The organism is Streptomyces pseudovenezuelae (assembly GCF_001513955.1).
Lineage (GTDB): Bacteria > Actinomycetota > Actinomycetes > Streptomycetales > Streptomycetaceae > Streptomyces > Streptomyces pseudovenezuelae.
On sequence record NZ_KQ948148.1, the window covers coordinates 295,205 to 352,875 of the forward strand.

A 57,671-nucleotide genomic window follows, 5' to 3' on the forward strand; every position below is an offset into this window, starting at 1 on the left:
CCACGAGTACCCGGTGACGGGGCCGGACGGCGGCCCGGTGCTCGGCGCGGTCATCGGCGACGCCGACTTCGCCTGCCCCACCCTGCGCACCGGCGACCTGCTCAGCACCCGAGTACCCGTGTGGCGCTACGAGTTCGCGGACGAGCACGCCCCGCCGCTCACCCCCGGCACCCCGCCGTTCCCCCTGGGGGCACCCCACGCCTCCGAACTCCCCTACCTGTACGACCTCGGCGGCCGCCCCCGCACGATGACCCCGGCCCAGCAACGCCTGGCCACCACCATGATCGACTACTGGACGGGCTTCGCCCGCACCGGCAGCCCCGGCACCCCCACCGCCCCGCCCTGGCCGCGTGGAACGGTGCAGTCCCTGGCCCCGGACCACACCGGCCCGACCCGCACCACGGCCGGCCGCCACCACTGCGCCTTCTGGAACGCCCTGCCCTGAACGGCGAACGCGCCCGGCCGGGACCGGCCGTCTCCGGAGCTCCCGCCCGCCCTATCCCGGCGTCACCAGTCGCGCCTCGTACGCGAACACCGCCGCCTGGGTGCGGTCCCTGAGGCCCAGCTTCACCAGGATGCGGCTGACATGGGTCTTGATCGTCGACTCGGCCACCAGCAGACGCCCGGCCATCTCCTGGTTCGACAGACCCTGCGCGATCAGGACCAGTACCTCCGTCTCGCGGTCGGTGAGGTCGCCGTAGGCCGTGTGGGCCGAGGCCATGAGCCTCGGGGACTCGGAGAGTCTGGAGAACTCCGTGATCAGCCGCCTGGTGACGGAGGGGGCCAGAAGTGCCTCGCCGGAGGCCACCACCCGCACCCCCTCGGCGAGCTGACGGGCCGAGGCGTCCTTGAGGAGGAAGCCCGAGGCGCCCGCGCGCAGGGCCTGGTACACGTACTCGTCGAGGTCGAAGGTCGTCAGGACCAGGACCTTCGCCGCGTCGTCGGCCGCGACGATCTCCCTGGTCGCCTCGATGCCGTTCAGCTCCGGCATCCGGATGTCCATCAGGACCACGTCGGGGGCGAGTTCACGGACCCGGTCCACCGCCTCGCGGCCGTTGACCGCCTCGCCGACCACCTCGATGTCCGGCATCGCGTTCAGGAGGACGGAGAAACCCTCGCGGACCATCATCTGGTCGTCCGCGACCAGGACCCGGATCGTCATGCCTGGTCCTCGTCCCTGAGCGGCACCGGAAGGAACACCGACACCTCGTACCCGTCCTCGTCCGTGGCGCCCGCCGTCATCTCGCCGTTCAGCATGGAGACCCGCTCCCGCATGCCGGTGATGCCGTGGCCCGCCCCCGGCGAGGGCTTCAGCAGCGACAGCTCGGGCGGCGGGCCGTTGACTATCCGCAGACCCAGCCCGCCCAGGACGTACCCGATCTCGACCCGGGCGCTCGCCCCGGGGGCGTGGCGCAGGGTGTTGCTCAGTGCCTCCTGGACGATCCGGTACGCCGACAGCTCGACGCCCTGCGGGAGTTCGCGCACCGCCCCGGTGACCGCCTTGTCGACGCTCAGGCCCGCTCCTCGCACATTGTCGAGGAGGCCGTCGAGGTCGGCGAGGGTGGGCTGCGGGGCGTCCGGCGCCTCGTAGTCCTCGGCGCGGACCACGCCCAGGACCCGGCGCAGTTCGGTGAGGGCCGCCACCGCGTTCTCCCGGATGGTGGCGAACGCCTTCTCCAGCTCGGGCGGCGGGTTCTCCACCCGGTAGGGGGCCGCCTCCGCCTGGATGGCGACGACCGACATGTGGTGGGCGACCACGTCGTGCAGCTCACGGGCGATGGTCGTGCGCTCCTCCAGGAGCGTGCGGCGGGAGCGCTCGTGGGCGGTCACCGTCTGCTGGGCGGTCACCGACTGCCGGGCGTCCTGGCGGATGTGCCAGATGCTGACGGCGAGCAGGAGCAGGGCGGAGATGAACAGCATCTCCACGGTGTTGGAGCGGTAGTAGTGACTGCCGCCGAGGGCACCCTGCCATATCAGGCCGTAGGCTCCGGTCAGCAGCCACATCCAGGCCGCCGTACGCGGCCTGGTGCGCACGGCCACCACGGTGAGCACGACGAGATGGCAGGCGAAGCTGCCTGCCATCCATGGCCAGCCCTGCTGCCAGGAATTGACGAAAGCCATCGGATAGGTGACCGCGGTCGCCGCCAACGACAGCCAGAAGGCCATGACCGGCCGCACCATGGTCAGCAGGACCGGGGCCAGGGCGGACAGCCCGACGAAGAGGTTGGTGGTCGCGCCGCGGCCGCTGTTGTCCGCGCCGATGACCATGGCGATCAGGCCGGCCGCGGTGATCAGCGCGTGGGGTGTCCACACCGCGTACTCCCGCAGCCGGCCGGACGGCAGGCGGGAGAGTCCCTTCCCGACGGACGTCGGAGGCAGGGGCCGGTAGGCGAAAACGTCACTGATCAGGTCTTGCCGCAGACCGCGCAGGGCGTCCATGGCAGCCTTGAACTCCGGGCTGCGGGGCCTGTACGCGTCATACTCGCCGCTGCCACGCTGCGGGATGGTCATGTGCGTCTCGGTCGTATCGGTCACGTTCAGAACGGTAGGCGGGGGCCGGGGTCCCCGTCGTCACCAGCGAGACGGGTCCTTCGGCGTCCCTCTCAGGTACTACGGGTACCGGAGAGCGGCCGGTCAGTAGCCCGACGGCCGCACCAGCCCCGACTCGTACGCGAACACCGCCGCCTGCGTGCGGTCCCTGAGACCCAGCTTCACCAGGATGCGGCCCACATGCGTCTTCACGGTCTGCTCGGCCACCACGAGCCGCCCGGCGATCTCCGCGTTCGACAGGCCCTGCGCGATCAGGGCGAGGACCTCCGTCTCGCGCTCGGTCAGCTCGCCGACCCGGCTCTTGAGCGGGGAGCGGGGCCGCTTGTCGAGGCGGGAGAACTCGGCGATCAGCCGCCGGGTGATGCCGGGCGCGAGCAGCGCGTCCCCGGCCGCCACCACCCGCACGGCCTCGGCGAGCTGCTCCGCGGAGGCGTCCTTGAGCAGGAACCCGGACGCGCCCGCCCGCAGCGCCTCGTAGACGTACTCGTCGAGGTCGAAGGTGGTCAGCACCAGGACCCGGATCTCCGGGCGCTCGCCGGTGATCCGGCGGGTGGCCTCGATGCCGCCCAGCTCGGGCATGCGGATGTCCATCAGGACGACGTCCGGGACGAGTTCGGCGACCTTGGCGACGGCGTCCAGCCCGTCGACCGCCTGCCCGACCACCTCGATACCGGGCTGGGCGCCCAGCAGCACGCTGAAGCCCTGCCGGACCATCTGCTGGTCGTCGGCGATGAGTACGCGGATGTCTCCGCTCGTGCCGCTGGTCATTCGGTGCCGTCCTTGGAGTCGGTGACCTGGTCGGATGCGCCCGGGGGTGCCGTCGGAAGATACGCGGCCACCTCGTAGCCGCCGTCGGGGCGGGGGCCGGCGCGCAGGGTCCCGCCGAGCATCGCGGCCCGCTCCCGCATGCCGAGCAGTCCGTGGCCCGCGCCGGGCGAGGCGGCCACGCTGTGGGTGGGACGCGTGTTGCCGATCCGCACGTCCACGCCGTGCCGGTAGTGGACGAGCCCCACGGAGGCGGTCGCGCCGGGCGCGTGACGCAGGACGTTGCTCAGCGCCTCCTGCACGATCCGGTACGCCGACAGCTCCACGCCGGACGGCAGGGGCCGCCGGACACCCTGTATGTCGACGTGCACGCTCAGTCCGGCCGCGCGGATGTTCTCCACCAGCGCGTCGAGCCGGTCGAGGGTGGGCTGCGGGGCGTGCGGGGCGGTACCGGTGGCGGGGTCGGAGGACTCGTGGACCGTGTCGGGGTGTTCGGCCCGCAGCACGCCGAGGACCCGGCGCAGCTCGGTCAGCGCCTCCAGCGCGTTCTGCCGGATGCCGTCGAGGTTCTCCCGGAGCTCCTCGGACGGGTTCTCCACGAGGTGCGGGGCCACCTGCGCCTGGATCGATATGACGGACATGTGGTGGGCGACGACGTCGTGCAGTTCGCGGGCGATCCGGCTGCGCTCCTCCAGCAGGGTGCGGCGGGAGCGCTCCTCGGCGGTGAGGGTGGTCTGCCGGCCGAGCTCCGCGCGGGCCTCGCGGCGGCCCCGCAGGGCCGCGCCGAGCACCACGACGACGGTGAACAGGATCGCCGCGAGTATTCCGGTGGGCTGGAAGTCGTCCGCGCCGAGCACGCCCTCGACGAGGTACGTGAGGAGCAGCGTCACCGCCAGCGCCTCGACGGCCGCCCGGGCGGGCACCCGCAGGGCGAGCAGCAGCAGCACGGCCAGGTGCCCGATGAGTCCGCCCGCGGTCCAGGGCCAGGTGAAGCCGTCCGCGCCACCGGCCTGCAGCTGGCGGCGCACTTCGAGTGCACCGACCACCATGGCCGCGGTCGAGAGCCACCATGCCGGAACGGGCCGCCACAGCGCGAACACCACGGCCGAGCCCTCGGCGAGGCCGATCGCGAAGGCGAGGCTGTTTCCCACCCCGCCGTTGTCCGTCAGCTGCGCCACGACGCCGAGCGTGACCCCGAAGCCGACCAGGCACATCACGCCGTGCGGCAGCCAGCGCAACCAGACGGACGGGGGCAGCGGATCGGGCCGCAGCGTCCACAGGTCGTCGCGCACCACCCGCAGCCAGCGCAGCAGCGGGCCCACGACCACCCGCCGGATCCCCGTTTCCGTCACGGCGACCACCCTAGGCACGACGTACCTCCTTCGCTGCAGCCGGTTCCGTGCGCCGGTGGACCCGGATCACCCGGGACGGCCGGCGCCCGGCCCTGCGCGGCCCCTGCTCCACGGACCGGAAGGCCGCCCAGCAGACCGCGAGGACGAGGGCGAACACCGGCAGCCAGGCCAGCCGGGCGGCCACCCAGCCCAGGCCGTCGGGGACGGTGTGCAGGCCGGGAAGGCGGCCCACGGCGAGACCGGTGGCCGTGGTGGCCATCAGCGCGGTCTGGTGCCACAGGAAGATCGTCATGGCGGAGAGGTTGACCAGCGCCACCGCCGCCCAGGCCGCGGGGCGCCGCATACCGCCGCGCAACCGGTCGCGCAGCAGCAGGGCCAGGCCGCACTGGGCCAGACCGAAGGTGACGGCGGCCAGGGTCGGCGGGTTCAGGTTGGACACCTGGGCGCCCGGCACCCCGACCATCGACGCCGGATACCCCGCCCACCCGACGAGCACCGCGGTCGCCACCGCGCCGCCCCCGAGCAGCACCCACGCCACCCGCCGCCCCTCCAGCTCGCCCCGGGTCCAGGCCGCGCCCAGGGTGTACGGGACGAGCCAGCCGGCCGCCAGGTTCACCCAGCCGAGCCAGTGCGGGCCGCCCAGCCCGAAGCGCACGAGGTCGACGTGCAGGACGACGGCCAGCGGCCACAGCGGGTGGAGCCGCAGCAGCAGCGGGGTCGCGGCCGTCAGGGCGCCGAAGACCAGGAGGAACCACATCGGGGACAGGGCGAGTTTCACCAGGGTGCGGACCGTGTCGTACGGGGCGCCCGTCAGCAGCAGGGCCGTCGCGGCCACCGTCCACAGGGCGAGGACGGCCGCCACGGGCTTGAACAACCGCGACAGACGGCTCGTCAGCCACTGCCGGTACGTGGTCCCGCGGGCGCGTGCCGAGGTGTAGCCGCGGGTCGCCACATGGCCGCCGACCAGGAAGAACACGGCCAGGGTCTGGAAGGCCCAGGAGATCGGGGCCAGCCATGGCATGGAGTGCAGCGGGCTCGCGGTGCGCAGGGTGCCCCCGTCGGCGACCAGGGCGGTCACCAGCCAGTGGCCGAGGACGACGCCGAGGATCGCGAAGGCGCGCAGGGCGTCGACGGCACGGTCCCGCCCGGGGGGTGTCGCCGCGTCGATCCGGTCGGCGGCCCGGCGTATGCCGTCCGCGCCCTGGCGTATGCCGGCGCGTACGCCGCCCCGGCTGGGGTGGGTCTCAGCCACGGGTCACCTCCGCGGTCGCTCCGAGGACGATCCGGGCGAGGTTGGTCAGGGAGACCGAGCCCGGGCTGAAGTAGTCGCTGTGGCCGCCCTTCCCGGCGGCGAAGACTCGGGCGCCGAAGGCCGGGGAGACCGGGTCGGTGCCGAAGCCGACGGTGATGCCGAAGAGGCCGGCCCTGACGTGCGGGACCTCGCCCACCCAGTCGTCCTCGCCCCTGGCCGCCCAGATCCGGGCCGGGGTGTGCAGGGCCGCGGCGGTGCGGGCGCCGGTGCCGGGGCTGCCGAGGAGGGCCAGGTCGTCGATGTCCAGGTGGGCGGCGGCCCTGGCGCAGACCACCGTGCCGTAGGAGTGGCAGACGAGGGAGACGGTGGTGGCGCGGCCGACCACGTCCCGGAGTCCGCCGGTGAACGCCCGCAGCCGGGGCGCCGCCTCGTCGGCCCTGTCCGTGGTCAGGACCGTGGTGCTGACGGTGGCCGGGGTGCGGTAGCCGAGCCAGGCGACCACCGCGGTGCGGGTTCCGGGTGACGCGGTGGCGGTGAGCTGCGAGCGCAGGGCCGCCGCCGTCGCCCGGAAGCGGTCGTAGGTGTCCAGGGAGGTGTCGGAGCCGGGCACCAGGACGGCCACGTGGTCGGCGTGGGCGAGGTCGCCGAGGACCTCTGCCGTCTCTCCCGGGCCCCTGCCGTCGAAGGTGAGCAGGTGGCGGGTGGGGTCGGCCAGCTCCCGGTCCGCAGCGGCGCGGTGGCTGTCACCGTGGGCCGCGGCCCTGCGGGCGGCCTCGGCGGCGTTGGCGCGGTTGGCGGCGTAGATCTCGCCGAGGGTGGCGGCGGTGGGTTTCGGGAGCGCGGCGGGGGGCGGGGACGGGATCTCGGGGCGGACGGCCGCGGAGAGCGGGACCACCACCGCCGCGGTGACGAGGGTGGCGAGAAGGGCCCGGCGCCACCGATGAGAACCCCGGCGGTCGGGATCCCCGCGGCCGGCCGACGCGCCACGCGGCTCCCGATCACCCTGATCGACCCGATCACCCTGATCGACCCGATCGCCCGCCCGGTGCCGCCGCGCGTCCCCGCGGCCCTCCCGTCCGCCCCTCCCCCTGGTCCCCACGGTCCCCGTCCCTTCCCCTCCGCCCGGCCATCGGGCTTGTCTGGAAAGGAAGTTACGGAGCCGCGGCCGTCGTCCGCGTCACGCCAGGGAGCTCTTCGGCGTCGTAGCTCTCAGGTATTACGGGTATCACCGGGAGGGGCCGAAGGAGGCGCCGGAACCGGCCTCACCACGCCAACTGCGCGATCTCCTCCGCCACCACCGCGCTCGCGTCCGCCGCCGGGTCGATCAGGGGGAAGTGGCCGACGTCCTCCAGCAGGGTCAGGCCCACCACCTCGCCCGCCTTCGCCGCCGCGTCCGCGTACGCCTCGGCGACCGCCTCGGGGACGACCGTGTCGGTACGGCCCTGGACGAGGGTGGTGGCGATGCCGGTGGGCAGCAGCAGGGCGGGGTCGGCGTACGGCAGCCGCGCGGTGAACCCCGCGTCCCCGCCAAGGAGTTGACGGAAGGCCCCGTCGCACACGTCCAGCTTGTCGGCGACCGTGAAGTCGGCGATCGGGGCGAGGGCGACGACCCCGCGCAGGGGCGCCGGCCGGTCGATGCGCCACGCGGCGTCGGCCGGCAGGAGGTGCCGGGCCGCGGCCCACAGCGCGAGGTGGCCGCCCGCGGAGTGACCGGTGACCACCATGCGGCGCGGGTCGGCCTGCGGGAGGAACTCCCGCACCAGCGCGGGAAGCGCGTCCATCGCGGCGGCCACGTCGTCGAAGGTCTCGGGCCAGCGCCCGGCCACGGGCCCGGCACCCCGGGCTGCCGCGCCCTGGGCCGGAAGGGACACCCCGCCCCGCCGGTACTCCACATTGGCCACCGCGAACCCGCGCCGGGCCAGGAAGTCCGCGAACGGAGTCACATGCCGCCGGTCGTACGGCGCCCGCCACGCCCCGCCATGCAGGACGACGACCAGCGGCGCGAGCCCGCCCCCGGGGGACACCGACACACGCGGGGCGTAGAAGTCGATCACCTGGTCGGGATCGTCGCCGTACCTCGCGGCGGCGTCGGGGTCGACCGCCGGGTGCGAGAAGGCCGACTCCTCCTCGGCCGCGGCACGGGCTTCCGCCGCGGCACGGGCTTCTGCGGCGGCACGGGCTGCGGCGTCGTCCGGCATGCTCCAACCTCCCAGTCACGAAACGGATCTGACGGACCGTGAAAGCATCCGGGAAGAGAATCCGGCCGTTGGCCGGGACGGTATCAGGCCCATGACGTGCGCGGACACGGGGATGTCACGCTCGGTGAGGGTTAAACGGTTCTGCTGTTTCGTTACGCTGGCCCCCCGTCCGCACCCGTGGACCCCGAGCGCACCGAGGAGTCCGACATGTCCGCCGAGCCCGGCACCGTCCGTCCCGGCGGGCGTACCGCGCGTGTCCGTACGGCCGTGCTGCGGGCGGCCGGGGATGTGCTGGTGGAGCAGGGTTTCGACCGCCTCGATCTCGCCGAGGTCGCCCGGCGCGCGGAGGTCGGCAAGACGACCGTGTACCGGCGCTGGGGGACGGTCACCGCGCTGGTCGCCGACCTGCTCGCCGACATGGCCGAGCAGTCGCTGCCCCGCACCCGCACCGGTTCGGTCCGCGACGACCTGCGGGCCAACGCCCTGCTGGTCCAGCGGACGCTCGCCGACCCCCGGCAGGGCGCGCTGTTCCGCGCGGTCATCGCCGCGGCGGCCTGCGACCCGCGTACCGCCGAGGCGCTGCGGCACTTCTACGCCGTACGCGTCGCCGAGTGGGCCCCGTGCGTGAGCGAGGGCGTCGCGCGCGGGGAGCTGCCGCCGGGGACGGACCCGGCGACGGTCGTACGGGCGGTCTCGGCCCCCCTCTACTACGGCCTGCTCACCACCGGGACCGCCCCCGGCCCCGCCGCCGCCGAACGCGCGGCGGACGCGGCGCTCGCGGCGGCGGAGGCGGGGGTGTACGTCACGCGGGACTGAGGGCGAGGGACGGGTCAGCCGAGCGTCTCCGCCAGCACCCGCGCCGCCCGCTCCACGTCCGCGAAGCCGACGTACAGCGGCGTGAAACCGAACCGCAGCACGTCCGGGTGCCGGAAGTCGCCCACCACGCCCCGCTCGATGAGCCGCTTCATCACCTCGCCCGCGTCCTCGCAGCGCAGCGCGACCTGGCTGCCCCGTTCCGCGTGCGCCGTCGGGGTCACGCACTCGACGCGCCCCTCACCGACGTACGACGAGACGCACTCCAGGAAGAAGTCCGTCAGGGCGAGGGACTTGGCGCGCACCGACTCGACCGTCACGCCCTCCCAGACCTCAAGCGCCGCCTCCAGGGCGAGCATGGAGAGGATGTCGGGTGTGCCGACACGGCCCCTGAGCGCGCCCGGCGCCGGTTCGTAGGACGGCCGCATCCCGAAGGGCTCCGCATGGGAGTTCCAGCCGGGCAGCGGGGAGTCGAAGCGGTCCTGGTGCTCGCGGCGCACATAGAGGTACGCCGGTGAACCGGGGCCGCCGTTCAGGTACTTGTAGGTGCAGCCGACCGCGAGGTCGACGCCGTGCGCGTCGAGACCGACCGGCAGGGCGCCCGCGCTGTGGCACAGGTCCCAGACGGCGATCGCGCCCGCCGCGTGCACGGCGGCCGTGAGAGCGGGCAGGTCGTGCAGGCGCCCGGTGCGGTAGTCGACGTGGTTGAGCAGGACGGCCGCCGTACGGCCGCCCAGCGCGTCCGGCACCTGAGCCGGGGTCACCGCCCGCAGGGTGCAGCCCGTCATCCGGGCCGCGGACTCGGCGATGTACCCGTCCGTGGGGAAGGTGGTCGCGTCGACGACCACCTCGTCACGGCCGGAGCCCGGACCGCCCGCGAGCCGCACGGCCCCCACAAGTGCCTTGAACACGTTGACACTTGTCGAGTCGCCGACCACGATCTGCCCGGCCGCCGCCCCGACCAGCGGGGCGATCAGGTCGCCGATCCGCTCGGGCGCGCTCCACCAGCCGCTCTCCTCCCAGGACCGGATCCGCAAGGACCCCCACTGCCGCCGTACGACGTCCTCGACACGCTCCGGGACGGCGGCCGGGAGGGCACCCAGCGAGTTCCCGTCGAGATACACCACGTCATCGAGCACGAACCGGGAGCGCACGCCCGCGAGTGCATCGCCCGCGTCCAACTCCTGTGCCTTGAAAGCGAGTTCAGACATGGGACCGCGCCGTCCACAGCTCCGGGAACACGTTCTTCTGGGCGCGCTTCTCCAGCCAGGCCACCCCGGCGGAGCCGCCCGTGCCGGCCTTGGAGCCCATCGCGCGGCGGGTGGCGACGAGATGGTCGTTGCGCCAGCGCCACACCAGCTCGGCGACATCGGTCAACGCCTCGCCCAGGCGGGCGAGTTCGTCGTTCTCGGGGCCGGAGTAGAGGGCCGTCCAGGCGGCCTCGACCTCCTCCGACGGCTCGTACCGCTGCGAGACGTCACGGTCCAGGACGGCGGACGGGATCGCGTGCCCGCGCCGCGCAAGCAGCCGCAGCACCTCGTCGTACAGGCTCGGCTCGTGCAGCGCCTTCTCCAGCTCGGCGTGGACGCGGGGCGCGCCCCGGTGCGGGACGAGCATGGAGGCGGACTTGTCGCCGAGCAGGAACTCCATGCGGCGGTACATCGCCGACTGGAAGCCGGAGCCCTCGCCGAGCGCCGAGCGGTAGGAGTTGAACTGCGCGGGCGTGAGCTGGCCGAGCGGCTTCCAGGAGGCGGTCAGCGCCTCCAGCTCACGGACGGATCGTTTCAGCGCGGCAACGGCCGTGGGCACGTCGTCGGAGCGCAGCGCACCCGCCGCGGTCTCCCACTCGTGCACGATGACGGTGAACCACAGCTCCATGACCTGGGTCGTGACCAGGAAGACCATCTCTCCGGGATCGTCGGAGAGGGTGTGCTGGAGGTGGGTGAGCACGTCCGCCTTGACGTAGTCCTCGTACGGCGTCGTGCCTTGGAAGTCGAGATGCGGGGTCTCCGGCTCCTGCGTTTCCTGAGCCTCGTGGGACGACATCGCTGTCTCCTGATGTGTACTCCGGGTAGCGGTCCGCCCTGCCGTTACCGACACGGGGCCCCGGTCCCCGCCGGGCATCCTCTTCCATGGTCCGTGGAAAAGGCAAGGCCCGCCTGGTCACACAGGCGGGCCCGGAAAGCGGTGACGGATCGGCCCGGGCTCAGCCCAGCGTCTCGGCCGCCGTCAGCGAGGAGTCCTTCAGGAACTGCGTGCAGCGCTCGTACTCCGCCTGCTCGCCGATGGCTCCGGCGGCGCGGGCGAGGCCGTGCAGGGCGCGCAGGAAGCCGCGGTTCGGCTCGTGCTCCCACGGGACCGGCCCGTGGCCCTTCCAGCCGTTGCGGCGCAGCGAGTCCAGGCCGCGGTGGTAGCCGGTACGGGCATAGGCGTACGACTCCACGACGCTGCCCCGCTCGAACGCCTCGTCGGCCAGCTGGGCCCAGGCCAGCGAGGAGGTCGGGTACTTCGCGGCGACATCCGCCGGCGCGGTGCCGTTCGCCAGGAGCTCGCGGGGCTCCGGGTCATCGGGGAGGTGGGTCGGGGGCGGGCCCCCGAGAAGGTTCTCGTGAATCGACATGGGTCCAGTCTCCCTCGCGGAGGGCCGTGTTTCGTCTGCGGGTGCGTTGTGGCCGGTCGCGCAGTTCCCCGCGCCCCTGAGTGGGTGCGGTCGCGGAGGCCGGTAGGGCTTTCAGGGGAGCGATCAGCCCCCACCCGGCCCGCAGACGCCCTACGACAGCCGCCCCCTGGCCCGCTCCCCCTCCAGTGGCGGCGACAGCACGGCCCCGTACGTACGGCACTCCGGCCTCCGGCACCCCGGCGGCAGCGACCGTACCGTCGAGAAGGCCACGGCGGACCCCACCACCAGCACCCCCGCGCACACCGTCATCGCCCGCCCGAAGGCGTCGTCGAAGGCCCCCGGGGACCGGTAGGCCTCCTCCCCCATCCCGGTGACCAGCGGCAACGCCGCCACCGCGATCAGGCCCGCCACCCGCGCCGCCGCGTTGTTGATCCCGCTCGCCAGACCGGCCCGAGAGGCGTCCACCGAGCCCAGCACGGTCGCCGTCAGCGGGGCGACCAGCGTGACCATGCCGGTGCCCAGGACCAGCAGCGCGGGCAGGACGTCGGCCAGGTACGAGGCGTCCGGGCCGACCCGCAGCATCAGCAGCATCCCCGCCGCGCACAGCAGCGGGCCGACGGTGAGCGGGATGCGCGGCCCGATGCGGTCGGCCAGGGCGCCCGAGCGGGCGGAGAACAGCAGCATCAGGGCGGTCGTCGGCAGCAGGGCCGTACCCGCCTGGAGGGCCGACCAGCCGACCACCACCTGGAGCTGGAGCGCGGCCAGGAAGAAGAACCCGCCGAAGGCCGCGTACACGCACAGGGTCACCAGGTTGACCGCGGTGAACTGCCGGGACGCGAAGATCCCGAGCGGCATCATCGGGTCGGGACGGCGCTTCTCGACGGCGACGAAGGCCACCCCGGCGGCCACACCCGCGAGCGCCGCGACGACGACCACCGGGGACCCGGAACGCGCCTCGATCAGCGCGTACGTCACCAGCGCGAGCGCCACCGCGCCGAGGACCGCGCCCAGGACGTCGAAGCGACCGTGGTCACCGCGCCCGTCCGCGGACTCCGGCACATGCCGTACGGCGATCGGCGCGCACAGCAGCGCCAGCGGGACGTTGAGCAGGAACACCCAGCGCCAGCCCGGCCCGTCCACCAGCCAGCCGCCCACGAAGGGGCCGACGGCCGCCCCGATGCCGCCGAACCCGGACCACAGGCCGACGGCCCGGCCCCGGTCGTCGGGGTGGAAGGAGGCCTGGATGAGGGCCAGGGAACCCGGTGTGAGCAGCGCGCCGCCCACTCCCTGCAGGGCCCGGGCCGCGACCAGGACACCGGCGTTCGGCGCGAGCCCGCACAGCAGCGAGGCCGCCGCGAACCACACGACACCCACCACGAAGACCTTGCGGCGGCCGTACCGGTCCCCGAGGGAGCCGCCGAGCAGGATCAGCCCGGCCAGCGTCAGCATGTACGCGTTGACCGTCCACTGGAGGGCGGCGAGGTCGGCGTCCAGGTCGCGGCCGATGCGCGGCAGGGCGACGTTGACGACGGTCGAGTCCAGCAGCGCCATGCTGGAGCCGAGAACGGTGGTGAGCAGGATCCACTTGCCTTGCGGCGAGGCCAGCCGGACGTCGGGCATGACCCCAGGTATACAGCGAGCCCGGTGCCGTGGCACCGGGCTCGCGGAAAACGCGGGAACTACTTGATCTTCGTGCCAGCCGAGCGCAGGTTCTGCGTGGCCTCGACGACGCGGGCGGCCATGGAGGCCTCCGCGAGCTTGCCCCAGGTGCGCGGGTCGTAGGTCTTCTTGGAGCCGACCTCGCCGTCGACCTTCAGGACGCCGTCGTAGTTGCGGAACATGTGGTCGGCGACCGGACGCGTGAAGGCGTACTGCGTGTCGGTGTCGATGTTCATCTTGACCACGCCGTTCTCCAGCGCGGTGCGGATCTCCTCCTCCGTGGAGCCGGAGCCGCCGTGGAAGACGAAGTCGAAGGGCTGGGACCCGGCCGGCTTGCCGAACTTGGCGGCCACGCCGTCGTTCAGCTCCTTCAGCAGGTCGGGGCGCAGGACGACGTTGCCCGGCTTGTACACGCCGTGGACGTTGCCGAAGGAGGCGGCCAGCAGGTAGCGGCCCCGCTCGCCCAGGCCCAGCGCCTCGGCCGTACGGATGGCGTCGTCGACCGTCGTGTAGAGGGAGTCGTTGATCTCGTGCGAGACACCGTCCTCCTCGCCGCCGGTCGGGGTGATCTCGACCTCAAGGATGATCTTGGCGGCGCGGGCGCGCTCCAGGAGCTCCTGGGCGATGGAGAGGTTGTCGGCGAGGGTCTCCGCCGAGCCGTCCCACATGTGGGACTGGAACAGCGGGTTGCCGCCGGCCTTGACCCGCTCCTCGGACACGGCGATCAGCGGGCGTACGTACCCGTCGAGCTTGTCCTTGGGGCAGTGGTCGGTGTGCAGGGCGACGGTGACCGGGTACTTCTCGGCGACGATGTGCGCGAACTCGGCGAGGGCCACGGAACCCGTGACCATCTCCTTGCTGTACTGACCGCCCAGGAACTCGGCACCACCGGTCGAGATCTGGATGATGCCGTCGCTCTCGGCCTCCGCGAAGCCGCGCAGCGCAGCGTGCAGGGTCTGGGTCGAGGTCACGTTGATGGCCGGGTAGGCGAACTTGCCTGCCTTCGCCCGGTCGAGCATCTCGTTGTAGACCTCGGGGGTTGCGATCGGCATGTGTCCGCTCCTTGTATCTGCGGGTTGGCGTACTGCGTGCTTACGGCCCTGACCTAGACCTTGTGTGGGGGTTCGACGTCATCGTCGGCCCCATCTTTCCAGACTCGGCCGGATGGTCCATCCCCTGGTCAGTCCAGTCCCAGCTCGTCCTTCGAGTAGGCGAAGCGGTACGGCACGCCCGCGCCCTGTTCGATCTTCTCGGCGGCGCCCGTCGCCCGGTCGACGATCGTGGCGACGGCGACGACCTCGGCGCCCGCCTCGCGCACCGCCTCGACCGCGGCGAGCGGGGAGCCGCCGGTGGTGGAGGTGTCCTCGACGACCAGCACCCGGCGGCCGGCGATCTCGGGACCCTCGACGCGCCGCTGCAGGCCGTGCGCCTTCGCGGCCTTGCGTACGACGAAGGCGTCCAGGCGCTTCCCGCGCGCGGCGGCCGCGTGCAGCATGGCCCCGGCGACCGGGTCGGCACCCATGGTCAGGCCGCCGACCGCGTCGAACTCCAGGTCCGCGGTCAGGTCCAGGAGCACCTGCCCGACCAGCGGGGCGGCCTCGCCGTCGAGAGTGACGCGGCGCAGGTCGACGTAGTAGTCGGCCTCCAGCCCCGAGGAGAGGGTCACCTTGCCGTGCACCACGGCCTTGTCCTTGATCTGCTGCAGCAGCTCGCCACGTACGTCCGTCATGCCTGTCAGCTTAGAGGCGGCGCCAGCTCCAGGTCGTCGAGGCCTCCAGCGGCTCCAGGGGGGTGACCAGGCGCGGCAGGGTGTTGAGGCCGTTGGGCGGCCCGGTCTGCGGCTCCACGCAGACGGCGGCCTCCTGCTCGTCGTAGACCACGACCCATTCCTCGCGGCTGGCGACCTTGAGCTCCAGCCGCCCGGGCCAGGTGAGGGTGACGTCGACGCCGCCGGGCATGCCGAAGCAGTCGTCCCAGGGGCCCGGCTTCGGCTCGACGCGGTTGCCGGTGGGCAGGTGGTCGTCGCCGCGCTCCTCCTGCCAGGCGGCGGTGAAGTCGAGCCGGACGGGCTCGCCGCCGTCGAGGGTGCGGTTGAACCAGGGGTGCCAGCCGATCTGGGCCGGGAAGGAGGAGTCGTACGTCTCCACGGACATGGTGAGCGTCAGGGCGTCCGGGGTGAGCGTGGCGACCTGGGTGATGCGCCCGGGGTAGGGCCAGGGCTCGACGAGGTCGTAGGTGAGGACCGCTTCCCCGGCGCTCGTGCGGGCGATGCTCCAGGCGCCGTCGCGGGCGGTGCCGTGGATGGCGTGCGGCGGGGAGTTGAGCGGCATCCGGTGGACCTCGGCGCCGTCGCGGAACCGTCCGTCCCGGATGCGGCCGCACCAGGGGACCATCGGGAAGCAGCCGAAACGGTCGCCCTGGCGCAGGAGTTGGGCGCCCGCGACCCGAAGTCCCCCGACCCGTCCGCCGTTTGCCGGCTGCAAGGTCACTTCCGCGTCGCCCGCGGTCAGCGTGATGTCTTCTTGGCTCACGGGAGGACCCTACTCAACGGCGCCTCAACGGCGTTTCCGCAGTGCCCTTCCCACCACGATCGCCGATGCCAGGACCACTGCGGCCGCCGGCGCCGCCCAGCGCAGGGTCGCGCGCGAGGCCACCGTCTGGGGTGCGGGGACGGGGGCGTAGCGGCCTCTCGGGGGCGCGTGGTCGACCTCCTCCGCGCTGCGGCCGATCATCGTGCGGCGGGCGTGGGCCGCCTCGGCCGGCGGACCGGAGGGTTCCGTGAAGTCCTCGACGAGGGGTACCGGCGGCTCCTCGGAAGCCTCCACGGCCTCCGGCGTCTCCGGCCGCTCCGGCTCTGCCCGCTGTTCCCGCTCTGCCTGCTGTTCCCGCTCTTCCCGCTGCTCCGGCTCCTCCTGCTGCTCCTGCTGCTCCGGTTCCTCGCGCGCCTCGCCCAGCGCCTCCGCGAAACGGTTCAGCAGGCGTACGACCGCGGAGCCCACCGCGTCCTGGGGGAGCTCCGTGACGCGGCCGTCGGCCGTGGCCGTGCCGTCGAAGATCACGGTCGTGCCGTCGTCCGCGGCGCGCAGCCGGAGGGTGAGGGCGAGCTTGACCGAACCGGTGCCGCGGGTCTCGGTGGCGTCGCCCTCGACGGCGTAGGAACCGTCCTCCCGGGCGGAGACGCGGACCGCTCCCCGGTAGGTGATGGAGTGGCTGCCGACCCGCACCTTCAGGCGCCCGGCGACGGGGTCCGCACCGGCGTCCTGCTGGAGCCCGGGAACCGCCCGGGCCACCCTGACGGGATCCCCCAGGGTCTCCCTCAGCCGCTCGACCGGAACCGGAACGAACACCTCATGCTCCATGGTTGCCGAGCCTACCCAGGGCCGGCGGTCATGCACCCCGGTTGGTGGAAAGTGACCGCGCACTTCCGCCCGGGGGCGCGGATCAGTAGCGCGGATGCACCAACGTCGAGGCCGCCAGACCCCCGATCCGGGTCGTCTCCGCCGCCCGCTGCTCCGCCCGCAGGGACCGCTGGGTCAAGGTCGCCGGCCTCGGCCCCCGGGGGTCCAGGCCGAGCACCGGGCGGGCTGTCCGCGAGGCCAGCACGAAGCCCCAGTCGCGGGGGGCGCGGGAGGCTCCGGCGGTGCGCCCGGGACCGTCGGCGGAGCCGGAGCCGCGGCCCTCGACGCGGTAGGGCGTGGTGCGCAGGCCCGCCGCGCGCAGCGTCGCCTCCACCGTCCAGAAGACATGAGGGCGGGCGGAGACCGGCCCCGCGTGCACGACGAGACGGCCGCCGGGGGCCAGGTCACGGCGGACGAGGCCGTAGAACTCCTCCGAGTACAGCTTGGTGCTCGCGGTGATGCCGGGAGCGGGCAGGTCGGCGATCACCACGTCGTACGACGGCACGGGCGCCGGCCCGCGCAGTCGGCGGAACGGGTCCGCCGTACTGACGTGGACGCGCGCGTCGCCGTAGGCGTGGTCGTTGAGCCGGGAGAGCGCCGGGTCCCGGCGGGCCAGGTCGACCACCGCGGAATCGAGGGCCACGACGTCGACCCGCCGGACACCGGGGTGCCTGAGCACCTCGCGGACGGCGAGTCCGTCGCCGCCGCCGAGGACGAGCACGCGCGCGTGCGGGCCGTCCATCGCGGGGTGGACGAGGGCCTCGTGGTAGCGGTCCTCGTCGCGGCCGCTGACCCTGAGGCGACCGTCGACGTAGAGGTCGAGGGGCCGGCCGTCGGTGCCGCCGGTGAGGGCGATCTCCCGGGCGCCGGTCTGCAGGGCGACTCGCACGTCCTTGCCGTAGACCGCCTCCCGCGCGGCCCGCTCGAAGTCGTCGACGAGAACGGTGGCGGTGGCCAGGACGCCGAGCACGGCGAGATTGGCGACCAGCAGCAGCCAGCGGGCCCGGTGGGTCAGATCGCGGCGGAACAGACCGAGGACCAGGGCGCCGCCCGCGATCGCGTTGACCGCGCCGGTGAGCATCGCGCCGGTCAACTGGCCCAGCAGCGGGAGCAGCAGGAACGGGAAGGCCAGGCCGCCGACCAGTGCGCCGACGTAGTCCGCGGCGAACAGGTCGGCCACCGCGCCGCCCGCGTCCTGGCGGCGGATGCGCTGGATCAGATCCATCAGCAGGGGGACCTCGGCGCCGATCAGCAGACCGATGGCGAGGGAGAAGGCGACCAGGAGCCAGCGCGGTCCGCTCGCCCACACCCCGCCCCAGCCACCGGTCCACGCGAACACGGCGTACAGCGCCATCGCGCTGCACCCGCCGACCAGCGCGAGCAGCGCCTCCAGGGCGCCGAAGGCCACGGCCGCGTGCCGGCGCAGCCGCTTGGCGGCCAGCGAGCCGATGCCCATCGCGAAGACCATGACGGACAGCACCACGGAGGCCTGGGTGACCGAGTCGCCGGTCAGGTACGAGGCGAGGGCGACCAGTTCGAGTTCGTACACCAGTCCGCAGGCCGCGCAGACGAAGACACAGGCGAGGACGAGGAACCGGCCCGTGTCGGGGCGGACGGGCAGCCGCGCGGGCCCGGCCCAGGGCGGCGGAGCGCCGGGCGGGGCGGGGGCGTGCGGCTCGATCACGGTGCGACGTTACGTCACGGCTGTGGCACGCTTCGTCACCCACACGTGTGGAACTGGGAGTGAACCGGGAGAACAGGGGTTTGTGCGACTCGCCCCGCGGTCCCCACCGGGACCCGGACCCCGACGCGCGTCCGCGTGGCCACCAACTGCCCGTCCTGCGGATACGCGTGCCAGGTCCGCCAGTGCACCTGCCCCTCGTACCGCTGCGCCAGCAGCGCCGTGAACGCGTGCGGGCTGCCGGGAAAGACGCCGGCGAGGCCGTGCGGATGGTCGGACACCAGCGCTAGCAACTCCTGTGCCCGACCAGCGAACTGACCCGGCGACAGCGCCTCGACGCGGGCGGCGAACTCGTACTCCCAGTCCCCCACCCGCTTGGCCACGCCCAGCGGCAGCGGCGTACTGCTGCCGGAGATGCACGCCACCGTCTCCGAACAGGTGCCCCGGTCCTCCTCCAGAAGCACTTGGTGGGACGCGCCGAGGAGTCTCAACTGAAGCTTCGCCCCGGCGATTTCGAGGTCGAGCGTGGCGAGGGCGGGCAGCGGCTCGCGCCCCAGGGCCCAGGCGAGGTCGGCCGCGCGCGTGTCGGTGTACGAGGTGTTCAGGGTCGTGAGCATGGATCGGCTCCGCTAGCACGCAAAGAAAGGGTGGTGTGGGGTTCCGGCGCACCCGGGCGACTGTGGGGGGGGATCGGCCCGGTCAGCCCAGTCGGGAGGTCAGGACGTGTCCGCAGGACGTCCGAGGGGCTGCGTTGGTGAGTTAGAGGGAATCATGAACGGTGATGCCGTCACAGCGTTTTTACCCAACTTCGTGGGGTTTCCATCCCTGCGTGGGCTCCCCAGCTCATCTGTTCAACCACGGCGCACGCCACGGCGGCCGTGGTGTGCGCCGGAGCACCGGAGTGAAGATGCGACAAGCGGGGGCGTGCGGCCCGACCCAGGTCCGGCCGCACGCCCCCGCTCTCCCCGCTCCCCCGTGCTGGATGCGGTTCCCCCTGCCGGAGCTCAGCTGCCCCGTGTCAGCTGCCTCCCCCGCATCCGCCCCCGCCGCCGCAGGACGACCCGCCACCACAGGACGACCCACCACCGCAGGAGTGCCCACCACCGCACGAGTGACCGCCGGAGTGTCCCCCCGAGTGACCGCCGGAGTGACTGCCGGAGTCGCCGCTCGACGAACCGCACGCCGAGCCGGCGCCGGTCGCACCGCCGGCCCACCAGCTGTCCCGGCGCCCCCGGTGCCGGTCGACGCGGACCGGCTTGCCCAGGCTGACCCGCTGCTTCCTGTTCGCGGCGGACACGAGAGCCCCGACGAACAGGACTGCCAACACCGCCAGGATGATGCCGATGACCATGGCTCACCCTCCTTCCGTTACCCCCCGAAGCGACCCCCCGTGGGCGCCTCGCCGGTTGCGTGAGCTGGAGATGCCCTTCTGGGTCATGGGTCAAAGCAGAGTTGAGGAACTTCAGAGGCTTCTCTACGGGCAACGGCCCCTGACCTGCACATAAGGGCAGTTCAGGGGCCGTCCGTGGGTCGCTGGGCCGTCTGTGGGCCGTGATCTTCCTGAGAGTCGCGCTGGAACACCTTGTCGATGGCCAAGCGAGCACGCTTCCGGCTGTCGGGCATCAAGTGCGCGTACACCCGCAGCGTCAGCCCCGGGTCGGCATGCCCCATGTACTCGCTGACAGCCTTGATGTTCTCACCCGCGTCCAGCAACGCGGATGCGTAGAAGTGCCGTAGGGCGTGCATGCCGTGCTCGCGCGCTGAGTCGTACTTGCCGTCATCGTCTGCGTCCGGGATGAGTCCAGCGACCGCGAGAGCAGGCTTCCACTCCTTGCCGTTGAAGTTGCTGCGCCAGACCATGCCCCCTTGCTCCGCTGTGAAGATCAGACGAGCGGACACCTTCGGGCCCTCCGGTACGTCCCACGGCAACGTGATCTCTACGGGCTTGAAGGCGTCCATGTGCGCCCGGAGGGCTTCCGCCACGGAGTCGGGCAGGGGCACGTCCCGTTTCTTGCCTCCCTTGGGGAGGGCGAACACTGGGTGCCCTTCCACGTGCTTGATCTGCCGGACCACGTGAAGCGTGCGGCCGTCGGTGTCGATGACGTCCTCAGCGAGCCCGAACACCTCGCCCTGGCGCAGGCCACAACCGGCCCCGACGTTGACCATCGCTCGGTACCGATCCAGAAGGGCCGCGCGGACGGCGAACACCTGGTCGGGCACCCACGGGATGACGGGGTGCGGGTCAGGCTTGGGGCGCCGAACGGTTCGGGCACCGCACGGATTGCGGGACAACAGCGTGTCGTCGACAGCGGCAGACAGGACCGCTTGGACGTCCGCAAAGATGTTCCGGGCGTAGGAGGCGCTGACGCCGGGCTTCGCTTCCAGGGCCGCGACAAGCTCCCGGATGTGCTCGGGCCGGAACGTCCCGATCGGCCGGGAACCGAGAACCGGATAGACATGCAGCCGAAGGCGCCGGCCGAGTTCCTTCCGCGTCATCGGACTCGAAGTCCTGGTGTCCAACCACTTCTCGGCGTACTGCCGGAACGTGATCTGCATCGACTTGGGGTCGGTGTACTGACCGCGCGTCATGTCCGTCTCGATGGCACTGAGCCACTTCTCAGCAAGTCGCTTCTGACGGTCGGGGAAGCTCTTGGACTTCTCGGTGCCGTCGGGGCCGACGTACCGGGCCCGGTAACGGAGTCCAGTGCCGTATCGGTCGCTCTTGACGCGGACGGTCTTGCCGGCGGCGTTGGTCTCGGTCTTGAACCAGCGGTCTTGGATATGGCCTGCCATGTGGGGCGCGGTCCCTTCTAGGCATGGGGCGGGGAGGGCCACGGCGTGGCCCTCCCCGGGGTGTTGAGTGATGCGCGGTGCGACAGGCTCAGGCCGCGTCTTCGAGGGCCGTGCGTTCGGCCTCCCACGCCCTGACCGCGGCGGGGTTGAAGCGGAGGTAGCGCCCGACGCGGAAGCCGGGCGGGCCGATGCGCTTGCGACGCCACTGGTAGACGGTCTCGACGCTGGGGAGGCTGAACATGGTGACCAGGTCTTCGGGGGTCAGGTATCGGTCCGGGACGCCGCCGCGCAGGAGAGCGAGCAGGGCGTCAAGCAGGTCTGTCGGGTCTTCGGTGGCCATGTGTTCGGTGACTCCTCGGGTCCGTGGCGAGGTCGGTGAGGTGTCCTGCGGTGGTTCGGCTCAGGCGGCGCCAGGAGCCCGCACCTGTCCGAGGTGTGGATTTCTGCGTCATTGCGTCGCTAGCGTCATTCAGGCCTCTGACCTGTGGGTTTAGGTGACGCTGGGGGCGAGGCCTGCGTCATGGATGCGTCATGCGCAGCGTCATCCGTGACGTTGCCCGTGACGCAGATGACGCAGGATGACGCGGGCGCGGCCGTCTGCGTCATGCCGGTAGCCGCAGGTCAGGTCCCGTTTTCCGGCCCGCGTGACGCAGATGACGCAGCGTCTTCCCTCTTAGGACAAAGAAGGGGGTGTCTGTCGTAGTGCGGTACCGCTCAGAGAGCGAAGAAGGAGCCGCTGCGCGGCACGTCCTTGGGGCGGCGCGAGCGCCGAACAGCAAGAGGAGCACCCCCGGGCTGGGCGGGGTGGTGCTCCTCTTGCTTGTCCGCGTGAGCGCGGGTCAGGGCATCCGCTGCTGCTCGTGCGGGGGCGCCGGGGCGGGGCGGGTCATTTCCAGGTAGCGGCCCTGACTGGTGCGGCCGGAGTCGATGAGCACGCCCCGTGCGGCGAGGGTGGGCTGTAGGCGCTTGAGACGGTCGGAGAGCACCTTGCCCGTGGTCGGCCACCCCTTGGGCAGCGGACGGCAGTCATCGCCGCTGTAGAGGCGCCCGAGGCAGGACAGCCACTCGGTAGACGTCATCCGCTGCGCCGTGCCCGGCTCGATGGTCTCGGCGTGCCGGAGGACGGTCTGTGCCAACAGGTCGCCCTCGATGACGTCGTCGTTGAGGTCGTCGAGCCGGGCCCGGTACGCGGCCAGTGCCCCGAGCCCGGTTGCCGCGTCGAACTGCGCGCACAGGTGCGCGAAGTCGGCCATGCGCAGGTCGGTGGGAGTCTCCGCCTCCGCTGCACGAACCCTGACCGTGAGATCGAGCAGGGAGCCGAGCACGACGGGCAGAACTTCCTTGTACTCCGCCCACAGTTCCGCCTCGGTCCGTCGCACGCCGGGCCGCTCCAAGCGCAGCGGGAGGAGCCGTTCGGCGAGGTCGGGGCGGATGACTCCGACGTCGATCCCGGTGAGCAGCAGCGGGCGGCGGTAGCCAACGCGGAAGACGTCCCCGTCGGTGAACAGGGCCCGCTTGACGCTCTCGGCTCCGGTGACGATGCAGCACATCGCATCCGAGAGGTCCGGTGACATGTGCGAGAGGTTGTCCAGCGCCGTGACCCAACCGGCCGCCACGGCCGCGATCAGGTTCTCCTCATCCTTCGGGGCCCGGCGCAGGTCACCGCTCATGCCCTCGATGATCCGGACCAGCATCCGCCCGCCCGTCGACTTCCCCGCGCCCTGGGGGCCGGTGAGGAATGGGGCCGGGACCGGGACGGACGGACCGAGACAGCCGATCAGCCACGCGATGGCCAGGCACTCGTTCTCCGCGCCGGCGAAGTTGCACAGCCGCATCAGCAGATCGATGCCCTTGCCGTTGGTGTCTTTGACGGGCAGAGGGAGTTCCCCGGTGAGCTGGGTGCGCCGCCAGCACACTTCCTGCGGGTCGGGCGTGAGGATGTCCCATCCGGTGGGGTGGATGCGCACGGACTGCCCGTCATCGCGTCCCAGGTCCAGCCACGTTGCTCCGTCGAATCCGGGGGCGACACGGATGTGCACGGGCTGCACGTCCTCGGACAGCGCGAGCGCCTCGATCAGGTCCAACGCCTCTTTCAGGGCCGACCCGTTGAACGCGCCGCGTCCGTCGCGGTAGAGGCCGACCATGAGTTCCTGACGGTGGCTTCCGGTGGTGCCCTGGGAGCGGATCGGGCGGGCGATGGGCTGTCCGTTGCGCTGCGCGTACACGGTCCCGTCCGGGGTGCGGAAGTACCGGAAATGGGCCTGCGCGTAGTCGGTGATGATCTGGCGGGCGGGGTTCTTCTCGTCGTCTGCCATGGTCACAGTCCCAACGTGGTGAGGGCGTTCGTCCACGCCTCCGTGCAGTGCCGGGGCGTCTCGCCCTTGGCCTGCGCGGCGGTGAACAGCCTGGCGACATGCGTGTCCGTGAGGCAGCCGCACCGACCGTGCGTGGCCAACACGGCGAGGAACGTCCGGTAGACGGTGGCGTGCACCGCTTCCCGGGCCCTGGTGATCTGCTGCTCCGCCATGGCGATCCCACGGTCCAAAAACACGGGCGAGCGGTGGCGGCACTCCCCGTTTTGCCCTCCCCTGGGTGCTGAGGGGGTTTGTGGCGCCCTGTGGGCAGTGGACGGCTCCTTTATTACTGCCAGCGCGCGCACAGCGTCCGGGAGAGGGGCCGTGACGCCTACGCCCGGACCGAGCCAACGGGCATATTGCATAAGGGACTTGATGTCAACGCCCGGTCGTATCGCGTTCGACGACGCCATGGTGCCCCGGTAGATCCAGTGTTCGCCCCGGGTGGTGGTCACGGTCCGGGTGGCGGGCAGGGTCTCACGGGCCCATGCGATGGCGTCCGCGTTGTCGAGGTCGACCACGGTCACGCCAGCACCGCCGGGGTGATAGGCGACCGCCGCCGCCTCCCGCCACGCACGCGCCCATGCCGGGGAGTTGAGGACGTGGGGGTCGGTGCTGGCGGCGGCCCAGCCGTGGCACGGCTGCGGGCATGCGCAGGGGCCCGGGTTCTTCATGTTCGGCCGACCGCCGCACGCGTTCCGCGCGCAGGCCGGGCAGTTGCCGAACGGCAGCTTTCCCGCACGCAGCGGGAGGGCCGGGATGCCGGATGCTGCGAGGTCCAGCGCGGTACGCAGGTACTCGCTCATGCCGCCACCGCTCCGGCCAGCAGGCTGTAGCGGGCGTGGATGCCTGCCCAGTGGGCGTAAGCGGGCGGGATGCACTCGCGGATGCCGTCGCGGTTCATCCACGGCACGCCCATGACGCGGCGGGCGAGGTCGACGCCAGAGAAGTTGCCGACGAACTGGCCGTAGTGGCCGGGCGGGACGGGCCGTCCCATCTTCGCCTGCGGGGCGGTGTGTGCGGGGTGCCAGGGCTGCAGAAGCGTGAAGCCGCCCCCAGTCTCGAAGTACCGGTGCCGGTACGTCTGGACACCGAACATGGGCCCGCACAGCATCACCGGAGCGTACAGCTTGGGCAGCGCGCCCTTGACGTTCTCCATCACCCACGGCCGCCCGGTGGCCTCCAGCGCCGCGCGGGTGGGGGCGATCAGGTCGGGGTGGGCGTTGTTCTGGATGCGCTGGCACTCGCTGTCGTGCTGGCACGGTGGCGAGGCATGGATGAAGTCGAACTCTGGGCCGTGTTCGAGGACGAACGCGATCGCGTCCGCCTGCACGAACCGGAAGGGGTAGCGGGGCTGCGGGTTGATGTCGACGCCGGTCACGTCGAACCCGGCGTCGGCGTAGCCCTTGGCCGCGCCGCCCTGGCAGCAGTACAGGTCCAGCAGCGTCGGCCGGCGGCCGCGTACTCGCCGGATGTCGGTGGGTTGCGTCATCCTGGATGTCTCCAGTTCCTTGATGGGTGACTGGCGAGCAAGGGCGACCCCGATTCATTGGCGTGAGGGGGTCGCCCTTGGCGTAGCTAGAAGGGCGGTTCCGTGGTCCACGGGTCGGCGTGACGGGTGCGTCGGCGCATCCACCGGGGCCGGTGCGGCAGGGGTAGCAGGGTCCAGCGGCGGTTCTCGTTCCAGCACCAGCAGGGGTCCCAGTCGCTTCCGGCGTACTCGCCCGTGTCGTAGTCGCCGTACGGGTACTCCGTACCGCCGTCGCCCTCGCAGACGGGGCAGTCGGGATCGGGGGTGTCGGTCAGGACCAGGGCCCTGCGGTGCCAGTGCGCGACCTGAATGCGCAGGCGCGGCAAGGTGAGGGGCCTCATGTGGGGGTTCCTTCCTCAGCGGCGGTGGTCGTTGTGGGTGCGCGCGAAGAGCCCGCGCGTGTGGGTGGTGGTGTGTTCTTGCCTGACCGACCCGCTGTAGTGGTGATGGTGCTCATCCGGGGCGGCCTCACCGATCCGCCGGAAGAGGCGGGCGAGGGCGAGCACGGGCACGGCGACGGCGGCCGGCGCGGCGCAGATCATCCCGATGACCGTCGGGTCGGCCTGCCGTGAAGCGACGAGCACCCCGATCGCGATCAGGCCGGGCGGGACGGTGGCCAGCCCGGCGGTGAGCATAAGGCGGGAGGCGTCCACGGCCCGCTGGGACATCGGCGGCACCCCCGGCTGCACGACCGGCGGCATGTCCCCGTGCGCGGGCAGCGGACTCGTGTCGCGGTAAGAGGTGGGGACGGCGGGGGCGGGACGGTAGGCGTCGGCGATGATGCGCGCGGCCTCACTGGCAGCCTGGTCGTCGGTGAGCGGGACGCCGGACCGGGCCGGGACAGGGCTGGACTCGTTCACTGAGGTCTCCGTTTCAGTTGCCCAGGGCGGACAGGGCGTCGGCGGTCGCCTTGACGACGCTGACGATCGGGTCGTACGCGCCGGTCCCGGCGGTGAAGAACCCGAACAGGAACAGGACCATCGCTGCGCCGCCGCCGGCGGACTTGGTCTTTACGGCGAGGACGGACGCGGCGCCGAACAGCAGCACGGCGGAGATGTTGAAAATCACGGGATGCCTTCCGGCCGGACGGTCAGGGGGTGTTGGTGCCGGCGCGGTAGATGCGGGCCCAGCGGTTGTAGAGCCAGCGGCCGGCGCGGATGCGCTTGCCGGTGGCCTTGCAGCGGCGGCAGTCCTTGCCGCGCTTGAGCCGTCCCTTGCGGTCGGTCTTCAGCGCGTGGCCCATGCCACGGCACTTGCGGCAGTCGCCGAACGGCGAGGCCGCACACAGCCCGCCGTAACCGAGCGTGACTATGAGCAGGCAGGCGATAGCAGCGAGGATGGGGGTCATCAGGGGCCCTCCGGGCGGGTTTTCAGGGGTTTCCGCAGGTGGGGTGCTATCCGCTAGAACGCAGATGGGGTGCTGTTTAGGGTGCTAGCGGAGGTGCTACCGGTAGCAGGTGCCCCTGCTACCGGTAGCACCTTGCCGGGCCTAGGCGGCGCCCGGCTTTTCGTTACGCTCCGCAATCGACTTGAGGACGTCGGCGCGGACGATGCCGCGCCGGGTGGTGCGGGCGCCGTCCTCCGTCGTGCCGGCCACGTCGCGGGTCTTGATGCCGTGCGGCTTCAGCGCGGAGGTGACGTTCTCGCCCTTCCACCCGCCGTAGACCTCGGGGCGCAGTTCGGCGAGGCGGGCGGCGATCCGCTCGTTCCACACCCGCTCCTCCGCCTCCGGCACCACCGCGGCCACGTCGGCGAGCAGGTCATAGGCGGGGCCGGTGACATGCTCGGGGGCCTCCCCGAGGGCGTAGCCGGACAGGAGTCCGGCCTTCTCGCGCACGGTGCGGGCCCGGGCGGCGACGCGTTCGGCCATCGGCGCGTCCAGGAACGTGCTGGAGACGATCCGGGCGTCCGAGCCCTCACCCACGAAATAGTGCAGGCCCTTATCCCCCCAGGCGAACATGGTCGCCCGCACCCCGCGCTTGTAGGAGGACGTGCCCAGCACCATGTCGTTCTCGGTCTGGCCCATGACCTTCAGGCAGAACCGGGTGCTGGCATTCGCGGAGATGCCGGTGGGCAGCGACTTGGCGTCGGGCCGCTGGGTGGCCAGCAGCAGCACGATCCCGGTAGCGGGGCCGCGCTTGACCAGGTCGGTGGCGATCTCCTCGAACTCCTTGCCGTGCTCGGAGTGCTCGAACAGCACCTGGCACTCATCCACCCCGATCACGATCGGGTGCAACCCCAGCGAGCGCTTGTCCGCGAGAGCGCTGGTCACCTTGGACTCGGGGCAGATGTCCCGGGGCAGCGAGCGGATCACCTTGGTACGGCGCCGCAACTCCTCACGCAGGGCGCGGAAGTCGTTCAGCACGTACAGGATCGTCTCGATTTCCTCGCCGACGCCGTGCCGGTGCGAGACCGCTTCGCCGACCGTGTCGAGGTCGCCGGTGCCCTTCATGTCGTAGGTGTGCAGCTCCGCCCGCGGATCGAGCGCGGCGATCAGCATCAGCAGGCGCAGGAGGAAGGTTTTGCCCATGCGGGGGATCGCGCCGATGATCCCGGCGATGAACATGAGCGTGACCTCAACCCAGCGTCCACGCTGGTCCGTGCCGTACGGGATGGCCTTGAACAGGTCCACCGTGCCCGACTTGAACAGCGGCCATGCGGGCTTGGGCGCGGCCTTGAGGGTCTGGTCCCCTACCCACAGCACGAGGTGGCCGGGGTGTTCCTCCGACTCGGCTTCCGGCCACACGCAGCCCAGCGGCCGGCGCAGACCCGACGCGAGGCGCTCGCGCTTCTCGATGACGTCGGTCACGGTCACGCCGAAAGGCAGGTTGCCCTCCGCCCGCCAGCCGGGACCGTCGCGGGTGATCGGGGCGGTGAACTCGAACCCGTCCCGCCCCTTGGCCTGCGCCTGGTTGATCGCGGGAATGCCGATCGCCCCCAGCGCCCGCAGCACAATGTCCGAGGTGAGCTTGGACGCCTTGGGCACCTCAACTGCCCGATGAATGACCGGCTGGTCGGCCTTGCGGCCGTTCATGCCCAGCGCGAGCACGAGAGCGCCGACCGACAGGGCCTGAAGCCAGTCGGGCGCCATGACGTAGATCGCCAGAGCCAGACCCAGGCCGATGAACATGCCCAACACCGTGACCAGGGTGCGCAGCCGGACCCGGCCGTCGCGCTGCCGGGACAGCTTCAGGTACTCCGCCGCGTCCTCGCGGCGCACGGCGGCGAGGCGGACCGGCTCGCCCTCGCGGTCGGCCATCCACCGCATGGTGCCGCCCACGAACCGGGCCAGACCGGTGGGCGCCTGCATGGTGAAGCGGGCGGCATACACCGGGGTGCGCAGCGCGTGGTACCCGGCGGTGTGGGCGTAGTGGCGGGCCACCCACGCCGTGGCGGTCTTCAGTTCGGCGACCGAGCGCAGCCACAGCGGGACCACGTCACGCCGCTTGGCGGCGGCGAGGCGACCCAGGTAGCCGGGACCGGCCGACTTCACGGCCGGGTCGTCGACCAACCGGCGGGCGGTCGGGTCGCCCGACTCGGAGTCCGCGGTCGGGGTCGACTCGCGCGCGGCGCGGGCCTTGTCGAGGTCGACCACGTCCGCCCCCGCGGCGGGCGGGGAGTCGGCGGCCATTTCGGCTTCCAGCCGGTTGAAGAGTTCGCTGTCGTCGTCGGGGTGCTTCACTGAGGTTCCTTCCACTTTCGGGTGTGAGGGAGAGCGGGCCCGGCCGACGCTGTAGGAGGTGGGCGGCCGGGCCCGTTGCACAAAGGGGGTTCAGGTCATGCACCATCCGGAGTCGCATCCGGAGTCCCACTCATCGAACGGAAGGGTGTCCACTCCGTCCGGGATCGCGGCGCGTAGCGGCCGGTTGAACCGGGTCAGCCACACGTGGTCCTTGCCGAGTTCGTCACGGCGGCGGTTGAGGAGTTCTTCGAGCTGGCACGCGCGCTCGAACAGATCGGGCTCGTTGCGGCGCATGTCGTGCCAGGTCTCCGGCCGGTGGAACGGGCAGAACCAGCACGACGACTTCGGTGGCACCGGCAACCCCGCCTCACGGATGATCCGTGCGCAGTCGATCCGCCGGATCCCGCGTTCCAGCAGCGGGTATTCGATGACCTCGTGCGGCTCGCAGCGCCGCTTGTTCGCGCGGTGGATCTCATCAAGGCTGATGCCGATACCGACCGTGGCCGGGTTCTCTTTCGTCGCCCCACGGCGCTTGAGTTCGTCCCCAACGACCTTGATTTTGAACTGCGCCGTGCAGGACCGGGTGCCGGGGGCCCCGTTCGACATACGTACGGGGATCTTCAGAGACCGCGAGCCCTCCCGGGTGAGGTCCTGATACAGCGTGCGGACCTCACCCGAGCGTTTCATCACCCGATCCAAGACGACCAGCTCAAGGCCGTGCGCTTCGGCGTAGGGGATGGCGTACTTGTGCAGGTAGGCGAGGGTCCCGGGGTGTTCGGAGTCATCTCCGACGTTGGCCATCAGGAAGGTGCGGTAGTCCAGCTCACCCGTGGACGCGAGGACCAGGGCGGCGGTGGACTGTACGCCTCCGCCGAAGCTGAACGTCTTCACCGTGTCCGTGGTGGGAGTGGTCATCCCGCCACCCCCTCCGAGCGGGCCCGCTCCGCAAGGAGGGTGTCCCGCAGCTCCCGAGCGTTGGCCGGCGAGGTGTGCACCTCGCGGCGGATGCCCTCAGCCGTGATCCGGCTGTCCGACCACCCGGCGGTGACCGTGCGCGTCTCGGCAAGCAACTGCTCCCAAGTGCGCTTCGGCCGGGGCGACTTTGCGGCATCCGGGACCCGACCGGTCACCCCACGCGGGCGAGGCTCCGCCGCAGGCACCACCGGCGGAATCGAGGCGATCGGAGTCGGGACGGGGGCGAGCGGCTTGAGCGGGAGAATCGACTTGCCCAGGTCGACCGCGACCGGATCGGGGACCGAGAGTCGGGCCAGCGTCACCACCGGAGCCGGGGTCGATTCCCGCAGGTCAGCCATAGACCGATTCCTCATGGTCTCGGTAGATTCCTCCGCATTCGCGTCCACCTCGGGGATCGGGGCGAGGGCGGGGGTGGTGCCGCCGAACATCGAGCCGAGCGCGGCATCCGCACCGGCGGTGATCCGCTCACGCTGGACATCGAGCAGCCTCGATCCGAGCGCCGCATCCCCGATGCCGACCTTGCGGGCCAGGCGCCACGACTTGCGCTCCGACCACCACTGAACCCGACCGCTGGGGTGCTGTGCGGCGCGGGCGCGGTGGTAGGCGAGGGCCTGTACGAGGTCGGCGGTGCGCCGCTCGTTCTCCGCGTCGCGGCCGTCGGTGTGCACGACGATCCGGCGGGCGAGGAACGCCATGCCCTCCGCCGACACGGACATGCCCATCGGGGTCAGGGCGTAGATGATGGTCCGGTCGGCGTCGGGTGCGGCCATGGCGCCCATGACGGCGGCGGCGGCCGGAAGCGCCCACAGTCCCATCCGCACGATGCGCGGCGAGGACTGGCCCAGCATGGTCAAGCCCAGCAGGACCAGGGCGAGCACGGCCGTGGCGCCCTCACCGGCGGCGAGCGCCCCGAGCGCGGTGCCCTCGCCGTAGGCGTGCCCGATGTTGCTGTAGGTGCCGATACCGCCGATCACGCCGGTGGCGAGCATCGGCACGAACGCGGCCGCCAGAACCCCGATCTGCACCTTCGTCAGCTTGGTCCGGTTCACAGTGCGCCCCCAACAGTGAGCAGGAGGGCGAGGATGAGCAGGGCGCCGGCGGTCAGGGTGAGGTCGACCGCTCGGCGCAGACCGGTGAACTTGACCACCGCGAGCCGGGACAGGCCCGCCACGTCGGCGGCCAGGTCCCGCGTCACGGCGTCGGTGATCTGGTCGGGGGTGAGGGTGGCCCACAGCGGGAAGCCATGCCGGCCAGAGAGATTGGGGCGCACCGAGCGCAGCAGCAGAGCGGCCGCCGCGATCAGGAGCGTCATGCCGCATCCGCCCACGATCACGGCGGGCGGGGTCAGGGGCAGGTCGCGGGCGATCGTCCACGCGCCGGCGAGCACCGCGCCGACGAACGCCAACAGGAGCGCGACCTTGTTGTCGGTCCGCGCGATCTCCGCCTTCACCTCAGCGTGCGCGGCCGTCAGCTTCGGGTCGGTGGTGCTCATGCGCCGACCTCCGGCAGGGTGATGCCGGCGGCGCGGTTGGCCAGGGCACGACGCTCGTTCAGCACGCGGTTGCGGGCGCGGCGGATACGGCGGGTGTCCAGCTCGGTCGGGGTCCGGTCCAGGGTGATGATCTGCACGTCGAGCAAGTCGACGCGCGCCAGGATCAGCGGCATCTCCCGCTCGATCGCGTCCAGCTCCGCATCCGTCGGCTCCATGAAGTCGGCGAACGCGGTAACAGCGTCCTGAACAGTAACGATGTGGGTCATTGGGTCGTGTTCCTCTCAGCGTGGAACGGCCCGAACGCGGCTCCCGGGTGGCACCCCGGGAGCCGCTTGCCGTTGGAGTCGGTGTCCGGCTCCCCTCAGCGCTGCTCGTACGAGACGAGCAGCGGAGGCAACCGGCGCAGCTCTTGAGCTGCGGAACGGCGAGACATGCGCGGTCACAGCCGCGCGGCCGTCTTTTCAACTCGGGGAGACGGGGCCCGCTTGTTGAGTTGTCAATCAATACGCGCTCACTTCGTACTCACCCCCTGCGGGGCTTTCCTCCGGGCGTCTTCGTGCAGGTCAGACAGCACGAGAACACTTCTCCCCGACTTGCTTAGGGGGGGTTGCCATCTCGCTTGTTAGGTACCGTAGGCAAACCCGCGGCTGCGCGCAACCCCCTCTCGCGGTACAGTTCGCTAGCCCCCCTAGGCGGAGATTGGAGCACTGTGCACGACGACATGAAGCGGGTTGCCGAGACTGCGATCCCGGTCGAGCGAGCTAAGGCTGCGATTGACCTGATGGCGACCTATCAGGGGTGGGTGCTGGAGCTATCCCGTATCCGCCGTGAAGCCATCGAAGAGGCGCAGGCATCAGGCATGACGCAGGCGGAGATCGCCGCAAAGTTGGGCGTAAGCCGAGGGCGAGTCGGACAACTGGCATCCGCTGGACCGCCCCCGGAGCGGGCGTTCTTCGGTACTGACCTGGTGACTGTCTCTCTGGGCGGGAAGCCTGAGGCGGGCAAGGGGCCCGACGAGAACCCGAGTGCGGTCGTGGTGCAGGAAGACCTCGACAACTTCGAGCATCTGCGCAAGCTTCTCGGCGGCATGAAGCTTGACGCGCAGTACGAGGTGATCCCACCGACTGGCATCGTCAACCTCAACCGTGACAACCACGTGGTCATCTGCGGCCCTCGGTTGTCCCCCATCGTCGCCCAGGTGCTGGAAGGGGACGACAACCTGCGGTTTGAGAAAGACCATGCCTGGCACCTGCTGGACCAGAGGACTGGTGATGAGTTCCGGTCCCCGATGGACGAGGACGGTTCCGCCGGCGACTTCGGTTACCTCGGACGCCTCCCGCGCTTGGATGGGCGCGGGACGTTCTTGTACATCGCCGGTATCCACGCCATAGGCGCGAACGGAGTCGTGCACTACTTGGAACACAACCTGGCAGAGCTGTACAGGGAGGTCCGTACACGGCGCTTCTCAACGCTGATCTCGTGCCGCTACGACCCCAAGACGCTGGAGGTACTGGAGAGCCGCCGCGTTACCCCGCTCTACCGACACGAGGGCTGATCATGCGAGTCTGCTTTGAAACCCAAGGTGGGGGAGCCAATGCCAACGAAGATTGGGTGGCGGGCACTCCCACACTCGCCGTGGTGCTGGATGGGCTCAGTACGGCTGGACTGTCCACAGGATGCCGCCATGGCGTCCCCTGGTACGTCGCCCACCTCGGAGGATCTCTTCTGACCGCTCTGGCAGACCTCGACCGGCCCCTCGCGGAGGGCCTCGCCGATGCCCTCGAACGCGTAGCGGCGATGCACCCGAGCTGCGACCTCAAGGACCCTGGGACTCCATCAGCCACAGTTGCGATCCTGCGGCACAAGCATGGGGTCCTTGAACATCTTGTGCTGGCCGATTCGCCGATCGTCTTTGACGGTCCTGAGGGCCAGACCGTGATCAGTGACCTCCGCGTAGACGATGTGTTGCCTGACCTGCGGGCGGAGGTCGAGAGTCACCAGACTCACACCCCAGGGCACAGGGAGGCACTACAGCGGCTCGTACTCGCTCAGCGGCAGGTCCGAAACACCAGTGAGGGGTACTGGGTAGCCGCTGCCAATCCCGAGGCGGCACAGCACACCCTGACTGGCACCACGCCCCTCAAAGACGTCCGCTCAGCAGCGGTCATGTCGGACGGCGTGTCGCGGCTGGTCACCGAATACGGCACGGCGACCTGGTCCGATGTCTTCGCCATGCTCCAGGGCGGAGGGCCACACAAGCTGATTGAGGCTGTGCGGAAGGTTGAAGCCACGGACCCCACCGGACTCCGATGGCCGCGCTACAAGTCTGGGGACGACGCAACCGTGGCCTACTGCCGGTGGTGAATGTGAGAGCGTCGCAACCCGGCAAGCACGGCCGACCGGCACGGTTAGTGGATCACGGATTCACGGACCGCACTCCGCCCCTCACGGCTTCCGTTCACGGCAACCGCAAAGCCCCTATGCGAATCGTGGGAATTGCCCCGCACCCCGGCTGCGCCGGTGTCCGCCCACATGGACAGGCCCGAGGGCATGAGTCACGCACCCTGCCGTCGCGACCCACGATGCGAGTCTGGCTACCAAGCTACATGCAGATCAGTCCCTACCTGGGCTAGCCAAGTCGGGCCACACTCGGGTGGATTGACTGACTGCCAATCCTTCTGATAGGTGGGCAGCCTATGGCATGATCGTGTGCCTGTTGACTGGCAGAGGGTCTGGCACTACGGCTCTTCGGGGAATGGGACGGACGGAAAAATGACGAACGACGATCCAGCGATCACGCCAGAGGCCCAAGAGGCGGCAGAACAGCAGATCGTTGATCAGTCAAAGCGTATCGATTTCTACATTACGGAATATTCGGTCGAGATTCTGGCCAACAAGATGCGCGACGGCGAATACGTGGTTCCCACTTATCAGCGTGAATTCACGTGGGAACATGATCGCAAATCGAAGTTCATCGAATCTCTCATCATGGGCCTTCCAATACCTTTTGTCTTTTTCTGGGAAATGTCAGATGGCAGACTGGAGATCGTAGACGGCTCCCAGCGCTTGCGCACGCTAGAGCAATTCCTCTTTGGTGAACTTAGGCTCACTGGACTTGAAAAGCTATCCCTTCTCTCTGGCTTCACCTTTCACGATCTGCCAGAATCACGGCAGCGCAAGGTTCGCAATAGATCGATTCGCGGGATCATTCTCAATGAGCACGCTGACGAGGCCGCCCGCCTAGACATGTTTGAACGGATTAACACTGGAAGCAAAAACGCGAATACTGCCGAAGTTCGCCGCGGAGCGCTAGCAGGTCCGTTCATGGAATTGGTCATGGAGCTGTCCGAAGACCCGCTACTTCAATCGCTAGCACCTATGAGCCCAAAGCGGAAGCTCGAACGTGGATACGACGAGCTCGTAACACGATTTTTCGCCTACAGTGATGGCTTGGCTACCTACAGGGATCGACCGTCCGACTTCATTTACGAATACACTGAAAAGATGAACGTCGAGTTCCGCGACGATCACAGCGCTGCCGAGAAGTACCGTAAGCGGTTCCATGAGACCATGCAATTCGTCGACCGCGTATTTCCTCACGGATTCCGCCGATCTGCTACTGGCACGGCGACGCCGCGAGCGAGGTTCGAAAGTATTGCGATCGGCTCCTACTTGGCCCTCAAGGAGCGCCCCGAGCTAGCGATGATAGACAGCGACAGAATCGCTGTAAGCGAGTGGACGCAAGGAACCGAATTCACGCGCGCTATTGGCGCGGATGGTGCGAACGCCCGGTCTCGCCTTGAAGGGCGAATCGACTTCGTCCGATCTCGGTTGGTGGCAGTATGAGCACAGCAGATCTGGTCACCTTCTTCGATGAAAGATTCAGCGAAGTCAGCGCTTATCTGGAACTACTGGAACAAGTAGAGATAGTAGCGCGTAATGGGCCACCCAAGCTTGCAGGCTCGGAATATCGCATCACGGCGCCACAGCAGAAAATCCTATACTCCAGCGTCTACCTTCAACTTTACAACCTAGTTGAAGCGACTATGGCCAGGTGTATATCCGAGATAACAAAGGCGGCCGCCGCATCCGCGAAATGGCAGCCGCACGAGCTTAGCGACGAACTCCGCCAGGAGTGGGTCCGCAGTTCCGCACGAACTCATGCAGACATGGCCCCTGATAGCCGATTGAAGTACGCCCTCCAAATGACTGATCATTTGGTCAACCAGCTGCCTATCCGCGACTTTGAGATTGAGACTGGTGGAGGTGGAAACTGGGATGACGAAGCAATTTACGCGATGGCTAAGAGATTAGGGTGTCAGATTACCATCAGCAGCACCACTCTCGCGGGCGTCAAGCGTGTAAGACGGGACGGCATGGGCTCAATGAAGTTGGTCAAGGATCGCCGAAATAGCTTGGCTCACGGTTCAATTTCATTCGTAGACTGCGCCGATGGTATCATTGCGACGGAACTTCGAGAAATGTCGCAACAAGTTGAGAGCTACTTGCGCGAAGTAATCAAATGCTTTGCCCACTATATTGATTCCTACATCTTTCTGCGGCCGGAGATACGGCCGAATGGTGGCACACCGTGAACGACCGTATCCCCGATATCGCTGCCGTAGACCTTTTCTGCGGCGTTGGCGGGCTCACTCATGGCCTTGTCAGAAGTGGCATCAATGTTCGAGCGGGCGTTGACCTTGATCCGCATTGCAGGTACCCATTCGAAGCGAACAATAGCGCACCATTCCTCGAACGCGACGTGAATGAGCTAAAGGCTGATGAACTCAAGTCTTACCTGAGCCAGGGCGATTACTCATTGCTGGCTGGGTGCGCGCCATGCCAACCCTTCTCCACTTACAGTCAAAGCGGGAGAAGCAAGAAGCGCGGTTTGGACTGGCAACTGGTTCTAAAGTTTGGCGCCCTGGTAGCCGAGCTGCAGCCGGATCTAGTCACCATGGAAAACGTGGCGCAGCTCGCCCAACATGATGTTTTCGCAGATTTCTTGAAGTACCTGGATGGATATTCCGTTCACTATTCCATTGTCGAGTGCTCCAAAATTGGCGTTCCTCAGTCGCGCAAGCGGCTAGTGCTAATCGCCTCAAAACTGGGCGACGCTGGATTGAGCCTGGCAAGCCAGACCAACGCTCCCCTTCGAACTGTCCGGCAGGAGATCTCGAAGCTTCCCGCCATCGCCGCCGGCGAGCAGCACAGTCGCGATCCTCTTCACACCGCGGCTTCGCTCAGCGAGATGAACATGCGCCGTATAAGGGCATCTAAGCCTGGTGGAACTTGGCGCGACTGGGATCCAGAGCTGATTGCCGCATGCCACCGAAAGGCCACCGGGGCCACGTACCCAAGCGTCTACGGCCGGATGGAGTGGGATGCTCCCGCACCCACCATCACCACACAATGCTTCGGCTTTGGTAATGGCCGCTTTGGGCACCCAACGCAGGACAGGGCCATCTCCCTCCGTGAGGCCGCCATGCTGCAAACCTTCCCTAGGAACTACAAGTTCCTCCCTAAGGGAGAGCAGGTTCGATTCAATCGCCTTGGTCGACTCATTGGCAATGCCGTTCCGGTTCGACTTGGTGAGGCCATCGGCACGGTAATCATGGAGCATGTTCGATCAGTTGAAAGTGGTAAAAAAATGGAACCTTCGGATCGGCTTTTTTGACCCACTTGGGTGTGCGCGAAGGTGCTTACTGGCGATCATCCGTGGACAAGAAATGGCTGTCGCGGCTCGCTTGTGCCGCTGAATCGTAGAAATCACCGAGGGGAAAGCGGACTCCGGAGCAGCATGCGCCATGAAGGTACGGAGAAATCCGTTCGCGCACCTGCCTCAGACGAGCGCTGTGAATCGGCCGGTGGACTTTTTCCCTTTCGGACAGAGCTTGCAGTGCTCTGAACCATGTGGTTGGCAGAGCAGTCCCTCTCTAATCATCTTTTTGACCCCTTTGGCTGGCAAGGGACCTTGCTTCGCCGCTTCTCGGGCCCTACGACGGGCTTCTATGGCGAGCATCTTCCTGTAGCGCGCATTCACGACGGCTTTGGATTTGCGACCGACCATTGCTTACGTGCCTCCTTGTCTTTGCACCAACCTCTGACGTAATAGCACCACTGAACCACCCCTCCAAGGACGACAGAGATGGCGGCGAGCCAGCGAGGGATGTTCTCGCCCGAGCGTCCCATCGGAATGAGAACAAGGCCGATTCCGACCGCAAGGCACACGATCCCGATGTGGTAAGTCCACTCAGCCGCCCACTCCCACTTACGCGCCGTGCGAGCGTTCTCAATCTGTGCGTGTCGGAGCGCCTCCGATTCGTCCGCGGTAAAGACGTGTGGAAGCCATTCCACAATTTCCGCGTGGGAGTACATGAGGGCCCGCGCATTGAACCCGCATTGAACACATGCAACGAGAGCGATGGCAGCGAAGGTGAGAGTAAATAGCGCCCATCCGGGATACCGGATCATGTCCGGGGCCTGCGCAATGACGCCGACGGTGGCGGCGGAGAAACCAGCAAGGAGGGCAGCTGATCCACTAGCCATTGATTGCCGAGCAGCGGTCAGGCCGATGGGCGCCGGTCGGTACCAGCGCGGTTCGGGCGCGGCAGGGGGCGGCGGCTCAAGCTGATCGTGCGGGCAACGTCCCCAGCAGATGTGCAGGCCCACGAACCTCACCTACCTCATGCCTCTCACCCATGGTTGGACGTGGCATGTCACGCCGCAAGTGGAGCAGTCGGCAACGGTGTGAGCCTCATGCGAGCCCCCATGGCTGGGCCGTCTGTGGGCCGTCCGACAGCGGCCAGGGGCGACAGAAGACGACAATCGGCGACAGCTCTCCCCTGCTCAGAGAGGGCGCCTCGGATGCCAGCGCAGGTGCTCGTACGCGTAGGTGAGTTGAGGAACTCCAGAGCTTGGGCGCAGGATGGCCGGCATGACCTCCAGCGCGCGCCCCCTGCTCAACCGCCGTCTCGCCGAGTTCGGGACGACGATCTTCGCCGAGATGTCCGCCCTGGCTCTGCGGACCGGCTCGATCAACCTGGGGCAGGGCTTCCCGGACACGGACGGACCCGAGGAGGTCAGGGAGGCGGCGGTGCGGGCGCTGCGCGACGGGCGCGGCAACCAGTACCCGCCGGGCCCTGGCGTCCCGGAGCTGCGCGCCGCGGTCGCCGCGCACCAGGAGCGCCGTTACGGGCTGGTGCACGACCCCGACACCGAGGTCCTGGTCACGGCCGGCGCGACGGAGGCGATCGCCGCCGCCCTGCTCGCGCTGGTGGAGCCGGGCGACGAGGTGGTCGCGTTCGAGCCGTACTACGACTCCTACGCGGCCTGCATCGCGATGGCGGGCGGGACCAGGGTCCCGGTCACCCTGCGGCCCCACGAGGGAAGCTTCCGCCTGGACCTCGACGAACTGCGCGCCGCGGTCACCGACCGGACCCGTCTCCTGCTCATCAACACCCCGCACAACCCCACCGGCACCGTCCTCACCCGCGCGGAGCTGACGGCGATCGCCGAGCTGGCCGTGGAGCGGGACCTGCTGGTGGTCACGGACGAGGTGTACGAGCACCTGGTCTTCGACGAGGCCGAGCACATCCCCCTCGCGACCTTCCCCGGCATGCGGGAGCGCACGGTCACGATCGGCTCGGCCGGCAAGACCTTCTCCTTCACCGGGTGGAAGGTCGGCTGGATCACGGCGAACGGCCCACTCGTCTCCGCCGTCCGAACGGCAAAGCAGTACCTGACGTACGTCAGCGCGGGCCCGTTCCAGTACGCGGTCGCCGAAGCTCTGCAGCTGCCGGACTCGTACTTCGACGGCTTCCGCACCGACCTCCGCCGCAAGCGCGACCTGCTCGGCGACGGCCTGCGCGCGGCCGGCTTCGAGGTCTACCAGCCGCAGGGCACGTACTTCATCACCACCGACATCACACCCTTCGGCGAGAAGGACGCGTACGCCTTCTGCCGCGCCCTCCCCGAACGCTGCGGCGTCGTCGCCATCCCCAACTCCGTGTTCTACGACGACCCTGACGCCGGCCGCAGCCAGGTCCGCTTCACTTTCTGCAAGAAGGACGACGTTCTCCAGGAAGCCGCGGACCGCCTGCGACGACTGGCGTCCTGAGCCACCAGAGTGGAGTCCAGGCGTGCAGTCGAAGGCGTGCCGCTTGAGGGGAGTACCAGCTGTACAGCGTCAGGTAGCCCAACTTCGGAGTTCGCGCGCTGGCGTGTGCGTCTCTGTACTGCGGACACATCCGCGAGGTCAGACGTTCGCGGAACCAGGAACGGCCCGAGTGTGGCCTCGATCCCTCGGTGACCGCTTCGCCTTCTGCAGGCGCACCGATGCGCTCACCGCCTGAGAGCGCGCTGGACGACCACCGTGGACGGACGCCGTTCCAGCCGATCCGCGGGGGGGGGACGCTGCCCCGGTCGCCTTTCTCCGGGCTCACCGAGCAAGGAACAGCCGGGACGCCGTAGTGAGGTGCTCCTCGCCGCGCTACGCGTGTATGGCCCTCAACCGACCGGCGTTGGATGGGCTGTCAGCTGTGAGGGCGTTGAGTGGGGTGCAGGTCTGATCAGCGCCCCTCCACAGCCGGATGCCGGCTGTGGAGGGACACACGTGTCAGGAGGGTTCGGAAGGTGAGGCCAGCGACTTGAGGTGATCGCGCCAGGCAGCGGTCACCCTTGACGGGATTTTCGTGGTCAGCCCGCCGTCTTTGGTGAAGGCGAGGCCCCGGCTGTAGGCGCCGCCACCGCAGCCGTCGGACTGGCGGGTGAGCTTCACGTCGGAGGAAGCGTCGATCTCGGGACTGCCACTTCCCTTCGGAGTGACGCGAAAGCGGACCGTGCCGAGGTCGGCGTCCACGTCGTCGGGGAGAGGCAGGTTGATTCGGGTGATGTCTTCCTGTTCGAGCTTGTCCTTGACGCATTTGCCGCCTGCGCACAGTTCGTAGGAGGCGCCCGCGAGGTCGGTGTAGCCCTGCTGGAGGAACATCACGCCGATCTGCGAGGTGACGCCGACGCCGGCGCACGGCTTGGAGCTGCTGCACGCCGACGCGGTCACCGCCACGACGGACACGATCGCGAGGACTCCCAGCCTCACCGTTCGTCTCACCACCTTCACCACTTCTTGACCCCTCCCGGGAGTGCCTTCTCTGCCAGCGCGATGTCCGTGAAGAACACCGTGCACTTGCCGTCCCAAGCGTCACTGCACTCGCCGTCGTCACTCACCGACTTGCAGCCCGCGCCCGAGATGATGCCCTTCGCGTTGACGTGGCCGTTGGACTTCACGGTGTAGACGGGGCCGCCGGAGTCACCGGAGATGATGCATGCTCCCGAGTTCTTCTGGCCCACGGTCAGGTTGTGCGCCACGTCCCCGTTGCCGTACTTGAACCGCTTCTTGGTCTCGGTCACCTTCCAGCCGCACACCTCGCTGGAGCGGCCGCCTCCGGTGCAGAACTTCTGTCCCTTCGACGACCGTGTGGTGAACCGGTTGTCCACCCGCCGCATCACACTGTCGTGCTGGTAGATACGTGCGGACACGTTGTACCTGTTCTCGATGACCTCGATCAGCGAAAGATCTCCCGAATAGTAGTTCTGGCCATGGAGTTTCACCGAGCCCCTGCCGTTGGCGTAGTTGTCGACGTCGACGAACCCGACGGTGACCGAGTCGTCGGTACCGGTGCGGTCCCAGCTGTCCATGTATCCGTCGGCGTAGGTGCAGTGCCCGGCGCTGACGATGTAGGGGTGCCCGTTGTACGTCCAGGCGAAGCCGGTGGTGCATGCGTTGATCTTCCCCGCCGCATCGCCTGCGGCCCAGTGGGACTCGTAGCCGGCTCCTCCCTTGTAGGGGTTCTTGTCGGTCCAGCGGGTCGAGGTCTCCTGGAGCTGGGTGACGCCCGGGTTGACGCGAACCGTGACCGTGTCGATGCCGTATCGCCGGCCGAGCCCGTCGGTGAGTTCGGGGTTGTCCGCGGCGATCTCGACGACGACCTTGTTGGTCTCGGCGTCGACGTCCGCACTGGCGAGCGCGGAGGCACCGGGAAGGTCATCGTCGTCGAGCAGCAGAACCTCGTCGGCGATGGAGTCGAGTTCGGCCTGGCTGTGGTCGACGACCTTGGTCGTGGGAATCACGGTGGCGTCGGTGGTGGTGACGGAGCCGGCCACGTCGTCCTCGGTCGTGGTGGTGCCGTCGGCGGCCTCGTCCGCGTCGTTCAGGGTGGAGTCGTCGCCGCCTTCGTCGACCGGGACATCGGTCAGGGAAATCGTCGCGGTGGCGTCGGCCTTCGCGTCGCTGTCGGCTACCGGGGCGACGATCTTGCCGGTGTCCTGGTCGAGGTAGGGCGGTGCGAGGGCGTCGGGAGATGCCTCGGCCCGTTCCTCGGCCGTCTCCAGCGCGTACGAATCGACGGAGGTGGGTGAGGCCAGGCTGTCGAGGTCGGTGCCGTGGTCGGTGACCTCGACCCGGTTCAGCAGGACGGCGACGGACGCGGAGGGTGCCGGGGTATTGGCACCCTTGAAGGTCGCTCGCAGTTGGAGGTCTCCATCGTCGGTGACGGCGTCGGTGGTCCAGGTTAGTGCCGGGGTGACACCGGCGCTCATGGCGACCGGCCAGGTGACGGCGGTGCCGTCGGAGGCGAGGGTGACGGCGGAGGCCGGGATGTCCGACCAGCTGTCATTGTCGCCGCGCCGGTACTGGAACGTGGCCCCGGTCAGGTCCGGGGGTCCGGCCGCTGTGAGGGCGACCGAGTGGCCGATCTCCTCGCCGGACAGTGGCGTGGTGAGGCCGGCGGCGCCGACGTGGAAGGTGTAGACGGTCGCGGCGGAGGTGTTGCCTGCCTTGTCGGTGGCCGTGACGGTCAGCTTGTGGCTGCCCTCGCTCGCCGGGGTCAGGTCGATCGCGGCGGCGGCAGAGGCGGCGACCGTGGTGGCCGTACCGCCGTCCAGGGCGTAGGTGAAGGTGTCCAGGCCCTTGTCCGCGGACGTCAGCGTGAACGTCCCGGTGTCGCCCGCGTCACCGGCCCAGGCGTCGTCCGGGAAGTCCGGTGAGGAGACCGCGGGCGCGGCGGGCGCGGCGGTGTCGACGGTGAAGCGGTAGTGGGCCGCTGGTCCCCAGGTTCCGGCCGAGTTGACGGCGCGGACGTGCAGGTACCAGGTGCCCTGTGCGACGGTGCCGGTGTAGCCGGCGGTCGTGGAATCGGCCGTGGTGTCGGGGACGGTGGTGGCACTGGAGTCCACGGTGTAGCTGTAGCCGGTTGCTGTGCCGCTGGTCGTCCACGTCGCCTTGAAAACGGTCGCCTTGTAGGCGGCGGTCTGGTCGGGGTGGGTGGAGGAGGTGACCGTCGGCAGCAGGCCCAGGGTGGAGTCGACCGTGAAGGCGTAGTGGGCGGCGGACGCAGACCAGTTGCCCGCCTTGTCCCTGGCCCGGACGTGCAGATACCAGATGCCGTCGGCGCTCACCGTGGTGGCGTAGGACGCGGCGCTCTGCGTGGTGCCGGTGCTGCTGGGCAGCGTCGAGCTGCTCTGGTCCACGGTGACCGCGTACGCGGACACACCGGAGGTGTCGCTGGGCGCGGTCCAGGTGAAGGCGGCCGTCCGGCCTGCGTACGTGGATGCGCTCAGTGGGTGCGTGGACGAGGTGACGGTCGCCGCGCCCGGGGCTGTTGTGTCGACGTTGAAGGGGAAGGTCTGGGTGGGTGACCACAGTCCGGCCGCGTTCCGGGCGGCCGCGTGGACGTACCAGGTGCCGTCGGTGCGGTCCGTGACGGACACGGCCGCGGAGGTCTGGGTGACCGTGGTGCCGGCGCTGGTGGCCGGGCTCTGGTCGACTTTGACCGCGTACCCGTTGATACCGCTGGTGTCGTCGGCGGTGAGCGTGCCGGTGAAGTCGTTCGCCGCGTACCAGTTGGCGGGCGAGCCGTGGCTGCTGCTGGTGATGACGGGCGCGGCGGGGGCCGTCGGATCGACGGTCAGGGTGCGCCAGGCCGACCAGGCCTTCGACAGGTCGGTCGTGTCGTACGCCTTGACCCGCCACTTGTACGTTCCTGCGGGCAGCGTTCCCGAGGTCCAGGTGCCTATTCGTCCGGACAGTACGTACTTGGAGTTGCCGGTGGCCTTACGGGTCGTCAGGCCGCTGTCCCAGACCTCGAAGGTGTAGCGGAGCTGGTCGGAGTCGGCGTCCGTCGCCCTGGCCCACAAGGTGGGGGTGGCGTCGGCAGTAGCGACTCCGCTGAGCGGGAAGAACTGCAGGGCGGTGCTCGGGTACGAGTTGTAGGTGACGGTGAGGTGCGGCTCGGTGGCCGAGTCACCCGAGGCGTAGTTCGCGGAACGGAAGCGGCGCCAGGTCAGCGAGTCGGTCTCGCTCGCGCCGCGCACCTGGATGCCGTAGTTCGTGGATCCGTCGGCCCAGGACTGGACGATGTCGTCGATGTCGAAGTTCACAGTGCCGGCCGGGCAGTCGTCCGAGTAGCCCTTGGCGGCGGTGTTGGTGACCGCGTCCGTGGTGGCGGTCGAAGGCTGGTCGTCCCACGTCACGCTTGACGACGACCAGGACGAGGTGATCCGCCGCACCTGGGTCCCGGCGCCCGACGTCGAGCACGAGGAGGACCAGTACGAGTACAGGGCCAGGTCGGAGTCGGTGATGTGCTTGCCCGCGAAGTCCGAGACGTCGAACTTCAGGTACGAACGGGCCTTGGTGGAACCCGCGTTGTACGTCCCCGACTTCAACTCGGGCGACGAGATCTGCGAGTCGGTGTAGTTGGTGGCCACCCACGTGTCCGTGGTCACCGCGAGGGTGGAGGTCGGATCCACCGTCACCGGGTAGGTGGCCGTGTCCAGGAAGTCCGCGTCCGGGGTGAGAACCAGGGTCTGCGACCCGTCTGCAGTGGTCTCGATGTCGGCGTCCACCCGGGCCTGGTTCTCCGGCTCGCCGGACAGCTCGTCCTTGCTGGAGTCCCACATCATCGGTGCGGGCGCTTCGGCCACCAGGTCACCGGAGGAGTCCTTGAGCAGCAGGTGCCCCGAGTCGGCCTCGGAGAGGCGAAGCCCGTGCAGTTCCAGGGGGATCCGGTACGACACCGGTCCGTCCGGTGCCTGGTCGAGGAGCACGTTCTGGGAGAAGCCCTGGGGCAGCGCGGTCACCTGGAGCGTCTCGCCCCCGCTCAGCGCGTACGAGGCCGTGTCGCCGTCCACCGTGGGTGTGGGCAGCTTGTCCTGCCAGCCGAGCCCGAAGCTCTTGCCGTCGTCCGACACTGAAGCCAGATCGGTGTCACCGCCGTCGGAGACCGTGATGTCCGCAGCGGCCGTCTCAGGCGTGAGATCGGCACCGGTGTCGGACAGCGTGGTGTCGATGTCCTCCCACTTGCCGTCCTCCTTCACCCGGATCTGCGCGGCGAATGCCTCCGCCGTGAGCGTGCCGTCGGGATTGGCGTACGTCGAGCCCGTCTCAGTACGCTTCGAGAGGATCTCGATGCGGCGGTTCTCGGCCTGGGCCAGCACACGGGCCGTGCTCTCGTCCTCGGCCTCCGCCAGACCGAAGTCCCGCTGCTCGGCCGCAGCCGAAGCGGTGGAGTCCGAAGGCGTGTCGTCGGCCGCCGCCTGGCCGACAGATGACAAAGCACCACCAGTCAGGGTCAGCACCAGCATCGCCGCCGTGACGGCCGTTGCGCGCGTTGATCTGCCCCCGGGTCTGAAATTGTGTCGCATCAGCGACCCCTCCCCTGTTCATGCCGGGCAAAGTGCGTCCGGCATGGGGGATTTTCACAAAGACCACTGTCAGCAGGGCGACTTGACGAATCATCACATACAGCACCTACACGACAACTCGCAGTTTCGACCCAGTCCGGTCTAGTCCAAGCGGACATGGCGAGATGTCCGATTTGAGCGATAGTTGAATTTCATTATCTGCCGAGAAGCGACGTTAATCGCCCCTATAGACCCCAGAGGTGGGCCTTTACACTTCCTGCCGAATGCAATGGAACCGTAATACCAAAGGACTGCTGTAGTGAAAGACGCAGGTCACTCGACCCCGGTACTTGATGTCCGCTACCTGACGGTGACGTAACGGCAGCGGTAGCCGGTCGCCGTCGCCCAGCATCTGGCCGGGTCCCGGTCGGCCTTCCTGCGGTAGAGAAACAGGCGGACCCGGCGTCAAGGCGGCCACACCGGGCCTGCGGAATCCGTACCCACGGCCCCTGAGCCATGAGCACGGATTTCGCGATGAGCGGGCCGCCGGCCTCACTACAGCGGGGTCTGCTCGATGCCGATCCGCTCCCGGTCCATGTGGCGGCCGAACGACGACGACTTTGCGCTGCGCTTTGGCGATCCGGTCGGTGATCTCCTTGCGCATCTTGCGGTAGTACGCCGTGGAGATCTCCTTCGCGGTCCACCTCTGGTTCAGCTCCCCGCCGGGAGTCGAGCAGCGCACGGACAGTGCCGCTGTTCCATGCCTTGCAGCCGGGTGATCACAGATCGTCGGTGTCGTCCGATATGTCGAGGCTGATCTCCGCTCCATGGACGGTCGATTCGTCATCCAGAATCGCCTTCCCCATTGCGGCCGAGATGCTGCCGAGCAGCGCAGCCTTGCGGGTGGCAAAGAACCCGACGAAGTCATCAGCGGCCATGAGATGCGGTTCAGCTAGGTGGGAACGGATACGCTCGGCGACGCCCTCGTGCTCGGTTTCTGCGGCCTTGACCAGCCGCCCCAGGTATTCGGAGGGGGCTGCGCCTCCGATGATTCGGTTGGTCCGGGCAGTCAACGGGGTCTTGTTGATGATCGAGTTGTAGACAGCCGGGTCGAATCCGGCCTTTTCGCACCAGCTCTTGGGAAAGATGTGGTGGATGTCGATGGACTCGTCGAAGTAACCGGTGACCTCGGCCTTCTCACCGGTGCGCCAGTCCACGGCTCCCGCCTTCAGCAGCAGCGCGTAGATCCCCTTGTAGGCAGCGCTATTGCGGGTCCGGAGGGTCAGCAGCCGTCCGGGAGCGAACTGTGCAGCGGTCACGGTCCGGGGCTCGACCGCATGGCCGTGGATCCAGTCGACGACGTCCGGCAGGTCCTGGCTGAAACGGGTCTCGGTCGAGCCGCCGTAGAGCTCACCGAACACGCCGCACCAGTACCAGCGGGCGAGCTTGTTCTGAGCTCCAGCGCTCTGTGCGGCATCTCCCGCGAGGGCCAGGATCGCCGCGAGAGGTATCAACTGGGTTCCGTAAGGCAGGAACTTCGTATCGAAGAGGAACTGCTGGTGCAGGAATTTCGCGGCAGTCTTGAAACCGGCGATGACGGACGGCGCGAAGCGTACGTAGTCCTCCAGCGAAAGGGCGAGCATGTCCTTGCGCTTGCAGCCGATGCGCGGCAACCGCTCCTCCTCCACTCCTCGTTCAGCCTCGTGCCTGCGCCGCTCGGCCGTGGCCAGCAGGGTGACAGCCTGAAGGAAGTCGGTGTTGGAGACCTCGCGCAGAATGCGGTACTCAGGTGCCTTCCAGGCAGCGCGGCATTCCTGCTCCCAGTGGTTGCGCAGATCGAATTCGTCCGCAGCGTAGGTGGCAGTCAGGAGTTCGAAGACGGTCAGGGTGACCCCGCCCGTGTTGACCTTCTCGAACACCTGGCACACGGCTTGGCGCGGAGTCGCCTGCCCCAGCTCGATGACCGGGACATGGTAGAGGTCGAAGGGTCGGACAAATTCCTTGCTGAACTCGCGCCACAGCTTGCGTTTGACCTTGTCGCCATCCCAGTAGTCGGTGAATTCGTCGCCCCAGTCCCCGCCGTCGAAGACTGCATGGAGCGGGAAGAGATGTGCCTCGTACTCGCGCTCCGGAGTCGAGTAGTCCTCGATGACCTGGCCCCGGAAGTTGAGTACCTTGCGCGATTCGGGCAGGAAGCGGATGGCGTCCTCGCGGTCGGCGTTCTCGTCGAGAGCCTGGACCATGTCGACGTAGAACCAGCCCGACGTCCGCTGCTTGCGCAGGTCCTGGGTAACCACCGGGCCCTTCAGCTTCAGGGCCTGGAACAGCGAGGTCAGTCGCTGCTGCCCGTCGAGCACGAGCGACTCCGGCTCGGGCTCACCAACCGGGGTCGCCCCTTCGATGGGCCTGTACTTGAACCGAACGTCTCCGCCGGCCTTGAGCAACATGACCGTTCCCACGGGATAGCTCAGCGAGATGGATGCCAGAAGGCTCGCAATGTTCGGGTAGGGCCACACCCAGCCCCGCTGGAACTCAGGGAGTTGGGCCTTGCCGACCTCGACCTGCTGCAACAGATCGCGCAGCGGTCTCTTGTCGATGCTGAACGCTTCGTCGGCCACGTCGGCTCCTTGAGGCGGCTGGCCGACGAGGGATCCCGAGGCCAACTATTCCGTGTTTCTCCCAAATTACTAGGGGTCACGGCCACGGTTGCCCAAGATCCGGAACAAACCGGATCCAGTGGGCGCTCCTGGTAACGGAGTTGAAGGTGTGGGTCAGTGGACAAGCCCACTGCCGTGCACCTGCGCCGCTCCGCCACCCGTCGCCGGTCATTCGCCCTCGGGCAGTCCCAACTGTGCTTCCAGGCCAGTCAGGTACTCGCCCATGGGTCCTAGGGACATCGGCGACGACTCGTACTAAACTGAAAGGTTGACCTCGTACAGCTTGTAAGCGGCCTCGGTCTCCCGGGCCGCCGCGCACGCTTCCGCGAGAGCCCGGACCGCGCGCCCCCGGTCGCCGGCTTCCACCGCCTCGACGAGGTCCGGCCACAGTGTGTCGCCGATGTGATCGACGATCTCCTCGACTTGGGCTGCGGCGCGCCGGGCACGGTCCTTGATCGCCTCCCGTTCGGATTCGGCGCGGTGTTCTGCCTGATGGGAGTCCCGTTCGTCGGAGTCCGTCCAGTCATGGTCACCCCAGATCTCCTCCCACCGCTGCTCCGCCTTCGCCAGGTCTGCCTTGAAGTCGCGGTCCAGGTCCTCCTGGGTGAGGCCAGTTTGCTCCCCGGCGTCGTCCTTCTCGAAAGCCGACAGCGGCAGAGTCAGATCAGGCAGGGATTCCCCATCGCGCAGCGCGGTGAGCAGGAGGACGGTGTCGATCGCGGGAAGGACCTCCTCCACGTCCACCATTCGTCGCAGGGATGCGACGGACTGCTCGACGGCCATGTAGTCGTGTTCGGCGATCTGGTTGTCGAGATCGCCGTGAAGATCGAGGACGGCGCCGCCGATCGTCTCGATCTCGTCCATGCGGCCTGCGATCTCCATGTCGAGACGCTCAACGATCTGCCGCAGCATGCGAACGTCCTCGACCTGCTCCTCGAGCTTGGCCACGGCTTTCGCCAGATCACCCATCCTGTGCCCCCTTCTCAACAATCGCCAACTGCCCCTACAGGCAGGCTAATGACGAAGCCTGCGTGATCCGCTGCCATCCGGCCACAGGGGCGGGTGCCTCCTGGATCACTTCGGCGGCCATACTCACAAGAGAAGCCTCACCGAGTCACGCGGCGATCCGATAACCGGGATTATCAACGCGGAGCAGGCACGAGAATCGGGATCGTCGTATCGTTCTCTGGCGGCGGGCGAAGGCCGCGGAGGCGAAGCCGGCGAGGTACTGACCGGACAGGGTCAGTCGTGCGGCTCATGCGACAAGAGATGTACAGGAAGGGGGGCATACAGTGGCAAGTGGTCCGTTGGAATCGACGCTACGCGCTCCTGTCCCTCTCCTGGTGTCGATGTCCGACATCGCGACGTTCGCCCGGGTGAAGCGCCCCGTCGTGTCCACCTGGCGCCGACGCTACCCGGACTTCCCCGCCGTCGTGTCCGAGAACTCGGGACGGCCCCTGTTCGACGGCACGCAGGTGACCGAGTGGCTGATCGCCTCCGGGCTCGGCAACGCCGCCCCGCGGGAGCTCCGATCCGAGCTGGCCCTCTTCGGCATCATCGCGCTGCGGGACCGTTTCACGCCGTGGCAGCTCGTCGAGACGCTCGGCAGCCTGCTGTGCCTGCGCCGGCTCGACGGCCGGCCCCTGGCTGACGACGCGAACGTCTCCCCGGCCTCCGCCTCCGACGCCCAAGCCGACGAGGCCCTCTGGTCCGCACTCCTGCGCCGGGCCGAACGGATCGACGCCGAGGACGATTTCGTACTCCGCGAGCTTCGCGCCATCGACGCCACGGCGGCCCCGCTCGCCCGCCTCGCCGAGGACCTGATCGAGTCCGCCTACGACGAGCACGGCGCGTACGAGTGGCTGCTCGCCGCCCGCTCCCGGCTCGGACTGGACTCCCTCGCCGCCGACGCGGTCACCCCGGAACTGCGGGGCCTGCTCACCCAGCTCACCGACCTCAGCCTCCGCCTTGAACAGGGCGAGTCCCTCACTTTGGCCGACCCGCACGCCCGCGCCGGCGACCTGCTCGCCGCGCTCCTCGACGACACGGAGGACCGCGACCGCGTCACGGTCCTCGCCGCTGACCCCGACGACCGGCTCACCCGCATCACCCGCCGCCGCCTCCTGCTGGCGGGCGTCGACGAACTCGACCTCGACGTCCAGACCGGTACCGACCTGGAGGAACGCTTCGCGGACCCCGACCTCGTCGTCACCCAGCTCCCATACCGCCCCGGCGAGGACCGCTCGGTACTCGCCGCCCTGACGGAGCTCGAACGCGTCGCCTACCTCCTCCGCCCTGGCTGCACGGCCGTCGTCCTCGGACCGGCCGACGCACTCGTCGACGAACTGAAGAACACCGAGGCAGCTCAGCTCCGCTCGGCCCTCCTGCGCGAGAACATCGTCGAGTCGGTCATCTCGCTTCCCGGCGGGGTCCTGCCCTTCCGCCCCGGCTACCGCCCCGCGCTGTGGACGCTCACACGCGGACCGGTCCAGGCGGCCGAGGGCAAGGTCTTACTCGCCGACATCAGCTCGGAACAGCTCACACCGGGCGTACGCATGCGGCTCGCCGAGGACGTTCTCCTCTGGCGAGCGGAAGGCTTCCGAGGACTCGACGGTCACGATCCTCGCTACGGCCGTGCGGTCCCCGTCGCCGACCTGGACCGGGCCTTCGGCGGTCCCCTGACTCCGCCCGCGCCGCCGGCGTCCGCGATCTGGTCCGACAAGGTCACCGAACGCCCTGCTCTGATCGCCGAGGCCGAGGCACGCCTGGAGCGGGCGAGGGCGGACGCCCGGGAGTACGAGGACGAACGGGGCCCGTACCGAGGGGCCGTACTGCGCAGAGTCGGCCGCCTGCCGGAGCGCACCACCCTGGGCAAGCTGATCACCGCACGCAGGGTGACCCGACTCCCCGGCCACCGCATCGACGACAAGCACCTCACCCGGGACGGCCACCACACCGTCCTGGGCCCCGAGGAGATCACCGGCGAACGGCCCGTGGGCGACCGCCGCATCGACCGCCTGCTGCTGGCCACGGAGTACGAACGGGCGGCGCTGACCGAGCCCGGTGACGTCGTCTACACCCTGGCGCCCCGCCTAGGCGTGTACGTCGACCACGACGGCTTCTCGGTCGTCGCGTTCCCGGGCCGCATCCTCCGGGTCAACGCTGACGCCCGTCGCCCGCTCACGCCCAGGGTCCTCGCAGCCCTGCTCGGCGCGGCTCGTGGCACCGCCCGCAGTCCCAGCGCGGTACGCCCCGCCCGCCGTATCGAGGACTACCAGGTGCCCGACCTCGACCCGGACGAGGTGCTGCGCTTCGACGCCCTACTGGCCGAGACGGAACGTCGGGAACGCTTGCTTCGAGCCCAGTCCGACGCCCTGGCGGAGGCCCGCAGGTTGACGATCGCGGGCCTGGCCGACGGCACCCTGACCCTCGGCGAACTACGAACGACCAACCCCACGTAGCCCATCCACCGACACCGTCTGGAAGAAGGAACGATGCCTCCCCGCAAGCGAGCCGCGGCAGCCGCCGGACAAGGCGAACTGCTCAGTGTCTCCAGCACCAAGGAGATCCAGGACATCCTGTGGAAGGCCGCGGACAAGCTCCGCGGTTCCATGGACGCCGCCCAGTACAAGGAGTTCGTGCTCGGCCTGGTCTTCCTGAAGTACGTCTCCGACGCCTTCACCGAACGCCGCGAGGAGCTGGCCGCCGACCCTGAGCTGGCCCAGATCCCCGAGCACCGGCGGGCGGCCTTCCTGGAGGAGAAGGACGAGTACACGGAGAAGAACGTCTTCTGGGTGCCGCCGACGGCCCGCTGGGACTACATCTCCGAGAACGCGGCCAGCGCGGAGGGCGGCGTCGGCAAGCTCCTCGACGAGGCCATGGACGAGGTGATGAAGGCCAACAAGACCCTCACCGGCGTCCTCCCGAAGATCTTCAACCGCGACAACGTCGACCAGAAGCGCCTGAAGGAACTCGTCGACCTCATCAGTGACGCGCGCTTCACGGGGCACGGCGACCGTCCGGCGCAGGACGTGCTGGGCGAGACGTACGAGTACTTCCTGGAGAGGTTCGCACGTGCCGAGGGCAAGCGGGCCGGTGAGTTCTATACGCCGGCGAGCGTGGTCCGCCTGATCGTCGAGGTGCTGGAGCCGTACGAGGGACGGGTGTACGACCCGGCGTGCGGCTCGGGCGGCATGTTCGTGCAGAGCGGCAAGTTCGTCGCGAAGCGGCGCGGCAAGGACCACACGCACGACATCGCTGTGTACGGCCAGGAGGCCAACGAGCGCACGTGGCGTCTGGCCAAGATGAACCTCGCGATCCACGGCATGGACCCGAAGGGCGTCGGCGACCGCTGGGCGGACACGTTCGCGGACGACAAGTTGCCTGACTTGAAGGCCGACTTCGTGATGGCCAACCCGCCCTTCAACATGTCCGACTGGGCGAGGAAGTCGGACGACAGGCGATGGCGGTACGGGGTTCCGCCTCAGTCGAACGCCAACTACGCGTGGCTCCAGCACATCGTGTCCAAGCTGGGGGACCGGGGCAGCGCGGGCGTGGTCCTGTCCAACGGCTCGATGTCGTCCAAGCAGTCGGGCGAGGGCGAGATCCGCGCGGCGATGGTCGAGGCGGACCTCGTGTCCTGCATGATCGCCCTGCCGGCCAACCTTTTCCGTACGACGGCGATCCCGGCGTGCCTGTGGTTCCTGACGAAGGACAAGTCGCCGCAGGGCACAAAGGCGTTGGAGGACCGGCGGAGCCGGGTGCTGTTCATCGACGCGCGCGCGATGGGCACGATGGTCGACCGCACGGAGCGGATCCTCACGGAGGAGGATCTGGAAAAGATCTCCGACACGTATCACGCGTGGCGGGGCACCAAGTCGGCGCGGGACAAGGGGCTTTCTTACGAGGACGTGCCGGGGTACTGCTACAGCGCGACGCTGGAGGAGATCGAGAGGAACGACTACGCGCTGACGCCAGGACGGTATGTAGGAGCGGCGGAAGTCGAGGAGGACCCGGATGCGGAGCCGGTGGGGGAGCGGATTGCGAGGCTGACGAAGGCACTATTTTCACAATTGGACGAGTCGACGCGGCTTGACGCTGTTCTGCGTGAGCAGTTGGGGAGGATTGATGGCTAGTTGGAAAACAATTCGGCTGCGCGATGTTTGCGATTCTGTTGACTACGGCTTGACCGCTAGTGCGACATTGCAGGAAACCGGCACTCGCTTCCTTAGGATTACCGACATTGTTAGCCAGTCGCTCTCCTGGAATGATGTCCCATTTGTCTCCGTGACTCGGGATCAGGAGGAGAAGTACCGAGTCGCTTCTGGGGATATCGTGATTGCCCGAACCGGAGCAACCACTGGTGTGAGTAGATGGCTGGGTAGCGTCCCCGACAGTGCTGTATTCGCCTCGTATCTAGTGCGACTGAAAATCTCAAGTAAACATGACTCGCGTTTCATTGGATATGCCCTTAAGGGAGATCAGTACTGGGATTATGTGCGCGGCGTGCTTGGTGACAAGTCGGCGCAACCCAACGCCAGCGCTACCACGCTCGTTGCCGCTCCGCTTTGTGTGCCTGACGACATCGCCGAGCAGCAGAGAATTGCCGATGTGCTTGGCTCGCTGGATGACAAGATTGCAATCAATGAACGGATCCGCGACACCACGCTGAGTCTTGCTCACTCCTGCTACGAGTCTACGACCGCGAGTGCTAGTTCCGAGCGTATCGGCGACTTGGCGACGCTCTTTGACGGGCCACACGCCACGCCAAAGAAAACTAACAGTGGTCCTTGGTTTCTAAGCATCAGTAGTCTTAAGAACGGCTACATGGACCTCGCAGAGTCCGCACATCTTTCAGAGGAAGATTTCCCGCGCTGGACTCGACGGGTGCAGCCTCAGGCTGGGGACGTCCTGTTCTCGTATGAGACGCGGCTTGGCGACGCCGCTCTCATGCCGCCTGGTATTCGAGGCAGCTTGGGGCGTCGGATGGCATTGCTGCGTTGCAATTCATCCTCCGTTAATGGCGCATTGCTGCTGCATGCGTACCTCAGTTCTGCCTTCCAGGAGGAAATCAAACGCCGAACAATACACGGAGCGACGGTCGACCGGCTGCCACTCAAGGAGATGCCTAACTGGGTCATCCAGCTGCCTGCCGAAGGTGATCGAAATCGGCTTTCTGCGCAACTCGGCATGATGCATGACCGTGTTATTCAGACCGGGAAGGAGAGTCGCGCACTAGCGACTCTCCGCGACACCCTCCTCCCCCAACTGATGTCCGGCAAGCTCCGCGTCCGCGACGCCGAGAAGATCGTGGAGGACGCCGTATGACCACCGAAGGCAACAGCGCCCCCACCCCCGCCCACCTCGACGCCAAAATGACCGAGTCCACCTGGGAGCACCTGGCCCTCGACGAACTCGGCCAACTCGCCTGGGAAGCCAAGCCCGGCAAAGACCTCGCCCCCGGCACCGGTCACCGCCGCGACTGGGACGACCTGATCCTCCACGACGAGCTCCAGGCGGCCATCGAGAAGCTGAACCCGGAGCTGACCGCCACCGCCGTCCACGAAGCCCTCCGTATCGCCACCGACCCCACCTCCCGCGAGGCGTACCCGGAGAACAAGCAGGCGCACGAGCACCTGACCACCGGCATTCGCCTCACCTACACGGACGAGTTCGGGGCCGAGCAGACCCCCACCGTCCGCCTCGTCGACTTCACGGACCCCGACGCGAACAGCTACCTCGCCGTCAACCAGGTCACGGTCAGGGACACCGACGGCAGCCACCGCCGCTTCGACATCGTCCTGTACGTCAACGGCCTCCCCCTCGCCGTCGTCGAGCTCAAGAGCGCCTCCGACGAGAACGCCACCCTCAAGTCGGCGCACGCCCAACTCCAGACGTACGTCTCGGAGTTCCCGATCGCGTTCCGCTACAACGTGCTCTGCCTGGTCTCGGACGGCATAACCGCCAAGTACGGCACGGCGTTCACGCCGTATGAGCACTTCGCACCCTGGAACGTCGACCACGAGGGCAAGCCTGTCGACACCAACGAGCCCGGCTACGACGGCCTCGACGCCCTGAACCTGGCCATCCACGGCCTGTTCACGCAGGAGCGGTTCCTCTCCCTCACCCGCAACTTCGTCAACTTCCCCCCGCCCAAGCCGGGCGAGCCCCTGACCGGCAAGCGCATCGCGAAGCCGCACCAGTACTTCGCGGTGAACAAGGCGGTGGACGCCGTCGTCGAGGCGGCACAGACGAACGGCCAGGCTGGCGTCGTCTGGCACACGCAGGGCGCGGGCAAGTCGGAGGAGATGGTGGAGACGGCCGCGCTGGTCCTCCGCCACCCGGCGCTCAACAATCCCACCATCGTCGTCATCACCGACCGCAACGACCTCGACGACCAGCTCTACGACACCTTCCTCGACAGCGAGTCCCTGCTGGGGGTAAGAGCTCACCAGATCGACACACGCGAGGCACTGCGCGCCGAGCTGACGGGGCGCAACGTCGGCGGGATCGTCTTCACCACCCTCCAGAAGTTCGGCCTGAGCAAGGAGGAGAAGGACGCCGGCAAATCGCACCCGCTCCTCTCCGAGCGCCGCAACATCCTGGTGATCGTCGACGAGGCCCACCGCTCGCACTACGACAGCCTCGACGGCTACGCCCGCCACCTGCGCGACGCCCTGCCGTACGCCACCCTTCTCGCCTTCACCGGTACGCCGATCTCGAAGGCCGAGGCCGACACCCGTGCCGTCTTCGGCAAGTACATCGACATCTACGACCTGAAGCGCGCCGTCGACGACGGGGCCACGGTCCGCGTGTTCCACGAGCCGCGTGTCATCAAGGTCGACCTGCCCAAGGACGTCGACCCGAACACGCTCGACGAGCAGGCCAACACCCTCACCGAGGGCATGGACGACGCCGAGCGCCGCCGAGCCATCCAGTACGCCACGACGATGAACACGCTCTACGGTGCCGAGGACCGCATAGCCAAGCTCGCGGACGACCTGATCGCCCACTGGGAGCAGCGCCGCGAGCTGGTCAAGCCCGACATCGGCTCCCCCGGCAAGGCGATGGTCGTGTGCGCGACCCGCGAGATCTGCGTACGGGTCTTCGACGCACTGGCCGAGCGGCGGCCCGGCTGGGTCAGTGACGAGGTCGACAAGGGCGTCATGAAGATCGTCTTCCACGGCGACCGCTCCGATCCCGAGCACCTGCGCAAGCACTCGCTGCGCAAGTCGCAGCAGAAGGTCGTCCAGAAGCGCGCCAAGGACCCCGACGACGAGCTGGAACTGCTCATCGTGCACTCGATGCTGCTCACCGGCTACGACGCCCCGCCCATCCACACCCTGTACATGGACCGCCCGATGCAGGGCGCCAACCTGATGCAGGCACTCGCCCGCGTCAACCGCCGCTTCCGCGGCAAGCAGGACGGTCTCCTCGTCGGCTACGCGCCCCTCACCGACAACCTCACCAAGGCCCTGCGCGAGTACTCGGACCAGGACCGCAAGGACCAGACCCTCGGCGCGGACATCGAACGGGCCGTCACCGAGGTCAAGAATGAGATCGCCACCATCAAGGGCCTGCTGGCCGGGAGCCGTTGGAAGGAGTGGCTGGCCGACACCGGCCGCCCCGACACCCGCAAGCGTGCGCTGCGCCTGACCGCCGACTTCCTGCGCGACCCGAAGAACCCGGGGAACAAGGTCGAGCCCCCCGCCAAGCCGCTCTCCGTCCGCTTCAAGGACAGCGCCGCCCGGCTGGACCGCTTCTACCGCGTCTGCGCGATGAGCAAGGAGATCGCCGAGCGCTGCGAGGACCTGGACGACTGGCGCCGCGACATCTCCTTCTTCAGCGAGGTCCGGGCCTGGATGATCAAGCTCGACGCCGCCCAGCGTGAGGCGAACGGGGAGCCGCTCAGCGCCGAGGTCCAGCGCTATCTCCAAGCCCTCGCCGCCTCCGTCGTCGACGCCGACGAGATCACCGACCTGTACGCGGAGGCCGGGATCGGCCGGCTGGACATCACCCGCCTCAACGAGGCGCAGCTGCGCAAGCTGGAGAACTCCGAGACCCCGCACCTGGTCACCGAGGCCCTGCGCCGCATGATCCAGCAGAAGATGCGCGAGGTGACCAAGCACAACGTCGTCCGCAACGAGAGCTTCACCGAGCGCCTGAACGACCTGATGAGGCGCTACATGCTCCAGCAGCTCACCAGCGCCCAGGTCATCGCCGAACTCGCCGCCCTGGCACGGGAGGTGTCGGCGGAAGCCCGCCGCGGCGAGCGCTTCGACCCGCCGCTGACCCACGCCGAGCTGGCCTTCTACGACGCCGTCGCCCACCGCGACATGGCCCAGGTGATGGAGGGCGGCGACGACACCCTCGCCAAGATCGCCCGTGCCCTCGTCAAGGACATCCAGAAGAACCTCTCCGTCGACTGGCTCTCCCGCGAACCCGTCCGGGCCAAGCTCCGGACCCGCATCCGCCGCGTGCTGGCGATGTTCGACTACCCGCCGGAGGAGGAGCGCGAGGCGGTCGACCTGGTCCTCAAGCAAATGGAGATCGTGGCCGCGCTCTGGGCACCGGCAGCGAAGTAGCGGACGGTGTCATCCCCGGCAGGCTAAAGTGTGAGTACGGGTACGTACCCGTACCCGCGAGTCAAGAGGAGCGCGCATCATGCCCGACGCCAACGTACGTATCCCCGCCGACGCCCGCGATCGACTTGCGGAGATAGCTGCTGAGGAAGGGTTGTCCCTGCGTTCCTACCTGGCCCGGCTCGCCGAGACCCTGCTCACCCCGGCGGAACGGGCCGAGCGGGCGGCGAAGGCACGGGCAGTGCTGCGGGAGTGGAATGGCTACGACCCCGACGAGCGTGAGCAGACCGAACTGGATGCCGAACTGGACCGCCGCATGGCCGAGGCGGGTGCCGCGTGACCCGTGACGTACATGTGTTCCTCGACGAGAGCGCGATGGTGGCCGCTGGGCGAGGTAACGCCCTGGTCTCCCGGTTGATCCATCGCGCTCACGCCGAGTCTGGCTGGTTCCTGTACGCCACCGTGTGTGCTCTGGTCGAGGCCGACCGGGCGCGGCCCGGCACTGCGGAGCACATTGCCGCCCTGCCCGGCATCACGATCGTCGACCTTGACCTGTCAGCCGCCCTGTCCGTAGCCCGCGCGACGACGTGGGCTGACGCGCACACTCTTTACGCGGCCCAGCCCAGTCCCGACCGGCCGGA

50 protein-coding genes (2 of these 50 running past the window's edge) are annotated in these 57,671 nt (G+C 68.8%); 14 read left to right on the plus strand and 36 right to left on the minus strand.

All coding sequences use genetic code 11. The annotated features are described in order from the left end of the window. Positions 1–445: the final stretch of a carboxylesterase/lipase family protein gene (locus AQI94_RS21750; protein WP_062229887.1), read on the plus strand. It extends 1,142 nt beyond the left edge of the window; only the last 445 of its 1,587 coding nucleotides appear in the window; its start codon lies beyond the left edge, outside the window; it ends in the stop codon at positions 443–445. Positions 446–496: 51 nt separating this feature from the next. Here the strand turns inward: AQI94_RS21750 and AQI94_RS21755 are convergent, their stop codons facing one another. The 7 genes from AQI94_RS21755 to AQI94_RS21785 all read right to left on the minus strand — a co-directional run bounded on the left by AQI94_RS21755 (position 497) and on the right by AQI94_RS21785 (position 8,117). Next, on the minus strand, positions 497–1,162 hold the full coding sequence (locus AQI94_RS21755; RefSeq protein WP_031051270.1) for a response regulator transcription factor: 666 nt from the start codon (positions 1,160–1,162) through the stop codon (positions 497–499). After that, positions 1,159–2,535 (minus strand): sensor histidine kinase, encoded by a 1,377-nt coding sequence (locus AQI94_RS21760; protein WP_031051268.1) that lies wholly within the window; start codon positions 2,533–2,535, stop codon positions 1,159–1,161. The genes AQI94_RS21755 and AQI94_RS21760 overlap by 4 nt, the downstream gene beginning before the upstream one ends. Before the next feature lie 99 nt (positions 2,536–2,634). Continuing rightward, positions 2,635–3,318 carry a response regulator gene (locus AQI94_RS21765; RefSeq protein ID WP_031051266.1) on the minus strand — a complete coding sequence of 228 codons (684 nt, stop codon included), beginning with the start codon at positions 3,316–3,318 and terminating at the stop codon, positions 2,635–2,637. Further along, a complete protein-coding gene (locus AQI94_RS21770; RefSeq protein ID WP_051832496.1) occupies positions 3,315–4,667 on the minus strand; it encodes a sensor histidine kinase in 1,353 nt (450 codons plus the stop codon). Before AQI94_RS21770 ends, AQI94_RS21765 begins: the two co-directional genes overlap by 4 nt. Positions 4,668–4,677: 10 nt before the next feature. After that, positions 4,678–5,877, minus strand: a complete 1,200-nt coding sequence (locus AQI94_RS21775) for an acyltransferase family protein (RefSeq protein ID WP_037943493.1) — start codon at positions 5,875–5,877, stop codon at positions 4,678–4,680. 34 nt (positions 5,878–5,911) lie between these two features. Continuing rightward, complete coding sequence (locus tag AQI94_RS21780) at positions 5,912–6,817, minus strand: alpha/beta hydrolase (protein WP_062229888.1); 906 nt, start codon at positions 6,815–6,817, stop codon at positions 5,912–5,914. A 364-nt stretch (positions 6,818–7,181) separates the two neighbouring features. Then, positions 7,182–8,117: an alpha/beta hydrolase gene (locus AQI94_RS21785; RefSeq protein WP_031053778.1), complete on the minus strand. Its 936-nt coding sequence runs from the start codon at positions 8,115–8,117 to the stop codon at positions 7,182–7,184. Between the two features lie 207 nt (positions 8,118–8,324). Between AQI94_RS21785 and AQI94_RS21790 the strand changes: the two genes are divergently transcribed. Next, entirely contained in the window at positions 8,325–8,933 is a 609-nt protein-coding gene (locus tag AQI94_RS21790; RefSeq protein ID WP_062229889.1) for a TetR/AcrR family transcriptional regulator, read from the plus strand. Between the two features lie 14 nt (positions 8,934–8,947). Here the strand turns inward: AQI94_RS21790 and kynU are convergent, their stop codons facing one another. The 24 genes from kynU to AQI94_RS21910 form a co-directional block, all read right to left on the minus strand. Beyond that, on the minus strand, positions 8,948–10,141 hold the full coding sequence (gene kynU, locus AQI94_RS21795; RefSeq protein ID WP_031050637.1) for a kynureninase: 1,194 nt from the start codon (positions 10,139–10,141) through the stop codon (positions 8,948–8,950). Beyond that, the gene (locus AQI94_RS21800) at positions 10,134–10,976 is read right to left on the minus strand and encodes a tryptophan 2,3-dioxygenase family protein (protein WP_031050640.1); all 843 of its coding nucleotides are present in this window, start codon (positions 10,974–10,976) and stop codon (positions 10,134–10,136) included. Before AQI94_RS21800 ends, kynU begins: the two co-directional genes overlap by 8 nt. A gap of 160 nt (positions 10,977–11,136) precedes the next feature. Next, positions 11,137–11,550 (minus strand): DUF3151 domain-containing protein, encoded by a 414-nt coding sequence (locus tag AQI94_RS21805; protein ID WP_020119245.1) that lies wholly within the window; start codon positions 11,548–11,550, stop codon positions 11,137–11,139. A 150-nt stretch (positions 11,551–11,700) separates the two neighbouring features. Continuing rightward, positions 11,701–13,170 carry an MFS transporter gene (locus AQI94_RS21810; protein ID WP_062229890.1) on the minus strand — a complete coding sequence of 490 codons (1,470 nt, stop codon included), beginning with the start codon at positions 13,168–13,170 and terminating at the stop codon, positions 11,701–11,703. 59 nt (positions 13,171–13,229) lie between these two features. Continuing rightward, positions 13,230–14,261 carry a class II fructose-bisphosphate aldolase gene (gene fbaA, locus AQI94_RS21815; protein ID WP_031050645.1) on the minus strand — a complete coding sequence of 344 codons (1,032 nt, stop codon included), beginning with the start codon at positions 14,259–14,261 and terminating at the stop codon, positions 13,230–13,232. Between the two features lie 128 nt (positions 14,262–14,389). Further along, positions 14,390–14,938: an orotate phosphoribosyltransferase gene (gene pyrE / locus AQI94_RS21820; protein WP_031050647.1), complete on the minus strand. Its 549-nt coding sequence runs from the start codon at positions 14,936–14,938 to the stop codon at positions 14,390–14,392. 10 nt (positions 14,939–14,948) lie between these two features. Further along, positions 14,949–15,740, minus strand: a complete 792-nt coding sequence (locus AQI94_RS21825; RefSeq protein ID WP_031050649.1) for an aldose epimerase family protein — start codon at positions 15,738–15,740, stop codon at positions 14,949–14,951. A 24-nt stretch (positions 15,741–15,764) separates the two neighbouring features. Further along, entirely contained in the window at positions 15,765–16,568 is an 804-nt protein-coding gene (locus AQI94_RS21830) for an SRPBCC domain-containing protein (RefSeq protein WP_031050651.1), read from the minus strand. A gap of 82 nt (positions 16,569–16,650) precedes the next feature. After that, positions 16,651–18,291 (minus strand): polyamine aminopropyltransferase, encoded by a 1,641-nt coding sequence (locus tag AQI94_RS21835; protein ID WP_062229891.1) that lies wholly within the window; start codon positions 18,289–18,291, stop codon positions 16,651–16,653. Positions 18,292–18,326: 35 nt separating this feature from the next. Further along, positions 18,327–18,905, minus strand: a complete 579-nt coding sequence (locus AQI94_RS21840) for a DUF2617 family protein (RefSeq protein ID WP_051831887.1) — start codon at positions 18,903–18,905, stop codon at positions 18,327–18,329. A gap of 895 nt (positions 18,906–19,800) precedes the next feature. Beyond that, positions 19,801–21,081, minus strand: a complete 1,281-nt coding sequence (locus AQI94_RS21845; RefSeq protein WP_037941023.1) for a tyrosine-type recombinase/integrase — start codon at positions 21,079–21,081, stop codon at positions 19,801–19,803. Positions 21,082–21,169: 88 nt separating this feature from the next. After that, entirely contained in the window at positions 21,170–21,421 is a 252-nt protein-coding gene (locus AQI94_RS21850; RefSeq protein WP_031037168.1) for a helix-turn-helix transcriptional regulator, read from the minus strand. A 499-nt stretch (positions 21,422–21,920) separates the two neighbouring features. Further along, positions 21,921–23,396, minus strand: a complete 1,476-nt coding sequence (locus AQI94_RS21855) for a hypothetical protein (RefSeq protein WP_031037169.1) — start codon at positions 23,394–23,396, stop codon at positions 21,921–21,923. Positions 23,397–23,398: 2 nt separating this feature from the next. Beyond that, positions 23,399–24,241: a bifunctional DNA primase/polymerase gene (locus AQI94_RS21860; protein ID WP_031037172.1), complete on the minus strand. Its 843-nt coding sequence runs from the start codon at positions 24,239–24,241 to the stop codon at positions 23,399–23,401. After that, entirely contained in the window at positions 24,238–24,927 is a 690-nt protein-coding gene (locus tag AQI94_RS21865; protein WP_031037174.1) for a DNA cytosine methyltransferase, read from the minus strand. Before AQI94_RS21865 ends, AQI94_RS21860 begins: the two co-directional genes overlap by 4 nt. Positions 24,928–25,013: 86 nt before the next feature. Next, positions 25,014–25,307, minus strand: coding sequence for a hypothetical protein (locus AQI94_RS21870; RefSeq protein WP_225890237.1), 294 nt, complete (start codon positions 25,305–25,307; stop codon positions 25,014–25,016). Positions 25,308–25,322: 15 nt separating this feature from the next. After that, positions 25,323–25,826: a hypothetical protein gene (locus AQI94_RS21875; protein WP_031037179.1), complete on the minus strand. Its 504-nt coding sequence runs from the start codon at positions 25,824–25,826 to the stop codon at positions 25,323–25,325. Between the two features lie 13 nt (positions 25,827–25,839). Further along, positions 25,840–26,034, minus strand: coding sequence for a hypothetical protein (locus tag AQI94_RS21880; protein WP_031037181.1), 195 nt, complete (start codon positions 26,032–26,034; stop codon positions 25,840–25,842). Between the two features lie 22 nt (positions 26,035–26,056). Continuing rightward, positions 26,057–26,314, minus strand: coding sequence for a hypothetical protein (locus AQI94_RS21885; protein ID WP_031037184.1), 258 nt, complete (start codon positions 26,312–26,314; stop codon positions 26,057–26,059). A 141-nt stretch (positions 26,315–26,455) separates the two neighbouring features. Continuing rightward, positions 26,456–28,648 (minus strand): cell division protein FtsK, encoded by a 2,193-nt coding sequence (locus AQI94_RS21890; RefSeq protein WP_031037186.1) that lies wholly within the window; start codon positions 28,646–28,648, stop codon positions 26,456–26,458. 90 nt (positions 28,649–28,738) lie between these two features. Next, positions 28,739–29,563, minus strand: a complete 825-nt coding sequence (locus AQI94_RS21895) for a phosphoadenosine phosphosulfate reductase (protein ID WP_107064191.1) — start codon at positions 29,561–29,563, stop codon at positions 28,739–28,741. Next, positions 29,560–30,672, minus strand: a complete 1,113-nt coding sequence (locus AQI94_RS21900; protein WP_031037192.1) for a hypothetical protein — start codon at positions 30,670–30,672, stop codon at positions 29,560–29,562. Before AQI94_RS21900 ends, AQI94_RS21895 begins: the two co-directional genes overlap by 4 nt. Beyond that, entirely contained in the window at positions 30,669–31,115 is a 447-nt protein-coding gene (locus AQI94_RS21905) for a Pycsar system effector family protein (protein ID WP_031037194.1), read from the minus strand. Before AQI94_RS21905 ends, AQI94_RS21900 begins: the two co-directional genes overlap by 4 nt. Then, entirely contained in the window at positions 31,112–31,381 is a 270-nt protein-coding gene (locus tag AQI94_RS21910; RefSeq protein ID WP_031037196.1) for a DUF6284 family protein, read from the minus strand. The genes AQI94_RS21905 and AQI94_RS21910 overlap by 4 nt, the downstream gene beginning before the upstream one ends. A gap of 443 nt (positions 31,382–31,824) precedes the next feature. On the opposite strand from AQI94_RS21910, the gene AQI94_RS21915 reads away from it, so the two are divergent. The 5 genes from AQI94_RS21915 to AQI94_RS42975 all read left to right on the plus strand — a co-directional run bounded on the left by AQI94_RS21915 (position 31,825) and on the right by AQI94_RS42975 (position 36,792). Beyond that, positions 31,825–32,670, plus strand: a complete 846-nt coding sequence (locus AQI94_RS21915) for a sigma factor-like helix-turn-helix DNA-binding protein (RefSeq protein WP_031037199.1) — start codon at positions 31,825–31,827, stop codon at positions 32,668–32,670. An 83-nt stretch (positions 32,671–32,753) separates the two neighbouring features. Next, positions 32,754–33,479 (plus strand): protein phosphatase 2C domain-containing protein, encoded by a 726-nt coding sequence (locus AQI94_RS21920; protein WP_234438767.1) that lies wholly within the window; start codon positions 32,754–32,756, stop codon positions 33,477–33,479. Positions 33,480–33,887: 408 nt separating this feature from the next. Beyond that, complete coding sequence (locus AQI94_RS42965; RefSeq protein ID WP_078902579.1) at positions 33,888–34,961, plus strand: DUF262 domain-containing protein; 1,074 nt, start codon at positions 33,888–33,890, stop codon at positions 34,959–34,961. Beyond that, entirely contained in the window at positions 34,958–35,710 is a 753-nt protein-coding gene (locus tag AQI94_RS42970; RefSeq protein ID WP_078902580.1) for an MAE_28990/MAE_18760 family HEPN-like nuclease, read from the plus strand. Before AQI94_RS42965 ends, AQI94_RS42970 begins: the two co-directional genes overlap by 4 nt. Beyond that, a complete protein-coding gene (locus AQI94_RS42975) occupies positions 35,707–36,792 on the plus strand; it encodes a DNA cytosine methyltransferase (RefSeq protein ID WP_078902581.1) in 1,086 nt (361 codons plus the stop codon). The genes AQI94_RS42970 and AQI94_RS42975 overlap by 4 nt, the downstream gene beginning before the upstream one ends. A 362-nt stretch (positions 36,793–37,154) precedes the next feature. Here AQI94_RS42975 and AQI94_RS44630 read toward each other — a convergent pair whose 3' ends face one another. Further along, the gene (locus AQI94_RS44630) at positions 37,155–37,787 is read right to left on the minus strand and encodes a hypothetical protein (protein WP_158806137.1); all 633 of its coding nucleotides are present in this window, start codon (positions 37,785–37,787) and stop codon (positions 37,155–37,157) included. Between the two features lie 256 nt (positions 37,788–38,043). Between AQI94_RS44630 and AQI94_RS21925 the strand changes: the two genes are divergently transcribed. Continuing rightward, positions 38,044–39,234, plus strand: coding sequence for a pyridoxal phosphate-dependent aminotransferase (locus tag AQI94_RS21925; protein WP_031037202.1), 1,191 nt, complete (start codon positions 38,044–38,046; stop codon positions 39,232–39,234). 498 nt (positions 39,235–39,732) lie between these two features. Here AQI94_RS21925 and AQI94_RS21930 read toward each other — a convergent pair whose 3' ends face one another. From AQI94_RS21930 to AQI94_RS21945, 4 genes are all read right to left on the minus strand, one after another. Then, positions 39,733–40,179, minus strand: coding sequence for a hypothetical protein (locus AQI94_RS21930; RefSeq protein WP_225890238.1), 447 nt, complete (start codon positions 40,177–40,179; stop codon positions 39,733–39,735). Between the two features lie 50 nt (positions 40,180–40,229). Then, the gene (locus AQI94_RS44635; protein ID WP_051831888.1) at positions 40,230–44,723 is read right to left on the minus strand and encodes a DNRLRE domain-containing protein; all 4,494 of its coding nucleotides are present in this window, start codon (positions 44,721–44,723) and stop codon (positions 40,230–40,232) included. An 848-nt stretch (positions 44,724–45,571) separates the two neighbouring features. Next, a complete protein-coding gene (locus AQI94_RS21940) occupies positions 45,572–47,410 on the minus strand; it encodes a GmrSD restriction endonuclease domain-containing protein (protein WP_031037209.1) in 1,839 nt (612 codons plus the stop codon). A 294-nt stretch (positions 47,411–47,704) separates the two neighbouring features. Continuing rightward, complete coding sequence (locus AQI94_RS21945) at positions 47,705–48,418, minus strand: hypothetical protein (protein ID WP_031037211.1); 714 nt, start codon at positions 48,416–48,418, stop codon at positions 47,705–47,707. A gap of 380 nt (positions 48,419–48,798) precedes the next feature. Between AQI94_RS21945 and AQI94_RS21950 the strand changes: the two genes are divergently transcribed. The 6 genes from AQI94_RS21950 to AQI94_RS21970 all read left to right on the plus strand — a co-directional run. Next, positions 48,799–50,910 carry a hypothetical protein gene (locus tag AQI94_RS21950; RefSeq protein WP_031037213.1) on the plus strand — a complete coding sequence of 704 codons (2,112 nt, stop codon included), beginning with the start codon at positions 48,799–48,801 and terminating at the stop codon, positions 50,908–50,910. A gap of 33 nt (positions 50,911–50,943) precedes the next feature. After that, entirely contained in the window at positions 50,944–52,584 is a 1,641-nt protein-coding gene (locus AQI94_RS21955; protein ID WP_031037216.1) for a class I SAM-dependent DNA methyltransferase, read from the plus strand. Then, positions 52,556–53,776, plus strand: a complete 1,221-nt coding sequence (locus AQI94_RS42985; protein WP_158806139.1) for a restriction endonuclease subunit S — start codon at positions 52,556–52,558, stop codon at positions 53,774–53,776. The genes AQI94_RS21955 and AQI94_RS42985 overlap by 29 nt, the downstream gene beginning before the upstream one ends. Beyond that, positions 53,773–57,033 (plus strand): type I restriction endonuclease subunit R, encoded by a 3,261-nt coding sequence (locus AQI94_RS21960; RefSeq protein WP_031037219.1) that lies wholly within the window; start codon positions 53,773–53,775, stop codon positions 57,031–57,033. Before AQI94_RS42985 ends, AQI94_RS21960 begins: the two co-directional genes overlap by 4 nt. 79 nt (positions 57,034–57,112) lie before the next feature. Beyond that, positions 57,113–57,370: an Arc family DNA-binding protein gene (locus tag AQI94_RS21965; protein WP_031037222.1), complete on the plus strand. Its 258-nt coding sequence runs from the start codon at positions 57,113–57,115 to the stop codon at positions 57,368–57,370. Positions 57,371–57,405: 35 nt separating this feature from the next. Next, positions 57,406–57,671, plus strand: partial view of a PIN domain-containing protein gene (locus AQI94_RS21970; RefSeq protein ID WP_051831890.1) — the 5' portion only. Its footprint extends 76 nt past the window's final position; only the first 266 of its 342 coding nucleotides appear in the window; it begins with the start codon at positions 57,406–57,408; the stop codon falls past the right edge of the window.

Bases quoted from the DNA above. Each gene is read 5' to 3' on its own strand.
- AQI94_RS21955 (WP_031037216.1), top strand. From the start codon at position 50,944: ATGCCTCCCCGCAAGCGAGCCGCGGCAGCCGCCGGACAAGGCGAACTG.
- AQI94_RS21790 (WP_062229889.1), top strand. From the start codon at position 8,325: ATGTCCGCCGAGCCCGGCACCGTCCGTCCCGGCGGGCGTACCGCGCGT.
- AQI94_RS21965 (WP_031037222.1), top strand. From the start codon at position 57,113: ATGCCCGACGCCAACGTACGTATCCCCGCCGACGCCCGCGATCGACTT.
- AQI94_RS21765 (WP_031051266.1), bottom strand. From the start codon at position 3,318: ATGACCAGCGGCACGAGCGGAGACATCCGCGTACTCATCGCCGACGAC.
- AQI94_RS21840 (WP_051831887.1), bottom strand. From the start codon at position 18,905: ATGCTCACGACCCTGAACACCTCGTACACCGACACGCGCGCGGCCGAC.
- AQI94_RS21855 (WP_031037169.1), bottom strand. From the start codon at position 23,396: ATGGCAGACGACGAGAAGAACCCCGCCCGCCAGATCATCACCGACTAC.
- AQI94_RS21860 (WP_031037172.1), bottom strand. From the start codon at position 24,241: ATGAGCGAGTACCTGCGTACCGCGCTGGACCTCGCAGCATCCGGCATC.
- AQI94_RS21910 (WP_031037196.1), bottom strand. From the start codon at position 31,381: ATGACCCACATCGTTACTGTTCAGGACGCTGTTACCGCGTTCGCCGAC.
- AQI94_RS21885 (WP_031037184.1), bottom strand. From the start codon at position 26,314: ATGACCCCCATCCTCGCTGCTATCGCCTGCCTGCTCATAGTCACGCTC.
- AQI94_RS21870 (WP_225890237.1), bottom strand. From the start codon at position 25,307: ATGAGGCCCCTCACCTTGCCGCGCCTGCGCATTCAGGTCGCGCACTGG.
- pyrE (WP_031050647.1), bottom strand. From the start codon at position 14,938: ATGACGGACGTACGTGGCGAGCTGCTGCAGCAGATCAAGGACAAGGCC.
- AQI94_RS21950 (WP_031037213.1), top strand. From the start codon at position 48,799: ATGTCCGACATCGCGACGTTCGCCCGGGTGAAGCGCCCCGTCGTGTCC.
- AQI94_RS21785 (WP_031053778.1), bottom strand. From the start codon at position 8,117: ATGCCGGACGACGCCGCAGCCCGTGCCGCCGCAGAAGCCCGTGCCGCG.
- AQI94_RS21830 (WP_031050651.1), bottom strand. From the start codon at position 16,568: ATGGAGCATGAGGTGTTCGTTCCGGTTCCGGTCGAGCGGCTGAGGGAG.
- AQI94_RS21865 (WP_031037174.1), bottom strand. From the start codon at position 24,927: ATGACGCAACCCACCGACATCCGGCGAGTACGCGGCCGCCGGCCGACG.
- kynU (WP_031050637.1), bottom strand. From the start codon at position 10,141: ATGTCTGAACTCGCTTTCAAGGCACAGGAGTTGGACGCGGGCGATGCA.
- AQI94_RS42965 (WP_078902579.1), top strand. From the start codon at position 33,888: ATGACGAACGACGATCCAGCGATCACGCCAGAGGCCCAAGAGGCGGCA.
- fbaA (WP_031050645.1), bottom strand. From the start codon at position 14,261: ATGCCGATCGCAACCCCCGAGGTCTACAACGAGATGCTCGACCGGGCG.
- AQI94_RS21755 (WP_031051270.1), bottom strand. From the start codon at position 1,162: ATGACGATCCGGGTCCTGGTCGCGGACGACCAGATGATGGTCCGCGAG.
- AQI94_RS21960 (WP_031037219.1), top strand. From the start codon at position 53,773: ATGACCACCGAAGGCAACAGCGCCCCCACCCCCGCCCACCTCGACGCC.
- AQI94_RS21905 (WP_031037194.1), bottom strand. From the start codon at position 31,115: ATGAGCACCACCGACCCGAAGCTGACGGCCGCGCACGCTGAGGTGAAG.
- AQI94_RS21845 (WP_037941023.1), bottom strand. From the start codon at position 21,081: ATGGCAGGCCATATCCAAGACCGCTGGTTCAAGACCGAGACCAACGCC.
- AQI94_RS21895 (WP_107064191.1), bottom strand. From the start codon at position 29,563: ATGACCACTCCCACCACGGACACGGTGAAGACGTTCAGCTTCGGCGGA.
- AQI94_RS21805 (WP_020119245.1), bottom strand. From the start codon at position 11,550: ATGTCGATTCACGAGAACCTTCTCGGGGGCCCGCCCCCGACCCACCTC.
- AQI94_RS21945 (WP_031037211.1), bottom strand. From the start codon at position 48,418: ATGGGTGATCTGGCGAAAGCCGTGGCCAAGCTCGAGGAGCAGGTCGAG.
- AQI94_RS21800 (WP_031050640.1), bottom strand. From the start codon at position 10,976: ATGTCGTCCCACGAGGCTCAGGAAACGCAGGAGCCGGAGACCCCGCAT.
- AQI94_RS21850 (WP_031037168.1), bottom strand. From the start codon at position 21,421: ATGGCCACCGAAGACCCGACAGACCTGCTTGACGCCCTGCTCGCTCTC.
- AQI94_RS21810 (WP_062229890.1), bottom strand. From the start codon at position 13,170: ATGCCCGACGTCCGGCTGGCCTCGCCGCAAGGCAAGTGGATCCTGCTC.
- AQI94_RS42970 (WP_078902580.1), top strand. From the start codon at position 34,958: ATGAGCACAGCAGATCTGGTCACCTTCTTCGATGAAAGATTCAGCGAA.
- AQI94_RS21925 (WP_031037202.1), top strand. From the start codon at position 38,044: ATGGCCGGCATGACCTCCAGCGCGCGCCCCCTGCTCAACCGCCGTCTC.